Annotated in this window: 38 protein-coding genes; 26 read left to right on the top strand and 12 right to left on the bottom strand. The window is 37.2% G+C overall.

What is annotated here, in order from left to right:
- The 3 genes from CO050_01805 to CO050_01795 all read right to left on the bottom strand — a co-directional run.
- Nucleotides 1-1,053 (bottom strand): hypothetical protein (locus CO050_01805; protein ID PJC31927.1); only part of this gene is annotated, 1,053 nt, incomplete at its 3' end.
- Nucleotides 1,054-1,422, bottom strand: coding sequence for a hypothetical protein (locus CO050_01800; GenBank protein PJC31926.1), 369 nt, complete (start codon nucleotides 1,420-1,422; stop codon nucleotides 1,054-1,056).
- Nucleotides 1,419-2,843 carry a hypothetical protein gene (locus CO050_01795; protein PJC31925.1) on the bottom strand — a complete coding sequence of 475 codons (1,425 nt, stop codon included), beginning with the start codon at nucleotides 2,841-2,843 and terminating at the stop codon, nucleotides 1,419-1,421. The genes CO050_01800 and CO050_01795 overlap by 4 nt, the downstream gene beginning before the upstream one ends.
- Here CO050_01795 and CO050_01790 point away from each other — a divergent pair.
- The 21 genes from CO050_01790 (at nucleotide 2,761) to CO050_01690 (ending at nucleotide 27,580) form a co-directional block, all read left to right on the top strand.
- Nucleotides 2,761-3,399, top strand: coding sequence for a hypothetical protein (locus CO050_01790; protein ID PJC31924.1), 639 nt, complete (start codon nucleotides 2,761-2,763; stop codon nucleotides 3,397-3,399). The two genes, CO050_01795 and CO050_01790, sit on opposite strands and share 83 nt — an antisense overlap.
- Nucleotides 3,400-3,450: 51 nt before the next feature.
- Nucleotides 3,451-3,723: a hypothetical protein gene (locus tag CO050_01785; protein PJC31923.1), complete on the top strand. Its 273-nt coding sequence runs from the start codon at nucleotides 3,451-3,453 to the stop codon at nucleotides 3,721-3,723.
- The gene (locus CO050_01780; GenBank protein ID PJC31922.1) at nucleotides 3,723-4,007 is read left to right on the top strand and encodes a hypothetical protein; all 285 of its coding nucleotides are present in this window, start codon (nucleotides 3,723-3,725) and stop codon (nucleotides 4,005-4,007) included. The genes CO050_01785 and CO050_01780 overlap by 1 nt, the downstream gene beginning before the upstream one ends.
- A 21-nt stretch (nucleotides 4,008-4,028) precedes the next feature.
- Nucleotides 4,029-5,840: an alanine--tRNA ligase gene (locus CO050_01775; GenBank protein ID PJC31921.1), complete on the top strand. Its 1,812-nt coding sequence runs from the start codon at nucleotides 4,029-4,031 to the stop codon at nucleotides 5,838-5,840.
- A gap of 49 nt (nucleotides 5,841-5,889) precedes the next feature.
- Nucleotides 5,890-6,186, top strand: a complete 297-nt coding sequence (locus CO050_01770; GenBank protein ID PJC31920.1) for a hypothetical protein — start codon at nucleotides 5,890-5,892, stop codon at nucleotides 6,184-6,186.
- Nucleotides 6,187-6,353: 167 nt separating this feature from the next.
- Nucleotides 6,354-8,444, top strand: a complete 2,091-nt coding sequence (locus tag CO050_01765; GenBank protein ID PJC31919.1) for a hypothetical protein — start codon at nucleotides 6,354-6,356, stop codon at nucleotides 8,442-8,444.
- A 51-nt stretch (nucleotides 8,445-8,495) separates the two neighbouring features.
- Nucleotides 8,496-9,251 carry a hypothetical protein gene (locus CO050_01760; protein PJC31918.1) on the top strand — a complete coding sequence of 252 codons (756 nt, stop codon included), beginning with the start codon at nucleotides 8,496-8,498 and terminating at the stop codon, nucleotides 9,249-9,251.
- The gene (locus CO050_01755; GenBank protein ID PJC31917.1) at nucleotides 9,248-10,525 is read left to right on the top strand and encodes a thymidine phosphorylase; all 1,278 of its coding nucleotides are present in this window, start codon (nucleotides 9,248-9,250) and stop codon (nucleotides 10,523-10,525) included. The genes CO050_01760 and CO050_01755 overlap by 4 nt, the downstream gene beginning before the upstream one ends.
- A complete protein-coding gene (locus tag CO050_01750; GenBank protein PJC31916.1) occupies nucleotides 10,509-11,468 on the top strand; it encodes an endolytic transglycosylase MltG in 960 nt (319 codons plus the stop codon). The genes CO050_01755 and CO050_01750 overlap by 17 nt, the downstream gene beginning before the upstream one ends.
- A 206-nt stretch (nucleotides 11,469-11,674) precedes the next feature.
- Complete coding sequence (locus CO050_01745; GenBank protein PJC31915.1) at nucleotides 11,675-12,400, top strand: hypothetical protein; 726 nt, start codon at nucleotides 11,675-11,677, stop codon at nucleotides 12,398-12,400.
- A complete protein-coding gene (grpE, locus tag CO050_01740) occupies nucleotides 12,394-12,855 on the top strand; it encodes a nucleotide exchange factor GrpE (GenBank protein ID PJC31914.1) in 462 nt (153 codons plus the stop codon). The genes CO050_01745 and grpE overlap by 7 nt, the downstream gene beginning before the upstream one ends.
- A 3-nt stretch (nucleotides 12,856-12,858) precedes the next feature.
- Nucleotides 12,859-14,766, top strand: coding sequence for a molecular chaperone DnaK (locus CO050_01735; protein ID PJC31913.1), 1,908 nt, complete (start codon nucleotides 12,859-12,861; stop codon nucleotides 14,764-14,766).
- Nucleotides 14,767-14,828: 62 nt separating this feature from the next.
- The gene (locus CO050_01730; GenBank protein ID PJC31912.1) at nucleotides 14,829-15,683 is read left to right on the top strand and encodes a hypothetical protein; all 855 of its coding nucleotides are present in this window, start codon (nucleotides 14,829-14,831) and stop codon (nucleotides 15,681-15,683) included.
- 85 nt (nucleotides 15,684-15,768) lie between these two features.
- Complete coding sequence (locus CO050_01725) at nucleotides 15,769-15,957, top strand: hypothetical protein (GenBank protein ID PJC31911.1); 189 nt, start codon at nucleotides 15,769-15,771, stop codon at nucleotides 15,955-15,957.
- Nucleotides 15,957-16,496, top strand: coding sequence for a hypothetical protein (locus CO050_01720; GenBank protein PJC31910.1), 540 nt, complete (start codon nucleotides 15,957-15,959; stop codon nucleotides 16,494-16,496). The genes CO050_01725 and CO050_01720 overlap by 1 nt, the downstream gene beginning before the upstream one ends.
- A 139-nt stretch (nucleotides 16,497-16,635) precedes the next feature.
- Nucleotides 16,636-17,685, top strand: a complete 1,050-nt coding sequence (gene nusA, locus CO050_01715) for a transcription termination/antitermination protein NusA (GenBank protein PJC31909.1) — start codon at nucleotides 16,636-16,638, stop codon at nucleotides 17,683-17,685.
- Between the two features lie 34 nt (nucleotides 17,686-17,719).
- Nucleotides 17,720-19,162, top strand: a complete 1,443-nt coding sequence (gene infB / locus CO050_01710; GenBank protein ID PJC31908.1) for a translation initiation factor IF-2 — start codon at nucleotides 17,720-17,722, stop codon at nucleotides 19,160-19,162.
- A gap of 8 nt (nucleotides 19,163-19,170) precedes the next feature.
- Nucleotides 19,171-20,094 carry a hypothetical protein gene (locus CO050_01705; protein ID PJC31907.1) on the top strand — a complete coding sequence of 308 codons (924 nt, stop codon included), beginning with the start codon at nucleotides 19,171-19,173 and terminating at the stop codon, nucleotides 20,092-20,094.
- Between the two features lie 136 nt (nucleotides 20,095-20,230).
- Entirely contained in the window at nucleotides 20,231-23,566 is a 3,336-nt protein-coding gene (locus CO050_01700; protein ID PJC31906.1) for a DNA-directed RNA polymerase subunit beta, read from the top strand.
- A gap of 2 nt (nucleotides 23,567-23,568) precedes the next feature.
- Complete coding sequence (gene rpoC, locus CO050_01695) at nucleotides 23,569-27,291, top strand: DNA-directed RNA polymerase subunit beta' (protein ID PJC31905.1); 3,723 nt, start codon at nucleotides 23,569-23,571, stop codon at nucleotides 27,289-27,291.
- 19 nt (nucleotides 27,292-27,310) lie between these two features.
- A complete protein-coding gene (locus CO050_01690) occupies nucleotides 27,311-27,580 on the top strand; it encodes a hypothetical protein (GenBank protein ID PJC31904.1) in 270 nt (89 codons plus the stop codon).
- A gap of 217 nt (nucleotides 27,581-27,797) precedes the next feature.
- On the opposite strand, the gene CO050_01685 is transcribed toward CO050_01690, so the two are convergent.
- The 3 genes from CO050_01685 to CO050_01675 all read right to left on the bottom strand — a co-directional run bounded on the left by CO050_01685 (nucleotide 27,798) and on the right by CO050_01675 (nucleotide 29,840).
- Nucleotides 27,798-28,466 carry a hypothetical protein gene (locus CO050_01685; protein ID PJC31903.1) on the bottom strand — a complete coding sequence of 223 codons (669 nt, stop codon included), beginning with the start codon at nucleotides 28,464-28,466 and terminating at the stop codon, nucleotides 27,798-27,800.
- Nucleotides 28,467-28,732: 266 nt separating this feature from the next.
- A complete protein-coding gene (locus tag CO050_01680) occupies nucleotides 28,733-29,539 on the bottom strand; it encodes a hypothetical protein (GenBank protein PJC31902.1) in 807 nt (268 codons plus the stop codon).
- A gap of 43 nt (nucleotides 29,540-29,582) precedes the next feature.
- On the bottom strand, nucleotides 29,583-29,840 hold the full coding sequence (locus CO050_01675) for a hypothetical protein (GenBank protein ID PJC31901.1): 258 nt from the start codon (nucleotides 29,838-29,840) through the stop codon (nucleotides 29,583-29,585).
- A gap of 14 nt (nucleotides 29,841-29,854) precedes the next feature.
- On the opposite strand from CO050_01675, the gene CO050_01670 reads away from it, so the two are divergent.
- Nucleotides 29,855-30,862 carry a hypothetical protein gene (locus tag CO050_01670; GenBank protein PJC31900.1) on the top strand — a complete coding sequence of 336 codons (1,008 nt, stop codon included), beginning with the start codon at nucleotides 29,855-29,857 and terminating at the stop codon, nucleotides 30,860-30,862.
- 456 nt (nucleotides 30,863-31,318) lie between these two features.
- Here the strand turns inward: CO050_01670 and CO050_01665 are convergent, their stop codons facing one another.
- Both CO050_01665 and CO050_01660 read right to left on the bottom strand, forming a co-directional pair.
- Entirely contained in the window at nucleotides 31,319-32,245 is a 927-nt protein-coding gene (locus CO050_01665) for a hypothetical protein (protein PJC31899.1), read from the bottom strand.
- A gap of 50 nt (nucleotides 32,246-32,295) precedes the next feature.
- Complete coding sequence (locus tag CO050_01660) at nucleotides 32,296-32,688, bottom strand: hypothetical protein (protein PJC31898.1); 393 nt, start codon at nucleotides 32,686-32,688, stop codon at nucleotides 32,296-32,298.
- A gap of 149 nt (nucleotides 32,689-32,837) precedes the next feature.
- Between CO050_01660 and CO050_01655 the strand changes: the two genes are divergently transcribed.
- Nucleotides 32,838-33,131 (top strand): hypothetical protein, encoded by a 294-nt coding sequence (locus CO050_01655; GenBank protein ID PJC31897.1) that lies wholly within the window; start codon nucleotides 32,838-32,840, stop codon nucleotides 33,129-33,131.
- 16 nt (nucleotides 33,132-33,147) lie between these two features.
- Here CO050_01655 and CO050_01650 read toward each other — a convergent pair whose 3' ends face one another.
- From CO050_01650 to CO050_01635, 4 genes are read right to left on the bottom strand one after another with little or no spacing between them, the layout of a single operon-like run.
- Nucleotides 33,148-35,346 (bottom strand): DNA translocase FtsK, encoded by a 2,199-nt coding sequence (locus CO050_01650; GenBank protein ID PJC31896.1) that lies wholly within the window; start codon nucleotides 35,344-35,346, stop codon nucleotides 33,148-33,150.
- A gap of 8 nt (nucleotides 35,347-35,354) precedes the next feature.
- Nucleotides 35,355-37,007: a hypothetical protein gene (locus CO050_01645; protein PJC31895.1), complete on the bottom strand. Its 1,653-nt coding sequence runs from the start codon at nucleotides 37,005-37,007 to the stop codon at nucleotides 35,355-35,357.
- Nucleotides 37,008-37,020: 13 nt separating this feature from the next.
- Nucleotides 37,021-37,500: a hypothetical protein gene (locus CO050_01640; GenBank protein ID PJC31894.1), complete on the bottom strand. Its 480-nt coding sequence runs from the start codon at nucleotides 37,498-37,500 to the stop codon at nucleotides 37,021-37,023.
- Between the two features lie 24 nt (nucleotides 37,501-37,524).
- Nucleotides 37,525-38,577, bottom strand: a complete 1,053-nt coding sequence (locus tag CO050_01635) for a hypothetical protein (protein ID PJC31893.1) — start codon at nucleotides 38,575-38,577, stop codon at nucleotides 37,525-37,527.
- 51 nt (nucleotides 38,578-38,628) lie between these two features.
- Between CO050_01635 and CO050_01630 the strand changes: the two genes are divergently transcribed.
- The 3 genes from CO050_01630 to CO050_01620 form a co-directional block, all read left to right on the top strand.
- Nucleotides 38,629-39,057 carry a nucleotidyltransferase gene (locus CO050_01630; protein ID PJC31892.1) on the top strand — a complete coding sequence of 143 codons (429 nt, stop codon included), beginning with the start codon at nucleotides 38,629-38,631 and terminating at the stop codon, nucleotides 39,055-39,057.
- A gap of 106 nt (nucleotides 39,058-39,163) precedes the next feature.
- Nucleotides 39,164-39,475 carry a DUF86 domain-containing protein gene (locus CO050_01625; GenBank protein PJC31891.1) on the top strand — a complete coding sequence of 104 codons (312 nt, stop codon included), beginning with the start codon at nucleotides 39,164-39,166 and terminating at the stop codon, nucleotides 39,473-39,475.
- 50 nt (nucleotides 39,476-39,525) lie between these two features.
- The coding region (locus tag CO050_01620) for a hypothetical protein (GenBank protein ID PJC31890.1) at nucleotides 39,526-42,021 on the top strand (2,496 nt) is incomplete at its 3' end.

Below are 42,021 nucleotides of genomic sequence, written 5' to 3'. Positions count from 1 at the left end.
GTGGGTGGCCAGGTGGAGCCAGGATAGGAGCATTAATATAAGAGTAACAATAAGAGCTGCGGCAAAGAATTTTTTCTCGGTTGATGTTAAAGAAAGAGCTATTAACCCCAATACTCCACTAGTTAACCAATAGAAGAGAGCTATTTTTCTCCGCCCCCAACCCCTCTCTAGTAGTTTATGGTGAAGATGACCTTTGTCTGCCCAGAAAGGAGATTTTCCTTTAGCAATTCTCCGAAAGAGAGTAAAGGCGGCGTCTGTCATAGGAATAGAGAGTACTAAGAGGGCTGTACCTAGCTTGGCACCTGAAAGAATAGAGAGAGTGGCAAGAAGTAAACCAGCGAGACTTTTACCAGAATAGCCAGGCATTATTTTTTGAGGATAAAAATTCCAGGGTAGAAATCCAGCATAAGCTCCAGCAGTGATAAATGCTAAAGTAGCAACGGTTAGCTGGGAAACATCATGAGCTGAATAGTTAAATGAGAGAATTCCAATGACAAACGCAGCGATCGTAACAAACCCAGGCAATTGCCCATCTACACCACCAGACCAGCCCACAATATTCATTGTCCAGACGATCCAGATTAAGGCAGCAAGATCTGCAAAGATGAGAACAGAGTGGCTTTGACCTAAAAATTCAAATGTCCACTGTAGTTTATCCAGTAATATTGCGCCGTTAAAAGGGTTGGTTATAAAAGGAATGCCAACTCCTACTCCAACAATGATGCCGGCCACAACTAAGTTAGAGATAAAGCGAAGATAGGGGTTGCTTTCTTTTATATCGTCGATGATTCCAATAATAATGGTAATTAGTATTGCCAATATTATTCCAATTATGAGCTTAGATAAAGGAAGAATGATTAAAATAGCGAGCAAAATAGCTGTACCAATTGCAAGTCCACCAGCTCGAGGAATACTCCCTTTGTGTGTTTGGGTTGTTTTTTTGCGTCTAGTAGGATTGTCTATTAAGGAGTATTTATGGGCTAAGCGTATAACCAAAGGGGTGAATAGCAAACTTAGAACGAAGCTTAAAATAAATGGAGTAATTAAATTCACTTAAGTGACCAAGAATATAATATTTAAAAAAGTGTAAAACAGTAAACCACTCGAGAAAAGTCCTCCCAAAACACCTATGCGTACTAGTAGTTTTTCATTTGGTACAAGTGCGTATACCAGGAGAAGATTGGTTAGAAAGATGTTTGTAGCAAGCGTTGGGAGTAAGGTTAGCTCAACTGGTGAAGCTAGTTGTTGCTCTCCCCATGGTAGAGAATAATAGAGTGGCACTTGGGGCGGGATTTTAGACCAGTATGCGGCTAAGCTAATAATAGAGATGACTAACATTGCAAGAAAAGCGTAACTACTTTGTTTAATTGGAGATTGCTTTATAAAAAACAAGAACTTAGTTATGTGGTTGCGGATGTTCATTGTTTTGGCTTTAAAATTATACTTCCGTCAAGATTTAATAAATACACTGTGTTATTTGTTGGTAATGTATATATTATATCTTTCTTATCTATAATAGCAGTTCCGACGTAACGTGGTAAATGTTCGCCTTCTTTTAAGAGAATTTTAGTGATATTTGACTTCATATATCTTTGTAGATAATAACGAGTTTCAAATAATACTAAAGAATCCGTTGTGGCTACAATATCATCGGGTTGAAGTCTTTGAGAGAGCGTCTGGAGAGGAGTGCGGTAGTCCATTTTTCGCTGATAATCTACGAACCAGCTATTAAACCAGATTAAACACACAGTGACTAAACAGAAGAGTAGTAGATGAAATTTTTTAGATAACATTCCTATAGATAGTGTAATTAAAATAGATTCAACTACTGCAATGTGTAATAAGTAGCGGTTAACCCAAAGAGGCTTAAACTCGGATATGGTTAATAGGGTGAGTGGTGGAAATAATAACCAGATTGCTAGTAATTTAGTCATTCTAGTCTTTTTTGTAGCCAAAAAAATCGCAAGGCCAATAGTAGCTATAGTAAGGTAAGTGAGAGGCTTATCTAAACTAGCTGGTTTACTCTGGTAATTTGTAAACAGGCTTGCTAATGATGTTAGCCAAGTTTGTTGAGTAATAGGATAATACCAGGATTCAGAAGAGGCCCTTATCTGATTAATTAGGTATGGTATCCAGGGCGCAAAGACAACAACAGGAATAGTTACATACAGCTTCTTTTTGACAGCTTTTATACTGGAAGTAGTAAAAACTAGGTATATGATTTGAGCTAGATATGCAAGTATAAAATAATAATGAGTATATAACCCCAGACCTGCACTGATGATGTATATATATTTGCGACGCGTGATGAGTGCATAAAAAGATAATGTTACGAATAGAGTTAAGAGAGAATAGGCGCGTACTTCAAATCCATAATATAGCAACATGGGATTTAGAAAGGTAAGAATACTGGCGTATAGAGGTAATTGTTGATTTTTAAGTTTTAATTCTCTGTATAGCAATTTAGTAAGTGGATAGACAATAATTGCGGTTCCAAAGTGAAATATTAGTGATAATAAGCGCGTAGCTACTTCGCTTGTGCCAAAAAGCAATATCCAATAATCTAGTATTAGATAAAATAGTGGAGGTGTAAAGTCAGCAGATGTAGCACGAATTATCTCTATGGGATTTGTTTGGGCGATAAGAATAGAAAAAGCTTCGTCTCGCCAGATAGGCTGGGTAAGGTAAAATAGAGGCGTGTGCTGATTAAGAAATTGCCATAATAAGCTCAACATGTATAACTCTATTTTACAATAATAAATGAAAACAGCAGGTGGATTATTAAGTTCAAGGCGAAAGCAACTAGAATTATCTGTGGAAGATGTTGAGAATAAGTTGCGCATACGCAAGCAATATTTATTAGCAATTGAGAGAGATGATTTTACGATTTTTTCCTCTCCTAATTACATTCGCGGTTTTATTAAAAATTATAGTGAGTTTTTAGATCTGGACTCGGTTAAAGTTTTAGCTGTATTTCGTAGACAATATGCAGATGGTCAAGTTGGTGAAATAATGCCAGAAGGAATGCATAGTCCATTAGATAATCCTTTGCTCAAAATTACACCACAGAGAGCCGTGGTGGTTTCCGTTCTCTTGATCTTGCTTATATTTTTTGCATATCTGTTTAATCAGGCTAGGGGTTTACTTGGAGCGCCAATACTAGAGCTGGTGGAGCCTGCTCAGGACCAGGTCATAAATGTTGGGCAGCTGACTTTCAAAGGAAAAGTTAATCCTGAAGCTGAGCTGTTTTTAAACGGTAAAGAAAAAAAAGTATCACAAGGCGGTGATTTTATGATTGAGGTAGGAGTAATTGAAGGGGTAAATGAGTTCGTGTTAGAGGCAGTTAATAAAAATGGAAAGGTGTCAAGGATTGAGCGCAATATTCGTTATCAGCCCTAATTAACTGTCTTAAGACTTGACACACTCGGATAGATGTTTCATACTTGAATCATGATTGAAGGTTGGCAAGTGTTGTTGGTGGTCGTGGTGATTGTGCTCACAGTGTTGCTTGCGGTAATTGGGATACAGGTAGTCTATGTGATTAAAGAAATCCGCCAGGTTATTCGTAAGGTTAATAGCACTGTTGATAATATTTCTGGTTTCACGAATAAAGTATCTTCCTCTGTTGGTAGCCTTGCTGGTCTTGGTGCTGGAATGAGCGCGGCATTGAGTTTAATATCAATACTTAAGAAACGTTCTGCGGATAGTGAAAAGGAGGAATAATGTCAGATATTGAACACAAAGACCATGAGTTGAACTTGAGTTTTGTGGCGGGTTTGGTTTTAGGATCATCTCTGCTGTTTGCTTTGGGTACAAAAAAAGGACAAAAACTTATTGAGCAAATTAAAGAAGAAGGAGTAGAAATCTGGGAGGAATTTATCGACGAACATCCTCAGCTTGCTGGTCATACGCTTGTAAGCGAAACTAAACAAAATACTGGAGCATTGGAGACTATAAGCAGATCAGCTAAGCGTTTTTTCAAAAAGGCGGCTAAAAAGGCATCCTAATTTGCGTGGTAAAATTTGCATATGCAAATAAATGAGATTCGGCGCAAATACCTCGACTATTTAAATAATCATGGGCATGTGATAGTTGCTTCAGGTTCTTTGGTGCCTGAAGATGATCCTACAACATTATTTACTGGATCTGGCATGCAGCCAATGTTGCAGTATCTATTAGGAAAAGAACACCCAGAAGGAACCCGAATAGCCGATTCGCAAAAATGTTTTCGAGCTATGGATATTGATGAAGTAGGAGATAATCGCCACACTACTTTTTTTGAGATGCTCGGGAACTGGAGTTTGGGTGATTACTGGAAACAAGAACAGCTTACTTGGTTTTGGGAATTTTTGACAAAAGAATTAAATCTGTCTTCTGGAAAATTATATGTTACTTTATTTGAAGGAAATAAAAATATTCCAAAGGACACTGACTCAGTCAAAATTTGGAAAAAATTAGGAGTACAAGAAGATCATATTTTTTTCTATCCAGCTACAAAAAATTGGTGGAGCCGTGCAGGAATTCCAGATAATATGCCAATCGGTGAGCCAGGTGGCCCCACGTCTGAAGTATTTTATGATTTTGGAACTGCTCATGATAACGAGTTTGGTAGTAAATGTCATCCTAACTGTGATTGTGGGAGATTTCTTGAAATCGGAAACTCTGTTTTTATGACCTACAAAAAAATTGAGGCTGGTTTGGAGAAATTACCAAAAAAAAACGTAGATTTTGGAGGAGGTTTAGAAAGGTTAGTAGCGGCAGTAGAAAATCAACCAGATATGTTTAAAACAACAACTTTCAAGCCAATTATTGATGAAATTGTCTCTGTCACAGATAGAGATTATGAACAAAATAAGGTAGCAATGCGAATTATTGCTGATCATTTGCGTGCGGCAACCTTCTTAATTGAAGATGGAGTTGTTCCTTCAAATAAAGATCAGGGTTATGTGCTACGTCAGCTAATTCGTCGTTCCATTGTAAAAATGCGAAGTCTGGGGTTAGATGTTAGGTCTCCAGGTAAGATTATTTCTATTTGTAAACAGGTGATAAAAATGTATGATGAGTCGCCGTATTTTTCTAAACCAGAAAAGTCAGAGAAAAATATTACAGATTTAATAACCAAGGAAGTAGTTCAGTTTAGTTCTACCTTGACTAAGGGATTAAAAATGATTGATCAAACTCCAGCTGAGAGGATAACTTCCGAGTTTGTATTTGATTTATATCAATCATACGGCTTTCCTTTTGAGATAACAGAAGAGTTGCTATCTGAGAGAAAGATTAAAATTAGTAAGGCAGATTTTGATAAAGCGCTCACTAAACATCGTGAAATATCTAAGAAGGGAGCAACTAAGCGCTTTGCTGGAGGTTTGGCAGATCATAATGAAGAGACAATAAAATTGCATACAGCTACGCATTTATTGCATTATGCACTTCGGGAAATACTGGGCGAGCATGTGCAACAAAAAGGAAGCAATATTACAGCCGAAAGGTTGCGGTTTGATTTTTCTCACTCCCAAACCTTGTCTGAAGACGAGTTAAAACAAATAGAAGAATTGGTCAATTCTAAGATAAAGGGCAACTTTGATGTTTGGTCAGAAATATTAGATAAGAAAGATGCAGAAAAGTTAAAAGCCATGGCTTTTTTTGGAGAGAAATATGGTGACAAAGTAAATGTGTACTTTATTGGTAATAAAGGAAAAGAGGCAGAAGCTTTTTCTAAAGAGTTTTGTGGAGGCCCGCATGTGGAACATACTGGAGAATTGGGCACTTTCAAAATAATAAAAGAACAATCAGCTGGCTCTGGTATTAGAAGAATCTATGCCACGCTAAGCAAAAAATAAGTCCTTGTGTTACAATCTGGTCATTCTTTGCCCGTGAGGAGGTGTTAATATGACAACTAAAGCAGAAGTGTCTACTGGGGGCGATTTTTTCGATGTTGTAGTAGCTACTGGAGATAGGACAGAATGGACCATAGGTAGAGATGTTTTCGCTTGGCTTCAAGATACTACGGATAACTTTGGATTTGTGGGAGCAAGGTTAGGTATTCGTTTTAATAGTTGTGGACCTGGTGATACTCTCTATAATGAGGTTGAGGTTGATAAAAGAGATGTTGAAAATTGGGGCAAGCTAGCAAAATTAGTGACGAGTGAGACTGTAAAACTAAGAAATATTGAGTTTAGTTCGTAACTACGGTCTTTTTAAGTCCTAGGGGTTTAAAAAGGATTCATGCTGTCATCCCCGACTTGATCGGGGATCCAGTAAATAACAAACATGGATTACCGCCGGAGTTTATCCGCCTGATAGAGAAGGATACTTTTTTGTCTTGACAGCTCTATAAATGGTAAGATGTAAGTATGCGGCTGCCTGAGGTTATTTCGCAGAAATTATTTAATAAATCTGCTGTTGGTGGGGAGGAGGTAAAAATCTCTTTTGCTGTTCTGTTTGAGCTATCCACGATTACTGTTGCTGCATTCACAACTAAGGAGGATAAGGTTAATATTTTGTCTTACTGCGCCGCAATTTTTTCTGGCTCAATCCCCGATTCTATTGAAACACTAGACAGTTTATTTACAGGTATCGCAGAGGATCTACCTGGGACAGAGAAAATTGAAGAAACTATATTTGGCTTATCTCAAGAATATGTTGAAGGTGATGGTATTAAGCCTGAAGTAAAAAATCAGCTAAAAAATTTGGTGGAAGAGTTGTCACTAAAACCCACAGGATTTGTGGTTATTTCTGAAGCATTAGCATATTTTCTATCTGCCAAAAGCGGGATGCAGGAGAGCGCGATTTTTGTTGGCGTGTACCCTGATGAAATACAGGTCTCTTTAATGAAGATTGGCAATATTGTAGAGGAAAAAACAGTTGCTCACACGGATAATATATGTATGGACGTTAAATCTGCGCTTGCCGATTTCAAGCAAGAAGTATTACCTGCAAAAATTATTCTTTATGACGGAACTATGGACTTAAGTAGTACTAAAGATGAGTTTTTGAATTTTGCTTGGGATAAAGAAAGTAACTTTTTGCACTTTCCTAAAATAGAAGCATTACCTGCTCAAACTACATTGCAAGCGGTGGTGGGAGCATACACTCAAAAAAGCTTGATTGAGATGGATGGAGATATTAAGAAAATTAAACCAGAAGATGTTGGATTTTTATCAAAAACAGAATCTACAGAAAATCAGATTGAAACAATGGAGCCAAAACAAGTGGAACGTGATGAGCCCAAAACAAGATTTTTGCCACGACCCAAGTTTAGCGTGCCTAGTTTTAGTTTTAAACCAAAATTGGGAATAGTAGGTGGTTTTATGATAGTCCTTGTGTTATTGGTTGTGGGAGCTATTATGGCGCAGCTTTTTTATTCAAGTGGCGCAGAGCTTAAAATAATTGTGGACACAAAACTGTTTGAACAAGATCTGGATTTTACGCTTGATCCAGAAGCAGAGGAAGTTGATGTTGAAGAGAGGATTGTTCCAGGAAAAACTGTATCTGTTACGCTTGAAGGAGAAGCTTCTGCCGATACGGAGGGAACAAAATTAATTGGAGACCCCGCCTCAGGTAAAGTAACTTTGTATAATAAGGCATCTGGCTCAAAAACCTTCGCCAAAGGTGAAAGATTAGTTGCTCCTAACAAAATTAGATACAGCTTAGATGAAGAGGTCAAAATAGCTTCGGCATCAGTAAAGATTGAAGCAGGAAGTGAAACAAAAATATATGGTAAAACGCAGACATCTGTCACGGCGGTGGATATTGGACCTGATGGAAATATTAGCAGTGGAACAGATCTGGTGTTTGAAGATTTTGTTTCATCTGACTACTCAGCTACAGCTGATGAAGACTTTTCTGGAGGAACAAGTCGAGAGGTATCCGTTGTAGGCAAGGAGGATATTGCGAATTTACGAAAACAAATTACTGATAGTCTTCAGAAAAAAGCTAAGGGTGATATTGAATCTAATAAAGAAGATAAGGTTACAGTTGTAGAAGATACCATTGAAAGCGAAATAATTAGTGAAAAGTTGAGTGAAAAAGTTGGGGAGCAGGCTAAATCGGTGTCAATGAGCGCAGAAGTAAAGTTTACTGCTGTGGGATTTAATCCTGAAGATATTGCTTTATTACTGAAGCAGGAATCGGAGACGGATTTTCCTGAGGGATATCAAAGCATTAGAGGGTTCAGTCGCCAAACCATATTGGATAAAAAAGTTAATAAAAATGGGTCAGTGGACTTTAAAGTCTCATTTGCTACAACATTAATACCAGATGTAGATAAAGATGAGATAGCTAAATTAGTAGCTGGTAATAAAGTTTCGGAGCTTGAAAAAGAGCTGCGATCACAAAAGTTAGTATCTGGGTTTGAGGTTTCATTTAGCAAGTTTTTACCATTTATTACCCCCATACACCTACCCAAACAAGATAAGCTGACTATAGTTATTTCTACAAGGTAATTTGTATACTACAGGTTGCAATCTATGGGATAGTTCTGCTAAAGTTGTAGTATGTCTGCCCGAGTAAAGTACGTCTATTTAAAAGCGGAACCTAGTCAATCGTTTATGACTATGGTTGGGCAGAAAAAATCCTCTATAACTTCTAGTGTATTGATGTGTATGGGTATGGGTATTATTTCTTGGGTTGCATGGCCGATTCTTTCCTTCCAGTTGATTCAAGCTCCAAAACTAAGACCATTGCTCAATCCAGTGCCAGTTGCGAACATTGTTGAATCAGTTGAAGCTAAAACTATCGAAAAGGAATCTGTATTAACTTATAGTGGAACAAGCGTTGACTATACTCAGGCATCAAACTGGTTTCCAGAAGTTGCTCAGCAATCGGCAGATGTGCAAGGAAATTCATATAAGATATCTATACCTAAGTTGGGAATTAGCGATGCCAATGCATTGGTTGGTGGTGAAGATTTAAGTAAGAGCTTAATCCATTTTGGAGGAACAGCACTACCTGGAGATTATGGTAATGCTGTAATTTTTGGTCATTCAACCTTGCCGTATTTTTATAATCCAGAAGACTATAAGACTATTTTTTCTACTTTACCAAAACTGAAAGAAGGGGATGAGATTTTTGCAGAATATGATGGACTGAAGTATAAATATGTTGTGGAAGAGATGTTTGTAGTTAAACCACAAGATGTTCAGATATTAGAGCAAAAATTTGACGACTCGTACCTAACTTTAGTAACATGTGTACCTCCGGGTACATATATGGAGCGACTAGTAGTTAGAGCTAGGTTAAAGTCGTTATGAACAGCAAAAAAGAGGCTATTGAAGCAATAAAAAAGAAATTAAAAGGTCAGAAGCTAACTGACCATGAAATTTTTGCATTGATGGATGAGATTGGCCACAATCGCTTAGGTCCTATTCTTACTACGTATTTTGCCGCAGCCGGATTTAGTCAGGGATTTACCAAGCATGAGCTAGTTGAGTTTACCGATGCAATGGTAAAGACGGGGAAACAGATCAAGTTTGAGGGTATAGTGGCCGATAAACACTCTATTGGTGGAGTTGCAGGTACAAGAACGTCGATGATAGTCACGCCTATTGTTGCAGCAGCCGGATTCAAAATTCCTAAAAGTTCGACCAGAGCTATTACAGCAGCAGCAGGAACTGCAGATACTATGGAAGTATTGGCGCCTGTTGAGTTTCCGGTAGACCAAATAAAGAATATAGTTAATCAAACCAATGGTTGTATTGTTTGGGGTGGAAAGCTTGGAATAGCTCCAGCCGATGATGTAATTATTCAAGTTGAGCGACCGCTAGCATTTGAATCATTTGACAAGATAGCTGTATCTGTCATGGCTAAAAAAATTGCTATGGGTTCAACTCATCTAGTGATAGATATACCCTTTGGGCCATACATGAAAGTGCGTCATATGAAAGATGCCCAGGTTGTGACTGAAAAATTTGAGTATATAGCTAAGAAATTTGGAATTAAAATTAAAATTGAAGTTATTCCAACCGATGAGTCAAATGGATTTGGGGTTGGGCCAGTGCTAGAAATACATGATGTGTTGGCTATTCTTGAGCAAGATAAAGATAGACCAATAAAGTTTGAAGATCGATCACTCCGTTTAGCGGGAAGTTTGTTAGATATGTGTTTAGCTGACGTGGTAGATCGCAACTCTCTTCCAGTAGTAAGCCAATCTGGAACAGGGCGCGAGATAGCAGAAGAAGTATTAAAGAGCGGTGCGGCGCTTTTAAAGATGCGTGAAATAGTAAAAGCACAAGGAGGAGACCCAAATTTTAGCAGGAGCATGTTTAAAGTTGGTAAATATAAATTTGAGTTAAAAGCTTCAACTTCTGGAGTTGTTAAAGCGATTAATTCCAAAGAATTAAATGGAGTTTCTCGAATATTAGGTTCGCCAGAGGATAAGCAGGCAGGTATGAAAATAGTCAAACGTTTATCAGACAAGGTCAATAAAAATGATATACTGGCGGTATTGTATAGTTCGAGCAAGTGGCGGCTGGATGAAGCGGTTGATACGTTAATGCAGCTACCGATGTATTATCTTGAAAAATAGACTAACAGTTGCGACGGTTATAGCCCTATTAGTAGTAGGAGGGTTGTTAATTTGGTATAAAGAATCCACTTCTCCTGTTAATCAATCTTCCCAAGCGGTTATTTTTGTGGTTAAAAAGGGTGAAGGTGTACGCAGTATAGCAGCGCGACTTAAAGAAGAAGGACTTATTAGAAGTCCCCTGGGATTTTTCATTATCGTGCGACTTAATGACATAGCAAAAGGTATTCAAGCGGGGGATTTTCGTTTATCGCCCTCCATGAGTGCGCGGGAAGTGGCAGATGGGTTAACGCATGGAACCATTGATTCTTGGATTACTATTCCCGAAGGCTGGCGCAGTGGTGAAGTTGCAATGCGAATATCTCAAGAACTAGGAATTCCAGAGATTGAGTTTTTAGCACTTGCCAAAGAAGGATACATGTTTCCAGACACTTATCTTATACCCAAGGAGGCATCTGCAGAAGTAGTTTTAGCTATATTTAATCGAAACTTTGAAACTAAGATTAAGGAAGAATTAGCTGCTCAAATTGCCAATTCACCATACTCGCTTCATCAAATAATAACAATTGCTTCGATTGTAGAGAGAGAGGCTCGTTTTGCTAATGATAGGCCTAAAGTAGCATCGGTATTGTTAAATAGGTTAGAAATTGGTATGCCATTACAGGCAGATGCTACCCTACAGTATATTAAGGGATACGATGAGGCAACTGGTAAATGGTGGCCCCAAGCTCTCTCTCTAGATAAAGAGTTAGATTCTCCTTATAATACATATCTAAACACCGGTCTTCCTCCAGGACCAATTGCTAATCCAGGACTTGCTGCAATAAAAGCAGTGCTTAATCCTGCTAATACCAACTATATTTATTATGTCTCTGAAGCAGATGGAACAACTCATTTTTCCGAAACCTACGACGAACACCTTTTGAATATCCAAAAATACCTCTGATAATAAGTGAATTTCAAGGCTAGACAAGGCTTTGCCTTAAGTTAAGTAAATAAAATAACTAGTAAAAGCTCCGTAACCCCCGAGGTTGTAAATCCTAAGCAGCATGCAGATTTTGTACTCAAAATGAATTTAACACCCGGTGTTAACACCGGGTGTTAGTAAAGTGTTGACAGGGAATTAGCAGTCGTGGTATTATTCTGCTAATTATGGATACATTGAGTGAAAGACAGACTCAAATTTTGAAAGTTCTGATTGAGGAGTACATAGATACTGCTGAGCCAGTGGGTTCTGTTACGCTGGAAAAAAAGTATGATCTTGGTGTTTCTCCTGCAACTATTCGCAACGAAACGGCAGCATTGGATGCGGCAGGCTATCTTAAGCAACCACATACATCTGCTGGACGCATTCCTACATCAAAAGCACTTCAACTATATGTGAAAGAATTAATGCAGACACAGGATATGAGCGTAGCAGACGAAGTCTCCATTAAAGAGAAAATTTGGGATTCAAGGCATCAGTCTGATAAGATGCTTCGTAATTTAACAAGAGCTCTGGCAGCAGCCACGAATACGCTTTCAGTTATAGCTGTTGAAGATGGTAATTTATATTATTCTGGTGCGGGTAATGTGTTAAATATGCCAGAGTTTTATGATATAGATATTACACGTAATTTATTATTAATGTTGGATGAATTTGAACGCTGGGATGATGTTTTTTCTCAGATGGGAGAAGAGGGAACTCGAATATTTATTGGACCAGAGTTAAAAGATGAAATCTTTAATCCTTATTCATTTATCTTTGCACCTGTACAATTAAGCCAAGGACGTAAAATATATATTGGAGTTGTAGGGCCAAGACGTTTGCAGTATCGCAAGCTCGTACCAACTGTAGATTATTGTGCGCGTTTACTTGGAGAGGTAGCATCATGGTAAAAAAAATAAAATATAATAAGGAAGACCAAGTAAAACTGGTTGAGAACAGGGTGAAACTGGCCGAAGACCAAATGAAAAGGGCTGTAGCAGATTACAGAAATCTGCAAGCACGAGTGATACGTGAAAAAGAAGATTTTGCTAAATATGCAAATTCGAAACTTATAACAGCTTTTTTGCCTGTGCGCGATGCATTGGTTAGAGCAATAGATCATCTTGAGGAGACAAGTGGTGTACAATTGATATTAAAGCAATTCGATGATACACTTTCTCAAGAAGGAGTTAGCAAAATTGAGCTTGAGGCTGGATCTAAGTTTGATCCGGAAGTGATGGAGGCGATTGATGGAATTAAGGCAGAATCAGGTAAAAAAATTGGCGTTGTAGCAGAAGTGTTAAGGGCAGGATTTAAATATAAGGAACGCGTGTTGCGCCCAGCAGAAGTAAGAGTATATACTTAAAATATGACAAAAATAGTAGGAATAGATCTAGGAACAACTAATTCAGCTATAGCCGTGATGGAAGGTGGCGAATCTAAGATGATCCCTTCTTCAGAAGGAAGAAATATTGTGCCGTCCGTGGTGGACCCAATTAAACGAGTCGTGGGAGACGTTGCTAAACGTCAACAAGTCTTAAAACCTGAACAGATTATTTTTTCAATCAAGCGACTTATGGGGCGCAGATTTGATGATAAATCTGTGCAGAAAGATAAGGAGTGGCTGCCATATAAGGTTATTAAAGGAAAAAATAATCTTGCGGTTGTGGAAGTTGAAGGCAAAGAATATGCACCGCAAGAAATTTCTGCCATGATTCTTTCAAAGTTAAAAAAAGATGCAGAAAATTATCTTGGAGAGAAAGTCGAAGAAGCTGTTATAACAGTTCCTGCATACTTTGATGATTCCCAAAGGCAAGCAACAAAAGAAGCAGGTGAAATAGCTGGGCTTAAAGTAAAGCGTATTTTAAATGAACCAACTGCGGCTGCTCTAGCGTATGGACTGGACAAAAAACATTCACATACGGTAGCCGTCTATGATTTAGGTGGAGGAACTTTTGATATTACTATTCTTGAGCTTGATGAAGGAGTATATGAAGTTAAGGCGACCAATGGGGACACTCATCTAGGAGGAGATGACTTTGACCAAAAAATTATAAATTTCTTAGCTGATAGTTTTAAGAAAGAACATAATATAGATCTTAAGAAGGATAAACAAGCCTTACAGAGGTTGCGGGAAGCCGCAGAAAAAGCAAAAATAGAGCTTTCTACGAGTTCTGATGCGGAGATTAACTTGCCATTTATTACCCAAGGCGCTGATGGGCCACTTCATTTAGTTACCAAGTTAACTAGAGCGAAACTGGAAGATTTAGTATCAGACTTGGTGCTCAAGTCGTTTGAACCTGTTAAAGAATGTCTGAAAGATTCTGGTAAAGAAAAATCTAAGATCGATGAGATTATTTTGGTTGGTGGAATGACAAGGATGCCCAAAATCCAGGAGGAAGTTGGTAAATTTTTTGGCAAAGAACCACATAAGGGGATTAATCCAGATGAAGTGGTGGCTGCTGGTGCAGCAATTCAGGCTGGGATATTGATGGGAGATGTTAAAGACGTATTATTGCTTGACGTTACACCATTGACTTTGGGATTAGAAACATTGGGGGGAGTAAAAACACCACTTATTGAGCGCAATACTACAATTCCAACTTCTAAAAGCCAGGTGTTTTCTACAGCTGCAGATAATCAAACACAGGTTGAGATTCATGTGTTGCAGGGTGAGCGACCAAGAGCAGTGGATAATAAGTCGTTGGGAAGATTTGTTTTAGACGGAATTCCTCCTTCGCCGCGTGGTGTACCGCAGGTCGAGGTTGAGTTTGATCTTGATGCTGATGGTATTTTAAAGGTTAAGGCTAAGGATAAAGCAACTGGCAAGGAGCAAAGCATTCAAATTAAAGGAGCAACTGGATTGTCTGAGGAAGAAGTTGAGAAGATGAAAAAAGAAGCCGAAGAACATGCAGAGGAAGATAAAAAAGAGCAGGAAACAATAGAGATAAAGAATCAAGCAGAAACAGTTATATATACTGCTGAAAAAACCTTGCGTGAGTCTAAGGATAAGATTAAAAAGGAGGATAAAAAAGAAATTGAAGACAAAATTAAGGAGCTTAAAGAAATTCTTGAAAAGGGAGAAAAAGATGAAATAACTACAAAGATTGAAGAGTTATCACAGTCGTTATCTAAAGTGGGAGAAGTTTTAAATAAGGAACAACAGGAGAAAGAAGAAACTAAAGAAAATAATGAGTTAGATAAAGAAGAACCTGCAAAAGCTGATCCTAATAAAGTTGATGGGGATGTTGAAGAAGGAGAAGTTGTTGAGGACTAATTATTAGTTTAGGTTGTGTAATTTTGGTAAGCGCGATAGTCGCGCTTTTTTAATACAAAAAAATGGCAGATTATTATTCAATACTAGGTGTAGGTAGGTCAGCCACGGCGGATGAAATGAAAAAGGCTTACCGCAAAATGGCTCTAAGATGGCACCCAGATAAGCATAAAGAAGTAGATAAGAAAGCAGCGGAAGCTAAATTTAAAGAGATAAATCAGGCGTATGAAGTTCTTTCAGATCCTAAAAAGCGGCAGATGTATGATCAGTTTGGAGAAGATGCATTTAAAGGTGGAAGTGCGGCGGGTCAACAAGGTCCTTTCAACTATACCTACAGTAGCGCTGGAGGAGCGGGATTTGAAGATATATTTGGAGGGGGCAAAGGATTCTCAGATCCATTTGACATATTTGAGCAATTTTTTGGAGGAGCTTCTCCGTTTGGTGGAGCAAGGTCTTATCAACCACGAGCAGCTTATAGGACAAAGATTGAATTTATGGAAGCAGCTAAGGGTGTAGAAAAAGAATTTGTAATTCAAGGAAAGAATAGAAAAGTTAAGATTCCTCCTGGGGTAGCCGATGGAACCCAGATTCGCTTTGACGACTTTGATTTAGTTATACAAGTTGGAGTGCATCCAAAATTTAAGCGGCGTGGGCAAGATATCATAGTAGAAAAAGATATTAGCTTTACTCAGGCAGCATTAGGTATTCAGATGGAAGTAGAAACATTAGATAAACCAATTAAGGTTAAGGTAAGACCCGGTACTCAACCTGGAACATTAATCAGATTATCTGGTAAGGGACTTGCCTATCCCAGGCGTTCAACAAAGGGAGATCTGTATATAAAGCTAAATATTCAAGTTCCAAAAAAGCTTACTAGCCGTCAAAAAGAGCTTTTAAAACAGCTCCAAGAGATAGAGTAGGTTGCCCGCCTCTGTAATTCCCAGCTTGACTGGGAATCCAGTGCAGAAAAAGTGAGTTTGCCAGAAATTATGGTAGAATTAAAGCATGAAAAGTAATCGTTCACGCACTAGTAAAGGAGTATACCGATCGGTTAGAAGTGATATGAAGATTGGCACTATAGAAAAGAAATACAGTGTAGACTTAGGGGTTCGTTCTGATATGAAACTTGGTAATTATCTGCAGCAAAAAGGCTATCCCTCGTTGTCAGGAATGCTTAGAGACGCAGATGCTTAATGAGTAATTTTCCATTTGTTGATGATAGGATTCTTCAAAATAATTTAGATTTAGCGTTTGTTCATGTTGTTGATCTCTTGGCGCTTTCAGAGTCACAATCATACGAGAATAAGAAAACCTTGGTTAGTAGTTTAAGAAAAACGATAATTATTCATACTGCTTCAATTATTGAAGCTCTTTTACTGTGGAAGTTTAGAAATGTTTGCAATGGGAAAAGTGTGGTATTAATTGATGAGTGGAAATACTTAAATATTAGAGTAATTTATCCAATAAGTGATTCTGAGGAAGTGATATCAGGATTTCGTAAGAAGGAAGAGCGAAATTTAAGTAAACTTGATTTTGTGCGTGTTACAGATTTATGTTTTAAGTATAAAATAGTTAAGTCAGCTAAACTTAAGATAGAGATAGATAATGTGAGAGAGTTAAGAAACAGGCTTCATCTTGGTGGTCTTGCTGAAATGGAAAGGGAGTATAGTAAGAATGACTTAGAGTTTTGTTTTAGTGTAGCAAAAAAAGTTAAAAAGCTTGTAGCAAAATAAAGATTATTACTTCCGTATACAATTAGGTTAATATTTGAGTATACCCTGGTCATATATAGCTTGAGCTTGCTCAAATGGGCTAGTTTTGTTAAAATGAAGCGTAGGTGGGTTTGTTGCCCGTCTTATTTATTATTTACATATGGCAATAGTACGATCAGAGTTTGCGTTAGCATTGAATCAGGTTGCCTCCGAAAGAGGCATTGATCCAAAGGTTGTTCTTGAATCTATCGAGCAGGCAATACTGGCTGCTTATCATAAGGACTATGGAACTGATGAACCAGATCTTAAAGATGACGAAAATGCAGAGAATAGTGAGGAGTTTGAAGAAACTATTAAGATCAAGCTCGATCCAGTTACTGGTGGGGCAAAACTAGTTCAAGATGGTAAAGATATTACCCCTGCTGGCTTTGGGCGAATTGCAGCTCAAACAGCTAAGCAAGTAATATTGCAGAGAGTGCGTGAAGCAGAAAAATCTTCAATTATGACTGACTACCAAGATAAAGTAGGAACAGTAATAAATGGCATGGTACTTCGGATTGATGGACCAAATGTATTAATAGATATTGGTCGAGCACAAGGAATAATGCCTCCTCGAGAACAAATTCCCTCTGAAGACTATTCGAAGAATAAACGTATTGCTGTATATGTCAAAGAAATTCGTGAGGGGCGCCGTGGTAATGAAATTATTGTATCTCGCGGGGATAAGAGCTTAGTTGAAGGTTTGTTTCGTAATGAGGTTCCTGAGGTTGCTCAAGGTGCTGTTCAAATTAAAGCTACTGCTCGTGAAGCTGGTTCTCGTACAAAGATAGCTGTATTTTCAGATCAGCAAGGAGTAGATCCGGTGGGTTCTTGTGTTGGTCAGAAAGGTGTTCGGGTACAAGCTGTAATAAATGAGCTTGGAGGAGAAGAGAAAATAGATGTTATTGCCTGGAGCGATAATATTGAACAATTTATTCGCCAATCGTTAGCTCCAGCTGATGAATTAACGGTTAAGATAAATGAGGAAGAGAAACACGCTCTAGTATTAGCACCTGAAGATCAATTATCACTGGCAATTGGTAGAAATGGTCAAAATGTTCGTCTTGCTGCACAGCTTGTAGGGTATAAGATAGATATTCGCGATGCTTCTGGCGGAGACGAGAAAGAGAAGAAACAGTTAAAAAATGATGAAGTAAGTGAGGAAAAATAAGTAACATGTTGTTAACTAATTTTCCAATAAAAAAATGGCAAGTAAAAAAGAAAAAAAACCAGCAACTAGTTCTAGTAAGAGACCGCCAATTGTAGCAGTATTAGGTCATGTTGATCACGGAAAAACTTCTCTTCTTGACTATATCCGTAAAACAAGAGTTGTAGAACGTGAGGCTGGTGGAATTACCCAAGGAATTGGTGCGTATCAGATAGACGTGTCACCCACAAAAATTACTTTTATAGACACTCCTGGTCATGAAGCTTTTTCTAAGATGAGGAGTCGTGGAGCGGTTGTTGCTGATATAGCTATTTTGGTAGTAGCGGCTGATGATTCTGTTAAACCCCAGACGGAAGAATCAGTTAAATATATTAAGGAAGCGGGAACTCCCATGATAGTTGCTATCAATAAAACTGATTTGCCAGCAGCTGATCCAGAAAAAGTAAAAAAAGATTTATTACGTGTAGGTGTTGCTTGTGAAGGTTATGGTGGAGATACTGTTGCGGTTAATATTTCAGCCAAGACCGGTAAAGGCATTGATGAGTTATTGGAGATGATTGGTTTAGTAGCAGATATGCAAGGGTTAATGTCAAACCCGCAAGGTGATTTGGAGGGAGTTGTTGTTGAATCTAAATTAGATAAAAGATCTGGAATATTAACAACTATTATTGTTAAAAATGGTACCTTAAGAAATAGAGAAATTATTAAGGCAGGAAATGTTCAAGGTAAAGTTAAAGCATTGCTTGATGAGTTTGGAAAAAGAGTAGATCAGGTTTTACCATCTTCACCAGTAGAAATACTAGGTTTTACTAAACTGGTTCCAGTCGGTTCGGTTGTAACAAGAGTTGGTGAACATGCCTCTACGAAAGTATTGTTGGAAACTAATTCAACTTCTGATACTCATAAAAAGAAAGGAATATTGAAGTTAATAGTTAAATCTTCTTCAAATGGATCATTAGAATCTGTGTTGGAAGGGTTACCAGTTGGAATTGAAGTAATTCGTTCAGGGGTGGGAGATGTTAATCGTGATGATATAGAGTTTGCAATCGTTTCAAAAGCTGCTGTTATAGGGTTTGAAGTTGATGCAGATTCTGCTGTAACACAATTAGCAGCAGACCAAAAAATTATTTTAAGAACTTATAAAATTATTTACCAACTTATTGAGGAAGTAGAAGATGTAATTAAAGAGTTAACAAGCGTACCGGAAGAAGTAGCCACAGGCGTGGCCAAGGTTTTGGCTAAATTTAGCATTGGAGATGTAAATGTGGCTGGAGTGAGAGTGGAACAAGGTATCCTTAGACTTAAGGATATGGTTAAAGTTGAGCATGAAGGAAAAATATCTAGGGGTAAAATAGTCTCTATTAAGCAGCAAAAAGTTGAGGTCAATGAAGCAAAACAGGGAGGTGAATATGGAATTGGGGTATCCTCAGAACTTGATTTTATTAAAGGAGATGTTATTATAGCCTATAATATTCAATAGTGAGTACTATGAGTTTACAACAAGAACTTAATCAGCTTAAATTAGTATTAGATAAAGCACAGAGCATTGCAATAGTTGTTCCAGAAAATGCAACTTTTGATCAACTTGCTGCAGCGCTTGGTCTGTATTTGGGTCTGCTTAAATTAGGTAAATCTGTGTCAGTACTAGCAAGTTCTAAACCCAAGCAGGGAGATAATCTTGTTGGTATAGAAAAAATTAAAACTTCCTTGGATGGAGCAAATCTAGTTATTTCTTTTCCATATGATGAAGGAAGTATTGAGAAAGTAAGTTACACAGAGGAACTTGGGCGTCTGAATATTGTTATTGAACCAACAGATAAACAACTTAAATTCTCAAAAGAAGACGTACGCTTTAATAGCGGTGGAAATAATGTAGACGTAGTATTCACAGTTGGAGTGAGTAAACTTGAAGATATTGGTGAGTTATATGTAAGCCAGTCAGCGCTATTTAGTAGTGCTAATATAATAAATATTGGCAATGGTCAAGAAGTAAGTTCATATGGAAAAGTTAACATTGTTAATCCCAAGCTACCAACTGTTTCAGAAATTATTGCGCTAGTGCTAAAGAACTTAAACGTTGTCATGGATAAAGACATTGCTACTAATCTTTATCGTGGATTACAGCATGCAACTGATGACTTTGCGTCAGATAAAGTATCTGCATTAACATTTGAAGCAGCTGCTTTAACTATGCGTAGCGGTGCTGTACGTATGCAAATACAACCAGCTAAGCAGGTCGCAGATCCTGTAGGGACCGCAGGTCCAGTACGGATCGCAGATCCTGTACGGAAAGAAGTAGAAGAAGCTGTGTTAGTAGAGACTCTCTCACCAGCTCCAGTTAAACAAACAGAACCTGCAACTATTGCGAATGATTGGTTAAAACCCAAAATCTTCTCCACAGACAAGAACTAATCCCTAATTAACTGTTGACGGCTTTGGTTGACTGTGATAGAATGAGCATTCATCATTAAGCCTGGCAGTGTCGCCAGAGTACAAAAGAGCGTGTCCTACGCTTATTTTTGTATTTTTTAATGAGAATACGCTTCGGATGTCAAAGAAAAAAACAATACGACAAAACTGGGGAAAAGTCTTTCCAGAAAATCTGCCAAAATTAGATCTTATTGCTATTCTAAAAGAATCGTATTCTTCGTTATTGGAAGAAGAAATTCCTAGTTTACTCAAGGAAGTTTTTCCAATTGAGGATTATACTGGTAAAAATTGGAGACTTTCGTACAGTGGTTATCACTTTGAGGAGCCTAGCCTTACAGATCCTCAAGCACAATCTAAAGGTCTTAGTTTTACCCAACCTCTATATCTTACAGTTACCTTAAAAAACCTAAAAACAGAAATAGAGTCTACGGAAGATGTATTTATAGGTGATATTCCAGTGATGACAGAGAGGGGAACCTTTATTGTTAATGGAGTAGAACGCTGTATTATTAGTCAGCTTATTCGTGCGCCTGGAGTATACTTTACTGGAGAGCAAGACTCTGTTACGGGTAGAATGTTGTATCAGGCAGAAATTAGACCTGTTCATGGTTCTTGGTTAGAGTTTGCTGTGGGACGTAACGATGTTATTACAGCACGCATTGATCGTCGTCGTAAGTTTCCTGCTACTACACTACTACGTGCAATGGGAGAGACAGTAAGCGATGCACAATTGAATGGACTTTTTGGTGATATAGATAACGATCCCGATCATCAATATATTAAATCGACTATTAATAAAGATACAGCTAAAACATATGAAGAAGGTATTTTAGATGTTTACAAGCGTATGCGACCAGGTGAACCTGCGGTGTTTGATACTGCACAGGACTATTTTCATAATACTTTTTTTGATCCTCGTCGTTATACTTTAAATAAAGTTGGAAGGTTTAAGATTAACAAAAAACTAGAATTGGACATACCAGAAACAAATGAATTCCATACGCTTCAACCTGAAGACGTAACAGCAACATTGCGGTATTTAGTTCAACTGCAGAATGGAATTGGTGAAGTTGACGATATTGACCACTTGGCTAATCGTAGGGTACGCCGAGTGGGTGAGTTGGTATCGCACGTGGCTTTTAGAGTTGGCTTATTCCGGATGGAGAGAATTGTAAAAGAACGCATGAGTTTAGCTGGTTCTAAGGGAGAAATTACTCCTACAGATTTAGTCAATGCTAGGCCACTAATGGCTGTTGTTAATGATTTTTTTCGTACAAATCAGCTATCTTCTATAGTTGACCAAACTAATCCTTTATCTGAGCTAGATAATTTACGACGATTAACTGTTATGGGCCCAGGTGGAATTACTAGAGAACGCGCATCATTTTCGATTCGAGATATTCATTCTTCTCAATATGGACGAATTTGTCCTGTACGTTCACCAGAAGGACCAAATATTGGATTGGTTACATATGCTTCTTTATTTGCCAAGATTGATGAATATGGCTTTTTGCTAAGTCCGTATCGTAAAGTTGAAAAACAAGGAAACAAAATGAAGATAACAGAAGAAGTCGTATATTTAAGAGCAGATGATGAGGAACATCATCATCTTACTCATGCTAGCGTTGAGATAGATGAAAATAATTACATTACGCAGAAACGTGTGCCAGCTCGTTTTGAAGGTGAATTTATTGAAACAGATGTAACAAATATTGAGTATATTGATCTTGTCCCACGCCAAGTTGTAGGTGTAGCCGCTTCGCTAATTCCGTTCATTGCGCATGACGAAGCAATTCGTGCTTTGATGGGTACAAACATGCAGTCACAAGCGGTTCCCTTGTTAAGAGCCTCTTCTCCTGTAGTGGGGACAGGAATGGAAGCAGAGGTACCATTGGCTATGGGGCGTGTTATTAGAGCTCCCGAGTCAGGAACAGTAGAATATGTTGATGCTACTAAACTCATTATGAAATACAAGAGCGGAAAGAAAGAATATGATATTGCTAAATTTACAAAAACAGCTCAGAGCACAACCTTTACACAAAAACCTGCAGTTATTATGGGAGAAGAAGTTGATAAGGGTCAAGTAATTGTTGATGGTCCTGCTTGTGAAGAGGGAGAGTTGGCTTTGGGTCAGAATTTGATTGTGGCCTACATGAGTTACGAAGGATTGGAATATGAGGATGCTGTTGTTGTCTCGGATCGGTTGGTAAGAGAAGATCTATTAACTTCAGTAAACATCGAAGAGTACGAAGCGCAGGTAGTAGAGACCAAGCTGGGTCCTGAAGAGACGACGCGAGATATTCCCAATGTTGGGGAAGAGGCTTTAGCTAATTTAGATGAAGATGGAATTATAATTGTTGGAGCGGAAGTTGGTCCTAGTAGTATACTTGTAGGTAAAATTGCTCCCAAAGGTGAAACAGAGTTAACAGCAGAAGAGAGGCTTCTTAGAGCAATTTTTGGTGAAAAAGCTCGAGATGTCCGTGATACAAGTTTGCGTATGCCACATGGTGAGCGTGGCGTAATAATTGATGTGAAGGTTTTAGATCGGGATGGGGGAGATGAGCTAGAGCCAGGAGTTATGAAGAAGATCATTGTTCAAGTAGCCCAGATACGTAAAGTTACCGTGGGAGATAAACTAGCTGGTCGTCATGGAAACAAGGGAGTTATTTCTAAGGTAGTTCCACGAGAAAATATGCCCTATTTAGAAGATGGTACTGCAGTGGATATTATAATTTCACCACTATCTGTGTTGTCGCGTATGAATTTGGGACAACTGATGGAAGTTCATTTAGGCTGGGCAGCGGGTAGTCAGGGATTTAAAGTAGGTTTACCTGTATTTGAAAAAGTTGAAGAAAGTCGCATGACAGATGAATTGAGAAACGCTGGGCTACCTTTAACAGGTAAAGCAATGCTGAGGAATGGCAAGACAGGAGATTTATATGAACAACCAATTACCGTAGGTGTTGGGTATGTTATGAAATTGATACATATGGTTGAAGATAAGATCCATGCTCGTTCGACTGGACCTTATTCATTAGTAACACAACAACCTCTTGGAGGAAAAGCGCAAATGGGAGGCCAAAGACTTGGAGAAATGGAAGTTTGGGCTCTGGAAGCACATAAGGCAGCTCATACATTACAGGAGATGTTGACAATTAAATCTGATGATGTAGTTGGAAGAGCTCAAGCATTTGAAGCAATAGTAAAAGGTACCACAATTCCTGAGGCGGAAATTCCAGAATCATTTAAGGTTTTAATTAAAGAACTTCAGGCATTGGGATTGAGTGTGGATGCAACTGATGTGAAAGAGGAACAACAAGACTTTAGTGTTCCAGAAGAAAAAGTTGAGGATGTTGAAAAACTCAAAGCAAAAATTTCTGATGACATTGTAGATGATTTAAGCGATAATAAGGAGCTAAAAGAAGAGAGCGAAGAAATTGTAGAGGAGGAATAATTATGGTTTTGTTTAAACAACAAATTAAAAATATAACAGATTTTGGTGGTCTACAGATAAAGCTTGCCTCACCAGAAGAAATTTTGTCCTGGTCATATGGGGAAGTAACTAAACCAGAAACTATTAATTATCGGACTTTAAAACCCGAAAAAGATGGCTTGTTTGATGAGCGAATTTATGGACCAACCAAGGACTGGGAATGTTACTGTGGTAAATATAAGAGAGTTCGTTATCGTGGAATTATCTGTGATAAATGTGGAGTTGAAGTAACACATTCTAGAGTAAGAAGAGAGAGAATGGGTCATATTACACTGGCAACTCCTGTTGCGCATGTTTGGTTTTTCCGTGGGGCCCCTTCAAAATTATCTTTACTTTTAGATATGTCAGCCAAGGACCTTGAATCGGTAATTTACTTCTCGTCGTACATAATAATTGACGTTGAAGAGGACAAGCGTAAGAATGCACTTGCCGACCTTGAAAAAGGACTAAAAGAAAAAATTGAGGCAATTACTCAATTATATGCTCAAGAAAAGGAAAAATTAGAATCCTTATTTAAAGACAGAGAAACCGAGGCAAAGGGCAGTAAAAGTTCTTCAAAAGAATCAACGGAACTGGCTATGAGCGAGCTTAAGCTTAAAGGTAAGCAGCGAGTAGCTAATGTGAGTGAGCGTGAAAATGTTGAAAAGGGCCAAGCCGAAGAATTAATGACGCGTTTAATGCGCTTGATTAAAGATCTTAGACCACATTCTGTTTTGACAGAAGATGAGTACTTTAGTTTAAGCGAATACACTAATCTTGATTTCCTTAAAGTAGGAATTGGAGCAGACGGATTGTTAGATGTGATGAAAAGATTGGATCTTAATAAGACGATGACTAATCTACGCAAAAAAATAGACAAAGTTAAGGGGCAGCAATTAGTAAAACTTATTAAGAGATTGAGAACGATTGAAGAGTTTAAGAATGCTGGAATTGATCCATCTTGGATGATTTGGCGAGTGCTTCCAGTTATTCCTCCTGATCTTAGACCAATGGTCCAGTTATCTGGAGGAAGATTTGCTACATCTGATCTTAACGATCTATATCGTAGAGTTATCAACAGAAATAATCGACTGAAACATCTGATTGACTTGGGTGCTCCGGAGATTATATTGCGTAATGAAAAACGTATGCTTCAAGAATCAGTCGATGCATTGATAGATAAGACTCAACGTCGACGTAGATATGGTAAAGAGCTTAAGTCACTTTCAGATATGCTCAAGGGTAAGCAAGGACGTTTCCGTCAAAATCTTCTAGGTAAGCGTGTTGACTACTCAGGTAGATCTGTTATCGTAGTGGGCCCAGAACTCAAACTTAATCAGTGCGGTCTTCCAAAAGAAATGGCGCTTGAGATGTTTAAGCCATTTATTTTGCATGAATTAGTTGTGCGCGAACTTTGTCCAAATGTAAAGAGAGCACGTACATTTTTGGATGAAAGACATGCGGAGGTTTTTGATATTTTAGAAGAAGTTATTAAAGATCACCCCGTGCTCTTAAATCGTGCACCTACTTTGCATAAGCTGGGTATTCAAGCATTTTATCCTTTACTGATTGAAGGTCAAGCTATTCGTATTCACCCTTGTGTATGTTCTGGTTACAATGCAGACTTTGACGGAGATCAAATGGCGGTACATATTCCTTTATCCAAGGCAGCGATTAAAGAGTCGGCAGAATCCATGACGCCAGTGCAGAACTTATTAAAGCCAGCTGATGGAAGTCCAGTATCTGTACCAAATAAAGAAATGGCAGTTGGGTGTTACTACTTAACTTCATTAGATCCAGAACTTGTTGATAAAAAAGATGAAGATCTAAAAGTCTTCAGCAGTGGTTATGATGCAATTCTAGCATCAGATAGTGGTCTAATTTCTATACGTGAGCCAATTCGTGTGCGATTGAGTGCTGGAAATATAGTACGAACAACAGTTGGTAGGATAAGGTTTAATGAAGTTTTACCAGAAGAGATGGAATTCTTTAATGAAACTGTTGATCAAAAACAGCTGAAAGCATTTGTTAAAAACGCGATGGGTGACTATAGTAATGAGAAAGTTGCTGGAATGATTGATGCGTTTAAGAATTTGGGTTTCTGGGGATCCATTCGCTCAGGAGGATTATCTGTCTCTGTTTTTGATAATGAGATGGTTGCGGACAAAGACAAGATGATCAAAGAAGCTGAAGTACGCACTTCTGAGGCAGAAGAAAATTATAATCAGGGACTAATTACAGATACTGAGCGTCGTAGCTTGTCTAATGATATCTGGATTGAAACTACAGAAAAATTGGCTGATCTTACCTGGGACAATATGTCTTCTACGAATCCAATTCGGCATATTATTCAATCAGGTGGAGCTCGTGCAAGTCGAGATCAGTTAAAGCAATTAGCGGCAATGCGAGGACTAGTTGTTGATCCTTTGGGTAAAATTGTGGAACTCCCTACTAAGAGTAATTTTAGAGAAGGACTTTCTATTTTTGAATATGTTACTTCTACTAGAGGTTCACGTAAAGGATTAACTGACTCAGCTTTGAAAACTGCTGATGCAGGATACTTAACTAGAAGATTGGTTGATGTAGCTCATGATGCAATTATCCGGGAGGATGATTGTGGTGCGGGACAAGGTTTTGAAATTGTTGCATATGATCACCGCCAAGCAACTTTTGCCGAGAGGATAGCAGGCCGCTTCTTAGCAGCGGATGTTTTGGTTCCTAATGCTAAAAAGGTGTTATATAAAGCAGGTGCCTATATCTTAGAAGAAGACGCTGCGAAGATTGCAGAGAGCGGTATAACTGAAGTAGTTGTTCGTTCGCCAATTACTTGCAACACTGAGTATGGTATGTGTGCAAAGTGTTATGGACGAGACTTTGCTACTTTAGAGCAGGTTGAGCTGGGCACACCAGTAGGCGTAGTTGCTGCGCAATCTATTGGAGAGCCAGGTACTCAGTTAACAATGCGAGTTAAACATGCTGGAGGAATTGTTGGATTAGATGTTACACAGGGTTTACCACGAATAGAAGAACTATTTGAAGCTCGTACACCAAAAGTACAGTCGCCTATTGCTGAAATATCTGGAAAAGTTAGTGTGGAAGAGGGGCAAGGTTGGGTAGTGACAATTCAGGGAGTTGGTTCAAGTGATGACGAAACACGTGAATACCATATTCCTCATATATTACAACTTAGTGTTAAAGATGGGCAGTTAATAGAAGCAGGTGAGCAGCTATCTTCAGGGTTCTTAAATCTGCAAGATGTGCTTAAGGTTAGGGGCTTAAGAGGTTCGCAACTCTATCTACTAGATGAGATTCAGAGAGTGTATGAGTCGCAGGGTATTCCTATTAATGATAAGCATTTGGAAGTTATTATTCGCAAGATGAGCGAAAAGGTTCATATAGATACTGCGGGCGATACTACTCTAACAGTTGGTGAAGTTATTAATAGAGATACTTTTGAAAAAACTAATGCACAAATATTAGCTGAGGGTGGCGAAGCTGCAACTGGTAGCGTTACGATATTAGGTATTACTAAAGTAGCATTACATACAGAGTCATGGCTGTCAGCTGCATCTTTTCAGCGTACAACCCAGGTGCTAACTAACTCAGCAACTAAAGGTGATATAGATCAATTACGTGGTCTTAAAGAGAATGTTATTATTGGTCGTCTTATCCCCACATCCCCCGAGCGCGCAGTAATGCTTAACTAATAAGTGTTAGAATGTGGTCATGGATGCAGACTTTATCCAGATTTTGAATTTTCTCCATAAAGCTGAAGGGTTAAAGAGAGAGCTTAGACATAGTTGGCTATCTGATGGTAGACAAGAGTCTGTTGCTGAACATTCATGGCGCATGTCTTTGATGGGAATTCTTCTTGTCCCATATATTAAGCAAAAAATTAATATAGCTCACTTGTTGCAGATGATAATTTGTCATGATCTGGTAGAAATTGAAGTGGTAATTCAGCATAACGAGGCGGATATTTTCTACATGGTCTAAAAAAATAATGAGTATGGTTTAAATCTTCATGGACAAGATAAAGCTGTATCTAAGATTATTGATTTAGTTCTTTTTAATAAACATGTATACCAAGAATGCAGGCAAAAAAATAATGGATGAAGGATTAGATGTAAAAGAATTTGAGAAGGAGTGGGAAGAATTTAAGGATAAATTCTAATCAACACCCGGTGTTAACACCGGGTGTTGATGGATCTAACTAGTCAATTATTTGATCTTTTATATGTTTTAACTCTTTTTGATAATCCGCTTGGTCTATGACGAATTTTTTGTAATTATTTCTTGTATGGAAGTTGTTCAGTATGAGACTTGTTGATATAAAAGAAAGACTGGTTTTTCCGATGTATGATGGATACGAAGACATTGAGTAATCTTGAAGCTGGTCAGTTTGAACTAAATTGGCGGTTGAAGGATTAAGATGAACGTATCTAGAAACATGATACAATTTTTCGTCGCTGTCTATTAATCTAACCTGAAATGCTGATTGCATTAATGGACCGCTCCGTTTGTACTTAGTGTTGAAGTACTTAGCATATGCATTTTGTATAATTCTTAAAAAAGTTGAGATTCCGTTATCTTGTGATTGATGTAGAATCAAATGGTAGTGATTTGGCATAAGACAAAAACATAGAATTTCTACAAGTTGTTTTTTACTATTTAAACTTGAGAGAATCTTTTGTTGTATTGAGGGTATAGATTTACTGTAAACCGAAAAAGTTTTATTAGGATTTACATGATTATAATAGCTAAGAAGTTCCATAAACCTACTATAATTACTAGTTTCTTTGAAGATAGTCATTCCATCTATTCCTCGGTTAAATATATGGTAGTATTGGCCGATTATAAGAGGTTCTTTTCGGTAAGGCATATAATATAGTATATCATAATTTTAATCAACACCCGGTGTTAACACCGGGTGTTGATGGGTTAGTGTGGCGAATTCAGTATCTCGTTTTGAGTATATTCTATTCAATAGTTCTTATTTAGGTTTTGTAAGATATTTTAATTTCTATACGCGAAGAGTTGCGAAGTTTCTTTTTCCGAGCAGATTAAATTGCACCTGGGTTTTTAATTGAGCTAAACTTTCTTTTCGGAAAATTTGATGATAATTATTTGCCATATACTTTAAGTATACTAAAAAAGAGGGGAGCCAGATTTTATATTATATTTTTTGTCTGCGCTTTGTCCTTGAATTATGAGGCTTATAAATCTATCTAGCCCAAGTCCCGAGCTTCCGATGATCAAGCCCGTTTCTCCATTGGGTACGTCTTTCATTCTGTCATAACAGGTAAACACACCGTATTTAGTTTTAATTTTCTTACCTGGTTTGTGGCCAATTTCTTGTGGTAGAATGGTCGTTACTGTGTTTCCAAAATTGTCGACCCACCAAATGCATCTGGGTGCATCTGGTACTTTAGAGATGGAATACTCTTTTGAAGGTATTTCTATACCATCAGTAATCCACTTGGCTAAGCGGGGAACATATTCATAACTTCGAAATTGACTGTCTACAACAAGTTTTCTAAATTCTTCTTGGTGGAGATCTTTTTTAATCATCGCATCTATTACAGTTGGTACATCTGTAAGTTTAATGCTTTTTGTAAGATTAAATTTTTTAGCTAGTGACAGACAGTACCCGTCTATAGTTGCTATGATCAGTGTTTTTTTGTAAAAGAAATATCCAAACGGGGTTCCATTGGGCCATTTTTTACCTTTACCGTCCCGGTGTGCAGTATTGACTATTACAACTCCAGGAGCGCCTCCTGTGGCATCGATAGTGTCTATTAAATTACCGGCTCCCTCTAATTCTCCATTTCCCTCTGAACCAAAGAACTTTAATCGTACGACAGATACGGGAGTATCTAATAAACTTGAATACCGAGTTACCTGCCGGTTTAAGGCATTATCATCACTACAGTCGGTTATTATAGATGTAAACATAGGTTTGTTACGACGTTAAGAGTGCTATTTTACCATGAAGATTTTAGTGGTTGAGCAGGAATTTTATGGTTAGAAAAATGGAGACAATTAAGCTTAAAACCAAGCTAATTTGTTTATTGTGATTTATGATTGAGAGGATGAAATATAGAACCAAAAAAAGGAGTATAAGTTCAATTGATATAACAAGTTGAGAAGATGGCGTGACTCTAAACAAAATGTATAAAAAACCGGTACCTGATAAAACCAAACCAAAATAGAGTGGATTAATTTTTTTTTGGGTAATTTGTTGTCTTCGCGTCATATATACATTGTATAATGCTTATTGCAATGGATCAAAGTTTAATTCTTATAGGGATAATAATTATTGGTTTTGTTATTTTTGCTTTCTTGGTTAGAAAGTGGCTTGGGGATCTAAGTAAACAACAAAAGCCATCTGATGAGCTATTATCATGGCTTAAATCTACAAATGTTAGAATGGATGAGCAGGGGAAGAACTTTAGTCAGTCAATGGAGACGAATACCCGTTCTTTAAACGAGCGACTGGATAAAGCGGCTGAAGTTATTGGTAAGGTTCAGCATAATATTGGTGAAATGTCTGAAATTGGGCGTGGAATGAAGGAGTTGCAGGATTTTTTGCGGTCTCCAAAGTTGCGTGGGAACATAGGTGAGCAGGTTTTGAGTGAGTTATTAACAGAACTACTGCCTAAGCAAAAATTTCATTTACAATATGCTTTCAAATCAGGGGCTATTGTAGATGCGGCAATTCAAACTGGTAATGGATTAATTCCAATTGATTCCAAATTTCCTCTTGAAAATTTTCGCAAATTAGCAACAGCAAAAACGGAGGAAGAGACGAATAACTATAAGAAAATATTTACCAATGATGTTCGCAAACATATTCGGGATATTTCAAAGAAGTATATATTAACCGAAGAAGGAACAATTGATTATGCCTTGATGTATATTCCCTCTGAATCTGTATACTATGAAGTAGTAAATTCGCCAGATTTGTTTGAGTATGCTGGCACGAAGCGCGTGTTACCTGTTTCTTCTACTACTTTTTATGCATATATGCAAGCGATTTTGATGAGTTTTGAAGGAGAAAAAATAGAGAAAAGGGCTCAGCAAATTTTGGCTTCCTTGCGCTCAATTGAAAAAGAATATGAGGATGTATCGGTCGGCATGGGAACTCTACAGAAACATCTTACAAATGCTACTAATATGCTTAATATGGTCACAGGGAGCTTCTCGAAGCTTGGTCAGCGAATCCAAACCACCAAGGCTCTAGGTGGATCAGAAGAAAAATCTCAATTGGAAGAGTAACCTTATTAAGTTGTAGCGAAACAAGGCTAGATTAATGGTTCGTGTTATTGGTGTTAAAATACGGTCCAAATGGTAGAAACAGATAGATTATTGACTCTTTGCGAATATCAGACAGCAAATATTTTATATAGATACTATTAATAGTTGAAAAATACAGGGCCCGGATTTATATATTCATTTGATCAAATATCTCAACTGGAAGAGTAAAAAAGAGCGAAACAAGGCTAGACCCTACATGAAATGGAAGGTCTAGCCTTAAGTTGAGCGTGAGTGTAATTCTTCTAGCTAGTGTTAAAATGATTGCAATGCAAGATATTTTACAAAACTATATTCAGGCTATTTCTTCTAAGTTTTCTTATGAAGAGACAAGTGAGATGGGGTAAGCGAAATATGAAAGGTCCAGCCTTTCATAACCTAATATGTCAACTTAGTACATTCCTGGAATGTACAGATTATTTATGGTTTAGCTACGGTAAATTCAATAAATTCTACCTTTGGTAACTCTCCAAGATGTGAAAATTGACCTTTACTAGGCATTAATCCCACTCCAATTAATTGTGAATCTTTTGTGATATCTAGGAGTTCATTATTCTTACTGCATGAATCTGATACGTCAAATTCATGAAAAAATCTACCTGTAACTGATATATTTTCTCTAGTAATGGCAGATTTATATGCAAATAGTAGCTCAGTTTTTAAAGTACCTTTTTTTGTAAGATATACGAACATAGTTGCGGTTATTGGTTCACCAGTTGTAAACCTATCCATATTTGTAAGATATGTATTTGGTATTTCTACTGAATCTATACCTTTGAAAGCTGTGGAACAGCCATCTTCATTTTTATATAATCTAACAGATCGAAGATCATTTCCTCCAATTTCCCATCTAAACCATGTTCCGTAATATAAGTTAAGATTAATCAGTTTGTTTGAGCGTGGAATAAATTTTATCTTAAAATCAACGGGACCTTTGCAAGGTTTATTATATGAAGCTACCGAATCAATTATTATTGTATCCCCACCTACTTTTTTGGGAGAATAAATTCCGTTTATTTCATTGAAGAGGTAATTTAGCCCTATCCAATTATGTGCATCAAAGGGAATCCAGCTATCAACATAGCAATTGTTTTCTGTTATGTTTGGCGAGGGCATAGGAGTTACATTTTGATTGTATGTAATGAAATTATTATCTCCTAGAACACTGGATTGGTTTATTTCCTTTTTATTATTACTTATTTCTTGTGGGTTAAAAAATTTCAAAATGGTGAACAATATAAATCCTATTAATATACCTATAGATTTATACTTAGCTGGTAGAGGTATCAAATTATGAACTTTATTTAGTTCTCTTTCTATGTCTTTTTCAAATAGATTGCTAGCCATCTTAACAGAATCTCTTTACATATATTCTGTCTTAGAATAACCAGTTATAGTTAGTTTTCCTTGGCAGAAAAGTTGTTGTTCGGAGATAACTTAATTATGTATAATTCTCCAATTCCATCCACGTATTTCTTTTCCCAATCATATCTTTTCCTGTGTACCGAGGGATCAATTCCATTAACTTTAAAAAAACTTGTAGCAATAATTTGACCTCCGTACCCATTTTTGTTGTGGATAATTTTAAACTTATATTTTTCATTTTCGTCGCTTATGAAATGTAAACCTATTTCCCTTTCTACTTTATTCCAATAGAGTACAACATGGTTGTACTTATCCATGATATTTTCTTCGTAAAACTTTGTTGGAAAGCCAAATAAATTAAATTTTGTAATTGTTATTCTACTCTCTGTTCTTTTGTTGGTGTTTATAAATTTCTCAAATCCCATGATGAAAGATATTGTACCAATACTATTGGTGTTACATCAATATACTTATTGTGGTTCTTGTTTAGTTGTTATTGTTTTAAATTTAGAATTCTAGCAATACTTATTTGTGGTTAAAATGTGAGGACAAGATATGTTATAAGTAATATAAGGTGGTTGTTTTTGGTAAAGAATTATATAAGATCAAGAGTGATAGATATAAGAAAGCTAGAGGTGGGTGGTCGAGGATTATTAAGTTGCATTGTGTTGAGTGTGGGGAGTACTTATTTGATTATCAAAAGGATGGAGCGGGGATATTAAAAAGATTATATTTTGACAGAATATTTAAAGAGCTACCAAAAAAGCCACTAAAGTGCAAATGTGGTCAACTTTTAGGAATACCAATTATATATAAGAAAGAAGAACGACCAGCTATTAGGCTTTTTTCTGGAGTAGTTAAGAAATAAATTATAGAGTTGGACTCTATATATTCTGGTCGTTGACTAGATCAGGGTTGCGGACTAATACCTCTCTTGGCTTGGATCCTTCAGCAGCTCCAACTATGCCTGCATCGTGTAGTTGGTCTAAAATCCTTGCAGCTCTAGCATAGCCTATGGAGAGCTTGCGTTGAAGCAAAGAGGCTGATGCCTTATCTGCAGAGCAGACTAGTTGAAAAGCGTCATTAAATAGAGGGTCATTATTGCTGCCAGCGGCTTTCATAACAACGCCATCGCTTCTTACTTTGTCTGCATTTTCAACCACTTCGTTGGTATATTCAATCGGAGTTTCTACACTGCGCAGGAACGTTGTTAAATGCTTAACCTCTTGATCGGAGACAAACACACCTTGAATGCGTGTTGGTTTTGCCTGATCTGGAGGAATGTACAGCATGTCTCCTTTGCCTAGTAATTTTTCAGCGCCAACTGAATCTAAAATAACTCGAGAATCTATAGAGCTTGAAACGCTGAACGAAATTCTGCATGGAATATTTGCTTTCATTAATCCTGTAATAACATCTACCGATGGTCTTTGGGTTGCAATGATTAAGTGAATACCTGTCGCACGTGCCATCTGGGCAATTCGTGTTATGGAGTCCTCTACTTCAGAAGCAGCAAATGACATGAGATCAGCAAGTTCATCAATAATAATTACAATGTATGGCATGGCTTGATAACCAGCATGTTCGTTATATGACTCAATATTTCGTGCTCCAACTTGAGCGAATATTTTGTAGCGTCGTTCCATTTCTCCTACTGACCACCTTAAAGAAGTAATGATTTCCTTCGGTTCAACAATAGGCTCGGTTAATAGATGTGGCATTCCATTATATGATGTTAGTTCAACTCGCTTAGGATCTATTAAAATTAAGCGTACTTCTGCAGGGGTTGTACGGTAAAGAATAGATGTTATCCATGCGTTTAGCAGTACTGATTTTCCTGCTCCAGTTGTTCCCGCAATAAGAACGTGTGGCATCTTTGCTATATCAACCGTCATTGCCTCACCTGCTACATTCAGACCCAATGCAACAGTTAATTTAGATTTTGAATTATGCATGACTTTGTCTGAAAGCATCTTTTTAAGAGTTACAAACTGTAGTGTAAGATTGGGTACTTCAATTCCGACTAAGTTTCTTCCTGGAATTGGAGCTTCGATTCTTATCTGTCCAGTTGGCGCAGAGAGTGCTAACGCTAGGTCGTTGGAAAGAGAAGTAATTTTAGACAATTTTGTTCCCATGGCAATATTAAGAGCGTATTGAGTAACTGCCGGACCAATATTTACTTCTGTTACTTTTGCTTTTATTCCAAAACTTTCCAAGGTGCGTTCTATGATATCTGCATTTTCCTTAACATTGCCAGAGTCTGCTTTTGGTGTCTTCATATCTTCTAATAAATTTAATGGCGGGTAATTCCATTTTTTAGCAATAGCTTCAGGGGTATTTACTATAGCTGAGACTGTGGATATTGAACCATTGTTAGAGCTGTTTTGTGGATCTATTGGAATAGTTCGAGGAATGGTAGGTGACTGTGATGGTTCAAGTGTTTCGGGAATTGGCTGACTTTCTTTTTCCGATGAATTAGTGTCATCATTTCCGCCTTTAATTTTTAGACTAGGCACTGCGCTATCAAAAGCTGGTGTTTTTTCCTCAAATACGTTTTTTATGTCAAAGAAAAATCCGGCTCCAAATAATTTTTTAAGGTAATCAAGAGCATCTACTGCCACGATGATAACTTTATCAAGTGAAGTATTAAATAGAATCATTAATCCTGCAATTGTGAACAGAAGAAGTAAGAAAAATGCGCCGATTGTAGAAATAAATGAGGAAATATTGACGAATACATCTGCGCCAATTCGCCCAGCTTTCGTTAAGCTTATTATTGAAATACTTGTTAATATGAGCCCCATCGTAACATTAGGTCGTGTCAAGCTAAATTTAAGCTTTAACAGCAAGAGACCGATGGATATTAGGATGACTGGAGCTAATATTATTCCCCAGCCAATATATTCAACTATAGTTGTGCGTACAACTTCTAATGGAGAGCTATTGTCTCTCAATGAAAAAAAGATAATACCTGCTACAGCAAATAAACCAATTGCTATAAGAGTATATATTGTGTCTTGTTTAGGTTTAAAGTTAAGTAGTTTTTTTCGTCTACGATATTTTTTCCGTTTACGGTGGACCATAACGTTAATTATACCTTGTTTTGTATGATTACAGGAAGAATTAGTGGGTTACGACCAGTTTTTTCATAGAAAAACTGTTTTAGTTGTTTTGTAATTCTACTTTTTAATTCTTTATAATCCCCGTTTTGCTTATTTAATAAGCTAGCTACGATAGATCTAGCTTCATCAAAAAGAACCTTAGATTCCTTTTCTCCGTGAAAAATGAAGCCTCGAGTAATGAGAGTGATGTTATTTGAAGATATTACCACATTGACGAATCCTTCCTGAGAAAGTTGCTGGCGGTCATTTAATACGTTGCTATCTATATCTCCAATACCATATCCATCAACTATTACATCGTGCAAGTCGATTGGTGTGTCGATATACGCCTTGCCTTCTTGATCGAATGTGACAGTGTCGCCACCTTTAGGTATGAAAATGCTCTTAGGGTTGAGTCCAATGCCGATTGCAATCTTTTTATATTGAGCCATCTGTTTATGTTCTCCACCAATAGGAATGCTGTATTTGGGCTTTGTAAGTCCCAGCATTAGAGCTATATCTCCCTGGGACCCGTGACCAGATACGTGCATAGAATCATGAATATCTGTATACACGACTTCGGTTTCTCTACTACTAAAAGCATTGATTATGCTATTTACAGATGTCTCATTACCTGGAATAGGATCGGCTGAAATAATAATTCTATCCTTGGAGGTGGTAGTAACTCGTCTGTGATCTTCATTAGCAATGCGAGCTAATACTGAATTTGGTTCTCCTTGGCTACCGGTAACAATAAGTACAAGTTTGTTATCTGGTATATTTCCAAGCATGTTTTCTTTAACTTCGGAATGTTTTGGATATTGGAGATACTTTAGGCGTTTTGCCACTTCAACATTGTTTCGCATACTACGACCAAGAAAACAGAATAAACGGTTATTTTTAACTGCTGCATTTACTGCCTGTTGTATTCGAGAGATATTGGAAGAAAAAGTGGCAAAGATAAGTTTCCCTTCCGTTTGCTGTAGTTCTTGATAAAGATGCTTGTCTATTATTCTCTCCGAGAGAGTATATCCAGAATTTTCACTGCGTACGCAGTCAGATAGTAGACATAAGAAGCCATTATTTCCAGCAGCTGCTACGATTTTATTTACTTCAGTTGGTCGTCCATCAATTGGAGACCAATCAAATTTATAATCCGAACCATGATAAAACTTACCTATTGGAGTTTCAATTACTAGATTCGCTGCGTCTGGAATTGAGTGAGTAACGTGTACGAATGAAACTTTGAAGGGACCAAGATTTAATTTTTGGTCATTATCTACAACTTTGACAATATTTGGTAATCCAAATTCTCGCATGTTTGCTTCGGCTAGCGCAGCTGTCAGTCTTGTTCCGTATAGTGGAGGATTCTTGAGCAGAGGTGCAATATATTTAAGGGCTCCAATGTGATCCATGTGTCCGTGTGTAAGTACCAGTCCACGAATTTTATCTAGTTTATCTTCTAAGTAGCTAATATCTGGAATAATATAGTCGACCCCTTGCATGGAAGCGTCTGGAAAACCAATACCGCAGTCTACGAGTAATATGTCGGTAACCGTACCCGATTGGCGGTATTCATAACCATACATATTGCGTGTTACATCGTCTGAGCCACCTAGAGGAATAATGCGAATAGAATTCATTTATTTTGTAGATTTAAATAGATTTAACTTCAAATATTTTTGTTTTAGTGTCGTATATGGCAAATGTACCATCTTTAACAGCTCCAGGATTAGCCATTAATGTTTCTTCATCTTGTTCTTGTTTTGCAATATGGGTATGGCCATATAGTACCAGTGCATACATACCGCTTTTTAATAGTTTTTCAGCAATTTCTGGATAATGTGTGAGTGCATAATTTTCTTCTTCTATCTGAACTCGATTCATCTCACGGCGTAGATTAATATCTTTCGTAGATTTGCGGATCCAGCTCTCAATTTTGTCATTTTCTTCGTCCATGTTTCCAAAAACAGCGTAGATCTGTATTCCGGTTAATGCAATGAGCTTAAACGTCTCTAAGGTGGTGTAATCACCGAGTGCAAATATCATGTTACACTCTTGTTCTTTAATAGATTTGAGAACTGATACAAGCTTTTTTTTAGCGTCGTGTATGTCCGAAATTACGGCAATCTTCATGTGGATGACCTTATTTTAGCACAACTATACCTGTGGAACAAACTGTTTGATATTTTCTGGAGTAACGCGTACGGAAACCACTGATCCTTCGATGATAAGTTTTGCAGCTTTTCTGCAAACAGCACCAATTGTGCGTTTTAGTGTTCTTATACCTGCATCGTATCCTAGTGGTCGCACAATATTAGGCCAGACAGAGTTATCAATGGTCAATTGTCCAGGCTGAAGTCCAGAAGCTTGGATAACTTGTGGCAATACATAGTCTCTACCGATGGTGATTTTTTCAGCGTCTGAGTATGATGGCATCTGAATTGGCTCAAGTCGATCCATAACCGCCGTAGATATTCCTCTGGTATTGTTAGCGGTGGCTATGAATAAGGCATTGCTTAAATTTACGGGATAATCAATATAGTGGTCAGTAAAAGCGGCATTTTGCTCCGGGTCTAATAGTTCGACTAAGACTCCCATGATGTCGGTGCGGGCTCCCTCAGCTACTCGATCAATTTCGTCAAGCAATATAACGGGGTTGTAACTTCCCGCTCTTTGTAGCGCTTTGATAACTTGTCCTGGTTCAGCTTCAGCGTGTTGGCGCGATTGCCCTCTTAGATCTAATGCAGACCCCATACCACCAAAAGGGATACGTACCAATTTTCTGCCCATAGCTTCGGCTATTGAGTAGGCAATGGTAGTTTTTCCAGTGCCAACTAGTCCGACAAAACAGAGAATTGGTGCACGCATAGCACTCTCACCACTTTGCTGTTGCTGCTTTAGTTTCATTACGGCTATATATTCAAGTATGCGCTGTTTTAGCGGGTCTAGGCCATAATGGCTTTTGTGTAATATCTGGGATGCCTGATTTAAATCAAGACTGTCTTGAGTTTGAGTAAACCAGGGAATACGGATAACTTGCTCAATATATTGCTCTACGGAGTCCAAAGTGTCTGATTTACCTGAGTACTTTAATGCTGAGTCTGCACGTTGTAGTAATAGATTAACTTTCTCTTTAAGATCCTCGGGAAGTTTGGTATTAGCTATGGTTTGTTGTAGTTTTAGAATTTCTTGGATAGGTTGTTGATCCATGTCTGTATAATAACACGTCTTTGGTTACGTATGAAGTGATATAATGTAGTTATGATATCTGATAAAAAAATGACACAAATTAAGGAGTATTTTTCTGATGAGCCAGTTGAAATGGTGTATCTTTTTGGTTCTCAAGCGACGAACAAGTCTTATTTTCAAAGCGATTATGATTTTGGTGTTTTTTTCAAAAAAAACACTGGTAAGAAAGAACGATTTGCTAAGCGGCTTGAATATATAGGTGAGCTTGGAAAGATATTAGAACACGATGAAATAGATGTAATAGATCTAAATTTAGCCCCAATACAGCTTCAGTATTCTGCAATATTGCCACGGAAAGATGTTGTTTCTAACAATGATTCTCAGAGAATTAATTTTGAGCATCGAGTAATGTCTGAGTACTTTGATAGATTACCATATATAAGAAGACATAGTGAAATAAGCATTGCCACAATAGCTGAGAAAGGATTACAGTATGAATAATATAGATGCAATAGACAAAGCTAATTTAAGACTAGAAAAGTTAAGAGAGTATCTTGTTATTTTGCAGTCACTCCAAGGAGTAACTGGAAAAGAATTATAGGAAGATATCAATAAAAGAGCTAAAGCGGAGCGATTTTTACAACTTGCTTCTGAAGCATGTATAGATATTTGCGAGCTTGTTATATCTGATCAGCGTTTCCAGATGCCTCAAAACGGACGAGAGGCTATAGAAATTCTTGGTAGAGAACATGTGCTTGAGCTAGAATTTTCAAGAAAATTTGCTTCTGTCGCAAGTTTTCGCAACATTCTGGTGCATGACTATATGGAAATAGATTATGACGAAGTGGCAGATAAAATTAATAACCACCTTGGTGATTTTGATATATTTGCTAAAAGCGTAGCGCGGTTTTTACAATGAAAACAGCACAATTTATTTTTTTGAAATATTACTTTTTACCTATTACCTAAATGTCCGAAAACCTTTTTTCGCATTTTACACAACAATACTCCCTCATAAAAACATTGAGGTTTTCTTTGATTCCTATTCTGACTGAAAAACAGGAGAAAGATATTTTTTATCAAAAGGGTTATAAGAACAGAGATCAAATTCAAAGACAGGATAAAATAGAAAAATTTTTTAACGAAAACAAACAAGATGTTTTTGAAGTAGATATTGAGCGAAAGAAACGATACAGAGCCTTGAAGTATTATCTAACTGAACTTCACAAGTTGTTTATTAAAGACGCACTGGGTAAAGCGAAAGTAAATGATAGTCTTAACTTCTCAAGTTTGTTTGAAAAATATAAAGACTTTGAAAAAGAGAAAGATGACAACAAAAAATCTCAACTTGCCAAAGGGATTAACGAAGAAAAAGCTAGGTTAGTAAAGTTCTTTGGAAATAAAGACGGTAAAGGTGGTTTATTTCAAAAGACCGCAGAAGATTATTATGATTGGCTGAAAGATAATCTCAATGAAAACGAAAAAATTCAAGATAACAAAGATGAAAAGCAAAAAAAGAATAATATTTTACTCTCACAAAATGTTTTGCTGATTCTTGCCAAGAAAATTAAGAACGATAACATAAAAGAAAAAGTAAAGAATGATAAGGATGGTAATAATCTATACGCACTAAATAACATTGAATATCTCAAAAAAGAAGAGTTGAGAAAAGGGACATTAACCGAATATTTCCAAGGTTGGTCTACATACTTCAAGAACTTTAATGAAATCAGAGGTAACCTCTATAAAGATGATGGCAGAAAAGTAGATGAAGGTGATATAGAAAATGATATAAAGATAAGGAAAGCCAATGCAGGGCAAATTACCACCCGCATATTGGATGAAAATTTTGAAATTTTTGTTATGAATTCTATTTGGGCAGAGACAAATAAAAAAAATCTAAAAACAGAAGATTTTCAGAATAAAGATATTGAAGATGGGATTAGCATCTTTACGCCGGAGTTTTACGTTCATTGTTTATTGCAAACCGATATCAATACATATAACGCCAAGATCGTCGAACTAAATAAATTCTTTAATGAAAATAAAAAACCCAATTCAGATATCAAATACCTCAAGACGCTTCAAAAACAACTACTCTTAACAGATAAACCAGATGGCGAAGAAGACTACTTTGTCTACGAAATACTGGATGATGACGAGCTTATAAAAGGACTGGAAGAATTTTCTACTCTTTCAAGAGAAAAAATAAAAGGTATAAAAACCTTCCTACAGGGAAAAATAGAATACAATCTTGAAGATATCCAACTCAATGAAAATCAACTACATTATTTCTGTAATAAATATTTTGGTTCATGGTCATATATAAGAGATTTATATTACCAACAAAATAATATTGTGGATGAAGATCAAGCTAAAAAAGACAGTGAATTTAAAGATAAAGAGGGGATATCCAAAGTTGCTATTTCGCTCCTAGAAATCAAGGAGTTGCTGAATAAAGAGACAGTTGAAAATTTCATAGAAACGATAAAAAACGGCTGGTTTTGCCGTGACTACAAGTATCCTTCCAAAACAAATATTGATTTATTGAAAAACGCAGGGGTTTACAAAGAAGAATCAGGAAATTTTGAGAATTTTCTTTCATTCCTAAAATTTGAACTAGATTCATTATTGAACGGAAGAGCTTTTTTAACCAAAAGAGAGCAAGAGGATAAAGAGAAGATAAAAGCCACGAAGCAATCTCTTAAAAATTCACAAAAAGAGAGAGAAAGAGTTGATGAGTTACTCCTTAATAAATTCTCTGAGGAAAACTTTACTCAAGATATTGCGGATAGTTTTGAAAAGAAGCAGGAAAAATTTGAATCGGCGTTCACCGATCTTAAAAAGGCTATTGAGAATAAACAAAAACTGCAACGTGCAAAGGATTTTGAATGCAAAAAAGCTATCAACGAATACTGTACCAGAATTTCAGATATAAATAGGTACTTTGCTTTGTTTAGTGTACCCGAAGGAGTGACATCTGGGTTTCTTAATACAGTCGTGACAGAATTTAAAGAAGATAATCAGATCGTGCCACTATTTAACGCCATCAGAAACTACATTACCAAAAGACCGGAAGAGACTGAAAAAGTAAAGTTGAATTTTGATTACAATAACTTATTAGATGGTTGGGTATATAAAAATTCAGATCACCCAGCCTCATCAGATTACCATTGTAGACTTTTTAGAAAGAATGATTCAATCTTTCTTGGAATTGTAGGAGATGCTGAAAATAATCTTATAGATTCAAGTTATGAACTAATGGATTATTATCAAATAAAGGGGCAAACTATCTTTGGATCCACCTATGCGGGATTATTTAATGAAAATAAGTACACGCAGGACAGGCAAGAGAAAAGCAACAAAGAACTGTTAAATAATATTGATAAAATAATAGATGAGAAATTAATTGCCGCTTTTCCAAAGGCTGAAACATACATAAAAAAAATAAAAAAAGATCGTACA

The sequence above is a fragment of the Candidatus Roizmanbacteria bacterium CG_4_9_14_0_2_um_filter_38_17 genome (assembly GCA_002788855.1).
In the GTDB taxonomy this organism is placed as follows: Bacteria; Patescibacteriota; Microgenomatia.
The sequence above is the reverse complement of the archived record's forward strand: the minus strand, read 5'-3'. Positions and strand labels throughout refer to the sequence as shown.

Excerpts from the sequence above, each read along its gene's own strand:
- CO050_01800 (PJC31926.1), bottom strand. The coding sequence starts at position 1,422 with ATGAACATCCGCAACCACATAACTAAGTTCTTGTTTTTTATAAAGCAA.
- CO050_01790 (PJC31924.1), top strand. The coding sequence starts at position 2,761 with ATGAAAACAGCAGGTGGATTATTAAGTTCAAGGCGAAAGCAACTAGAA.
- CO050_01795 (PJC31925.1), bottom strand. The coding sequence starts at position 2,843 with ATGCGCAACTTATTCTCAACATCTTCCACAGATAATTCTAGTTGCTTT.
- CO050_01785 (PJC31923.1), top strand. The coding sequence starts at position 3,451 with ATGATTGAAGGTTGGCAAGTGTTGTTGGTGGTCGTGGTGATTGTGCTC.
- CO050_01780 (PJC31922.1), top strand. The coding sequence starts at position 3,723 with ATGTCAGATATTGAACACAAAGACCATGAGTTGAACTTGAGTTTTGTG.
- CO050_01775 (PJC31921.1), top strand. The coding sequence starts at position 4,029 with ATGCAAATAAATGAGATTCGGCGCAAATACCTCGACTATTTAAATAAT.
- CO050_01770 (PJC31920.1), top strand. The coding sequence starts at position 5,890 with ATGACAACTAAAGCAGAAGTGTCTACTGGGGGCGATTTTTTCGATGTT.
- CO050_01765 (PJC31919.1), top strand. The coding sequence starts at position 6,354 with ATGCGGCTGCCTGAGGTTATTTCGCAGAAATTATTTAATAAATCTGCT.
- CO050_01760 (PJC31918.1), top strand. The coding sequence starts at position 8,496 with ATGTCTGCCCGAGTAAAGTACGTCTATTTAAAAGCGGAACCTAGTCAA.
- CO050_01755 (PJC31917.1), top strand. The coding sequence starts at position 9,248 with ATGAACAGCAAAAAAGAGGCTATTGAAGCAATAAAAAAGAAATTAAAA.
- CO050_01745 (PJC31915.1), top strand. The coding sequence starts at position 11,675 with ATGGATACATTGAGTGAAAGACAGACTCAAATTTTGAAAGTTCTGATT.
- grpE (PJC31914.1), top strand. The coding sequence starts at position 12,394 with ATGGTAAAAAAAATAAAATATAATAAGGAAGACCAAGTAAAACTGGTT.
- CO050_01735 (PJC31913.1), top strand. The coding sequence starts at position 12,859 with ATGACAAAAATAGTAGGAATAGATCTAGGAACAACTAATTCAGCTATA.
- CO050_01730 (PJC31912.1), top strand. The coding sequence starts at position 14,829 with ATGGCAGATTATTATTCAATACTAGGTGTAGGTAGGTCAGCCACGGCG.
- CO050_01725 (PJC31911.1), top strand. The coding sequence starts at position 15,769 with ATGAAAAGTAATCGTTCACGCACTAGTAAAGGAGTATACCGATCGGTT.
- CO050_01720 (PJC31910.1), top strand. The coding sequence starts at position 15,957 with ATGAGTAATTTTCCATTTGTTGATGATAGGATTCTTCAAAATAATTTA.
- nusA (PJC31909.1), top strand. The coding sequence starts at position 16,636 with ATGGCAATAGTACGATCAGAGTTTGCGTTAGCATTGAATCAGGTTGCC.
- infB (PJC31908.1), top strand. The coding sequence starts at position 17,720 with ATGGCAAGTAAAAAAGAAAAAAAACCAGCAACTAGTTCTAGTAAGAGA.
- CO050_01705 (PJC31907.1), top strand. The coding sequence starts at position 19,171 with ATGAGTTTACAACAAGAACTTAATCAGCTTAAATTAGTATTAGATAAA.
- CO050_01700 (PJC31906.1), top strand. The coding sequence starts at position 20,231 with ATGTCAAAGAAAAAAACAATACGACAAAACTGGGGAAAAGTCTTTCCA.
- rpoC (PJC31905.1), top strand. The coding sequence starts at position 23,569 with ATGGTTTTGTTTAAACAACAAATTAAAAATATAACAGATTTTGGTGGT.
- CO050_01690 (PJC31904.1), top strand. The coding sequence starts at position 27,311 with ATGGATGCAGACTTTATCCAGATTTTGAATTTTCTCCATAAAGCTGAA.
- CO050_01685 (PJC31903.1), bottom strand. The coding sequence starts at position 28,466 with ATGCCTTACCGAAAAGAACCTCTTATAATCGGCCAATACTACCATATA.
- CO050_01680 (PJC31902.1), bottom strand. The coding sequence starts at position 29,539 with ATGTTTACATCTATAATAACCGACTGTAGTGATGATAATGCCTTAAAC.
- CO050_01675 (PJC31901.1), bottom strand. The coding sequence starts at position 29,840 with ATGACGCGAAGACAACAAATTACCCAAAAAAAAATTAATCCACTCTAT.
- CO050_01670 (PJC31900.1), top strand. The coding sequence starts at position 29,855 with ATGCTTATTGCAATGGATCAAAGTTTAATTCTTATAGGGATAATAATT.
- CO050_01665 (PJC31899.1), bottom strand. The coding sequence starts at position 32,245 with ATGGCTAGCAATCTATTTGAAAAAGACATAGAAAGAGAACTAAATAAA.
- CO050_01660 (PJC31898.1), bottom strand. The coding sequence starts at position 32,688 with ATGGGATTTGAGAAATTTATAAACACCAACAAAAGAACAGAGAGTAGA.
- CO050_01650 (PJC31896.1), bottom strand. The coding sequence starts at position 35,346 with ATGGTCCACCGTAAACGGAAAAAATATCGTAGACGAAAAAAACTACTT.
- CO050_01645 (PJC31895.1), bottom strand. The coding sequence starts at position 37,007 with ATGAATTCTATTCGCATTATTCCTCTAGGTGGCTCAGACGATGTAACA.
- CO050_01640 (PJC31894.1), bottom strand. The coding sequence starts at position 37,500 with ATGAAGATTGCCGTAATTTCGGACATACACGACGCTAAAAAAAAGCTT.
- CO050_01635 (PJC31893.1), bottom strand. The coding sequence starts at position 38,577 with ATGGATCAACAACCTATCCAAGAAATTCTAAAACTACAACAAACCATA.
- CO050_01630 (PJC31892.1), top strand. The coding sequence starts at position 38,629 with ATGATATCTGATAAAAAAATGACACAAATTAAGGAGTATTTTTCTGAT.